Origin of the sequence: Calothrix anomala FACHB-343, assembly GCF_014696435.1 — a bacterium.
Classification (GTDB): Bacteria; Cyanobacteriota; Cyanobacteriia; order Cyanobacteriales; family Nostocaceae; genus Aulosira; species Aulosira anomala_A.
Genome location: NZ_JACJQG010000061.1, coordinates 1 through 57,671 on the forward strand (window position 1 = coordinate 1; position 57,671 = coordinate 57,671).

The following is a 57,671-nucleotide window of genomic DNA, read 5'->3' on the forward strand; positions in this document are numbered from 1 at the left end:
TAATTCAGCAGCTAAAACGTCCAGATGTTCCCATGTTTATCGTTTAGTTTTTGGGGATTCGGCAAGAGTGCCGTAGGCGATCGCCTGTGCCAGTTGCGTAAGTCCTGTCTAGGATGCTTGGAATATCCACTCCAATAACAAAAGCTTCTTCATAGCGTTTTTGAAATTTTTTCTCACAGGAATAAAAAATATTTCTGGGAAGGGATGGGATATGTCTGGAATTACTCTCTCCTTTAAAATATTGCTGCATTACTTCATAGCAATCTTGCAATTGACCTTGTGTAATATTAAAAACTTTAGATAATTCTTTATGTAAAGCTTCAAACTCATTCCTGTGAAATTGAGAAAATAAATACTCTGGCATATACTAAAAGCTATTTATGATGCACTATAAATATAGTTTGCCCATAACCATCCACAGAATCACAAATCCGCTCTAAGTATTATCGACGGTTCTGCTAATGGTTAATATTTATTAGGCTGGACAATTAGATTGGACAGTAGTAACACAAAAAATGGGATACGCAACTTGCTTATCCCAATAAAAAATTAAGTTATATCTGCAACTTTCAATTATCAAAGAAAGATTAAATTTCCTGAAACCCTAAGTAACAGCGTATTCTGTAAACTTACGCATAAATGGTGAATGAAATCCGATGACAATATCTTGTTTTGGTACACCATTTTTAATTAATTCTTCTGCGAAGTCAATTTCTGTACCATTATATTGCAGCCATATTTTATTATTTTTAATATCAAAATGCAGCACACAACCATAAACGCGATGGCGATTGCGCCAACCTACATTTACTAATTGGTAATGGTCATGTTCTGTATCAAAAATCATTTGTCTTTCTACATCATCTTTGGTTGTAGCTTCAGTAACATAATCTACAATCAATTTTTTAATAATCTCCCGATATTCGACTATTTTATCCATCGTTCAATCACTTCCTGTTCTGGTTCGTAAATCAGCAGCTTGAGGTTTTGAGACTGGATAACGATTTGCACTAACTCAAGTTTAAAAAACGTTTCATAAGTGATGCTGGGAATAGCTAAATATAATTCTCTGTCTGGTTCCTCTTGACTCAACGCAGTTCGGTAATTAATAAACTGTCCCAAAGCTGTGTGAAATTGAGAAATTGCCGAACCGCCAATAAAACTTTTGATTTCAACGGCTATTTTTTCTCCTTCTCTCTCAGCTGCAATTAATTTTTCTGCACCTAAATCGATATAAATTTCAACTCCACCAAAATTTAAATATATGGGATCTTCTGTAATTATCCATCCATCTTTTTCAAGTGCATTTTTAACTGCATCGTGAAAGATATCTTTTGCTGGCATAGCAATATTTAGTTTAATTTAACTGCAACGCTGTGCATAATTATTAGCCATATTATTCCAATTATATCTCAAAGCTAGAATCAGCAAGGCTTCAATACCTAACAACCATCTATAGGAATCATATTTGATTTCTGAAAAACACGTAGGGTGTGTTACCGCGAAGCGTAACGCACCGTTTTTCAGAGGTTTGGTGCGTTAGCCTGAAGTCATAACGCACCCTACAAGTACCTAATTTTATTCAAAATTCAAACCGGATTCCTATACAAAGGGATAGAGTATTCGACTAGATTTTTTCAACAACTGATAAATGACACTCGAAACGCCATAAAAATGGGATAGGCAACTTGCCCATCCCAATCAAAAACTAAGTTATATTTGCCACCCTAAATTTTTAGGGTAAGCTTAGGTTCCAGAAGTCCAGGAATTGATGTACTCAATTTGGTCTGCTGTTAGGGTATCAATGTGAATTCCTAGCGCTTGTAATTTCAAGCGAGCAATTTCTTCATCTACTTCTCTAGGAACTGAGTGTAAACCGGGTTCAAGTTTACCTTTGTTCTTGACTAGGTATTCCACAGCTAGAGCTTGGTTAGCAAAGCTCATATCCATCACGGCGCTGGGGTGTCCTTCCGCAGCCGCGAGGTTAATTAAGCGACCTTCGCCTAGTACAATCACTGATTTACCACTAGGTAATCTATACTCTTCAGTGAATGGGCGTACTTGCTTGACTTCTGTAGCTTTAGATGCCAAGTATTTCAGGTCAAGTTCAATATCAAAGTGACCGGAGTTACAAACGATCGCGCCGTCTTTCATGACATCGAAATGTTCGCCGCGAATTACATGTTTGTTACCTGTAACTGTGATGAACAAATCGCCTTGAGGTGCAGCTTCTGCCATTGGGAGGACGCGGAAGCCATCCATTACGGCTTCAATTGCCTTAATTGGGTCAATTTCGGTAACAATGACATTTGCACCTAAACCACGGGCGCGGAGTGCTGTACCTTTACCACACCAGCCATAACCAACTACAACGATGGTTTTACCAGCTAGCAGGATATTTGTAGCGCGGATAATTCCGTCTAGGGTTGATTGGCCTGTACCGTAGCGGTTGTCAAAAAAGTGCTTGGTGTCTGCATCGTTGACGTTGACTGCGGGGAAGGTAAGAACGCCATCTTTGAACATGGCGCGTAAGCGCACGATTCCGGTTGTGGTTTCTTCGGTGGTACCAATCAAATCAGCAATTTGATGTTGACGGTGTTTAACCAAATCCGCAACCACATCGCTACCGTCGTCAATAATAATGTTGGGGCGATGGTCTAAAGCGATTTGCACGTGGCGGTTATAAGTTTCCGCATCTTCGCCTTTAATCGCAAATACAGGAATTTCGTAATCGGTGACTAAGCAAGCTGCTACGTCATCTTGAGTTGATAGGGGGTTACTAGCAATCAATACTGCATCAGCACCACCAGCTTTCAGGGCGATCGCTAAATGTGCAGTTTCGGTGGTAACGTGGGCACAAGCCACTAGTCTCAACCCTGCAAAGGGTTTTTCTTGAGCAAAGCGATCGCGGATTTGCCGTAAAACTGGCATTTCGCGTCCAGCCCATTCAATACGCTGTCTTCCCAAGGGAGCTAGGGCGAGGTCTTTAACCTCGTGCTTTAATCGGGGAGAAGTTGCGGTCATCAAAAATGTCCTCTAAAAAGTCAAAAAAGGTACGTAACCTTTACGTACTCTAATAGATTATTCCACGACTCGCAATTTTTGGTTGTCATCACCAAACACTAGTCGAGGGTTCTCTGAACTAGCTTGACGTTTGATTGGGTTTCTGTCAACTGAAAACAGATGTAGCAAGATGAATTTATCAACTACTAAATATGAATTTTTGAATTAGGAAGCTATTGCCAGTTATGAGTATATGTACTGGATATTTAATTTATACTTTTTTCATTTTTCCTTTATCCTGGATCGGAGTAATATCCAAAATTCCTGTAGTTATTGCCCACAGTAAACAAAGTATGATGTCATCTGCCTAAAGATACATTTTCCTGAAATTCAAAAATATCTCATCCCAAGAGACAAATTCAACTTTAGATAGGTACATTTACTTAAAATTATTGTGGAGGATAACTGGGCGGGTATTCCATAGAAGATGTTTAGCAAGGAGGTTTTGGAGTGCGCTTGAAATTTTTGGCGCTGATGAGTTCAATGGCGATCGCTGTTGTCTCAGTCCCCAAAGCTACAGCTCAAATTCCCTTTTTACCGAACTTGCCAACTCCTAGTAGTGTAAGTAAAGATTCAAACAATCAAATTGTCAGTGGCTGGATCTATTTAGACGGTCGCAGGTTGTTTCAGATAGCAGCAACAAGAACCAATTTCCCAGAGCGATCGCAAAATATTCAACAAAACTTGAATGAAATTAGCCAAAGTTATCTGCGTTCCTCGGCACAGTCAATTAATGTCCAGGTAGAAAATACCAACAATGTGCCTGTAATTACCATTAACGGTCAATATCTCATGACTGTCACTTCCGAAGACGCCAGACTGCGAGAGGAAGATGCAACTCTGAGCGCCAATCAAATTGCAGATACATTGCAAGATGCTTTTCAAAGGGCAAAGCAAGAGCGGAACACGCAATTTTTAATTGACCAAGGTAAAATAGCAGCTGCGATCGCCTTAGCAATGATGGCTGCTAGTTGGGGTGTATATCGTTGGCAGCGTCGGTCGCAAAAAAATGCCATACATTTGAGCCTTCCGGCTTCGCGTCAAACGCAACAAATTACCACACAACTAAATCAACAACAATATCGGCATTTAGACGAAGTTAAAAAACGTCTGTTTCAGCTAACCCAAGCGGGAATTTGGGGCGGTGGTACATTCACAATTTTGGGTTTATTTCCCTACACCAGAATTCTGCAGTTAGGAATTCTCTCAGCAGCCCAAATTCCCCTGAGATTGGGGATTGTGGCGCTAGGAACTTATGTAGTAATTCGTTTTAGTTATGCGCTAATTGACCGCTTTACCTCCACCCTCATTAACAGTGGTGCTTTATTTAATTCGGACACTTCCGAACGCTTGCAATTACGTGTTTCTACCTTTTCCGGTGTAACTAAAAGTATTGCCACTATTACCTGTGTAATCGTTGGTTTTTTCCTCGCCTTAGTCGCCTTGGGAATAGATGTAGTTCCCTTATTAGCAGGTGCAAGTTTAGTGGGTGTAGCAGTTTCTCTAGCTTCGCAAAACCTAATTAAAGATGCGATTAACGGCTTTTTGATTATCCTAGAAGACCAATATGCCTTAGGCGATGTGATTAACGTCGGTACTGTTGGCGGCTTAGTCGAGAATTTGAATTTGCGGATGACTCAAGTCCGCGATTCAGAAGGAAGATTAATCACCATTCCCAATAGTGAAATTAAAATCGTCGCCAATCTTTCTAGCCGTTGGTCTAGAGCCGATTTAACCATTCCTGTAGACTACCAAGCCAATATTGACGAGGTTTTGCAGTTAATTAGTACTGTTGCTATGGATATGGATGAAGATCCGATATGGCAACATCAAATTGTCGAGACACCAAAAGTTTTAGGGGTTGATAATTTTGGCGATCGCGGTTTAATTATTCGTGTATGGATTAAAACCCAGCCTCTCAAACAATGGGATGTAGCCAGAGAATACCGTCGCCGTCTCAAAATCGCCTTTGATGAAGCTGGAATTACGATTCCTGTACCTCAACAAGCAATTTGGATTAACGATGTGCAATTGCAGCAACTTCAGGAGAATGGCAAAGTAAATTAACTATTTCTGGTAAAGGTACAAAATCTTGTACCCTGATTGTCTTTAATTCATCCCCCTTATACCAATTCACGAAATTACTGATACAAATCACTTCCTCTGCCCCTCTGCTTCCTCTGCCCCTCTGCTTGCCTATGTGTATCATTTTTAAAGTGAAGCGGTATTACTCCCTGCTCCCCTAATGTTTCAAGTTAGCCCCTAGCCCCTATTTTTAAGCTAGGTGGCAGTTTTCTTCTTCCTTAAGAAGGATGGCAGAGATACAGAAGAGCCGACAAATTATAAATACAAAAAGTCGTTTGAAATTCAAAATCGCAAATGCCACATGTCTTACTCGTGGATGATGAAGCTGCTCTGCGCGACAGTCTCACATATACATTACAAAAAGAAGGCTACACAGTGAGTACAGCCGTTGATGGGCATAATGCAATCAAACAGTTCCACAAGCAAGTACCAGATATCATTTTGTTAGATCTGATGCTTCCTGAAGTTAGTGGTATGGAAGTTTGTTGGCGAATTCGTGCCTTCTCTAATGTGCCTATTGTTATGCTCACAGCTAAAGATCAGGATGTAGATAAAGTTTGGGGTTTGGAAGCTGGAGCTGATGATTATGTGACTAAGCCCTTCAATACTCGCGAATTGCTAGCACGCATCAAAGCCGTGTTGCGTCGTCGTTCAGACGAGGACAAGCCTTAATGAAGGGCTTCTTTTCCCGAATTAAGTTAAACACCATTCATGCCAAGCTGTTAGGCACATACTTGATGCTGACAGCTTTTGGTACATCGCTGCTAGCCGGTTATATTCTCTGGTCATTCGCTGATTATTTTATGCGAATGCGACAAGTTGATTTGGATAACTGGACGGGTGCTTTAAGTGAAAGTGTTGCAGATGCACTCACAGAAAAAGATATTAATCGAGTGCAGTTGTTAGTCAAGCGGTATGGCGCACCGCAAAATGTTACTCTGCGTGTTTTCACTCAAGAAGGCAAGCTAATTGCTACATCCGATCCAAAGCTCGACTCTCAAGTGAAAGATTGGGATCGGGTTCCAGGAATGCGCGTAGCTCTCCAAAATCGCGTAGATCAAGGAATCGCCAAAGGAGTTTTATCCAATCAAGACAGACTCTATATTGCTCGACCAATTGAACGCAACGGTCAATTTTTAGGTGTATTGCGCATGTCGATGACGCTGGAGCAATTTCAGCGACAGTTTGCGCGGGTATTTTGGAGTGTTTTAGGTACGCTAGGAATCACCATTTTACTATGTGCTTTTATTAGCAGTCGCTTCGCGCGTAGTCTCGCCAAACCGATTGAGATTATGCAGCACTTTGCTATTCGCTTAGGTGGCGGACATTTTGGCGATAAACTCACGATTCATGAGAATAATGAGTTAGATCAATTAGCCGCCGAACTTAATCGCATGAGCGAGCGGTTAGCGTCTTTAGATCAAGAACGGCGAGTGTTTTTAGCCAATGTTTCCCATGAACTGCGTACCCCGATAAGTAATGTTCAGGTAACAGTAGACGCACTCAAAGGGGGAGCGTATGAAGAACCAGAATTACGCGATCGCTTTTTTCTCACTATCGACAGCGAAATCAAACGTTTAGCTCGTTTAATTCACGATCTCCTCGATTTAGGACGTTTAGAAGCAGGAGTTACCAAACTCGAACAGCAAATCATCCCCCTGGGGGGATTAATTAACCGTGCGGTCAATGCAATCGAACCGCGAATGCAAACTGCGAGAATTTCTTTGGAAGTGAAGGTAGAAAATTTACCGATCGAAGCCGATCCAGAGCGATTATTACAAGCGATTCTTAATTTATTGGATAATGCGATTAAACATTCACCCCCTAACTCTCAAGTCTTGATTTCTGGATACAGCAAAGGAAAACAAGCGATTATTCAAATTCAAGACCAAGGAAAAGGGATTAAAGAAAACGATTTACCCCGAATTTTTGAGCAATTTTATACTACAGACCCTTCTCGTAAAAGTAGCGGTAATGGTTTGGGGTTAGCAATTACTAAAAGAATTATCGCAGCTCATCAAGGTAGTATTACAGCTAGTAGCATTCCTAATCAAGGGGCAACTTTTACGATTTATTTGCCTTTAAAAGGCTAAAAATCAGAGATTTACACACACACATATATATATATATATAATTAGTTATATAGCAATCTTAAATGAATTATAAATACTTATACCAATTCAAATAATCTTGCGACATATCAAAATATTCTAAAGGGCATGGCAGTGCCAGTGCCCCTACCATTTGTCGCCTTCTTTTTTCCAATTGGTATTATCTTCCTTGTCCCTTTTGTTTGCATATCAAATAGGATTGCTATATGTAAGGTGAGCAACGCTTACCTAGATATACTATTGCTGAGTTTGCTAATAGTTGAGGCAAAAGAACAGTAGTATAACTATTGACCGTTGGGAAATCTTGACTTATGAAAGTAGCTACATAAATAAGTCAATAATTATGACGGTTTATAACTTGAAAAAATCTGCCTTCTGTTTCCGAGGTATCTTATCTGCATTGTTGGCTATTTTAATTTGGTCAACAATGGGTACAACTGTCAAATTAACGTTATCAAATGTTGATAGTTTCACCACGACATTCTATGTTACCTTATTATCTACTTGCATTCTTGGTATCTATATTGTTATGCAAAAAAAACTGCCCATTCTCTACAAAGAATGGAAAAATCAGCAGTTTTTCTTCATAATTGCGGGAATTATGGGTTCAGGAATTCAACCAATCTCCTGCTTAAAAGGTTATCAACTTTTACCGGCTTCCCAAGTAGTGGGGATATTTTATATATATCCACTGCTGATGACACTCTTTGCTGGTTTTTGGTTTCACGAACGCTTATCCTACAAATCAATTTTGCTGCTAATGACTGGTTTTGTGGGAGTATATTTGTTGATTACCCAAAATCAATTATTAAGTATTCAACTAAATTTTGGGGCTTTCGCCACCTTCATCGCTGCTGCAACTTGGGCTTTTTTCTGCGTGCTAATTCAGCATAAAAAATTTGATGCGCATGTAGGAATATTTCTGTTTAATGGCTTTGGTATGTTGTTTTTACTCGGTTTAGTCCCAGCATTTGGGTTGACATGGACATTAAGCATAACTGAATGGTTGGGTATTATCTATTTAGCAGTATTTACTTCTATTATTGCGACTTTACTTTGGAATCAAGCATTGCATCTCAATTCAACACAAATATGTTCAATGCTCGCATTATTAACTCCGCTATTTGCCCTCATTCTGAATATGACAATTCTCCATGAATCAATTGTACCTACTCAATTAATGGGATTTGTCATCTTAATTGGCTCAGTTGCTTTCAATCTTAGCGGCTGTTTACGATTACAGCATATTTCAGGTAAATGAGGTACGCGCTTCGGGGCATGGCAGTGCCAATGCCCCTACAATCAACGATTATCTGTACCTCACCAACTTGCAATTCGCTGTAAAATCTAGCTGTTAATTAAGTGAAGGTAAGAGAAAATGGTAGGCAAGCGTTGCTCGTCTACTATGACTTTTTTGATGATGAGCGTTTTTTGACGATTGCTGCAGATATAATTGCGCAATAAAAATGATCTTTGTGACCAATTCCATCGTCTCACAGCTTGGGAACGGGAGATGAGGAGATGGGGCTTCTCTGGAAGACTTGAGGCGCTAAACAAAGCTATACCAAAGGCTGTCTAGCATTTTGCATAAGTTCCACCCCCCCGGAAATATCTAAGTTTCAGCAGCATTCCCCAGGATAAAAGAATGTCTAATGAAACAAATATAAATAATAGTCCGATTGAGTTATCACCAGAAGAACTCGACGCAGTCTCAGGTGGAATCGATATTTATCTATCTGGCTCAACTTTTGAACAAAGAGATATATTTTCCGTTAACCGCAGGAGTTCTCGCAGAAACAGCAGGAATTCTCTTTTTAGCTCTTCTTATATATCTTCCTCAGCATTTCAATTTATCGGTTTGGGCTTTAGTTCCGTTAGCGATGCGCTGAGTTTTGTCAGTGGTTTCGCCAAGCTTTTTGGTAGGAAATGAGAGGAGTGTTGACGGTTGACTGTTGACTGTTGACTGTGGTAAGGGCGGGTTTACAAATATCTTCGCTTTTATAACCCGAATCTCGGTAAACCCGCCCCTACATAGTGTCGAAGTGTTGACGGTTGAGTAATGAGAAATTAGGGGTGAAGGTTGCAGAATTTTTCTCCCATTCGTTGATTTATAGGGAGTTTATCAATGGCAGAGGATCTATTAAAAGAACTTAGTAATGAAGATATAGATTGGATGTTGGCGGTAGGAAGTCAAGCAGAAATTGCGCCGGGAAAGGTTTTAATTCAACAAAATCAACCCTTGGATGCACTCCATATTCTCCTTGATGGTGCGTTGACAGTTTCACTAAATCAGTCGGATAATAATCCGTTGGGACGTGCTTTTGCAGTGCTAGAAGGTGGGACTTTACCCGGAAGAGAAATTGCGCGGTTATCTAGTGGGGAGATGGTAGGGGAAATTCCCTTTATTGAAACTTATCTACCTGCAACTACTGTGAGCGCGAAAACCAAATCTTTGGTATTAACAATTCCCAAATTCCAGCTAATCCAAAAACTACAACAAGATTTGAGTTTTGCGGCGCATCTCTACCGCGCTAGTGCAGTGCTGTTAGCCAATCGTCTAGAGCAAATGATGAATCAACTGGGGAACAGTACGGTAGTTTTGAGTCAATCACAACTGCGGGAAGCGTTGATTGTGTTTGCAGAGTTACAGGATGCTGATATTGATTGGTTAATTGCGGCGGGAAGAGTCGAACAATTTGCGGCTGGTTCTATCTTAATTCGCGGCGGTAGACCTATAGAAGCGTTACATATTTTACTTGATGGGGCTGTGGCGTTAAATGCGGCGACAGGAGAAATTAACCCTTTAACGAGAGCTTTTTCTAATTTAGAAGATAGCCAAAATCAAGTCTTAGAAAAGGAATTTGCCCGATTATGGCGGGGCGATATTGTGGGCGAAACCCCATTTATTGAAGTCCAACCGCCAGCAGTGACAGTGAGGACAATACGGAATTCACGAGTATTATCAATTCCTAAGTGGCGATTGTCAGCAAAACTATTGCATGATGTCGGCTTTGCATCTCGATTTTACCGCGTGTTGGGGATTTTGTTAGCGGATAAACAACAAGCGATCGCTCAACGCTTAGGATATGGGCGACTGACTTACAGTAGCGGACAATCCTTAGACCAATCCTACGCTAACGAACTTAATCTTAATTCTCTCTCACAAGTGGCGTTAGCCGGAGCGCGGTTTGACTGGATGCTCAAACGGATTGGGATTGAGTGATGGGCATTGGGCATTGGGCATTGGGCATTGAGCATTTATTTTATTACTCCCTCTGCCCCCTCTGCCTCCTCTGCTTCCTCTGCACCCCTTCCCTAGCCCCTAGCCCCTAAATAAAGGTGAAAAAATGGTAACACAGCAAGATACGCAGAAACGGAATATTTTTCGTCAGGAAGCTTTAGATAGGGTTGCTTCGCCGGAACAACTCGATCAATTAATTAAGGTAACAAATCCGAAACGCTGGTTTTCGCTGCTGGCGCTGGGTTCCTTGGTAGCGGTGGGAACTGCTTGGAGTGTGTTTGGGCGTATCCCGATAGTTGTCTCTGGAAGGGGGGTATTAATTTATCCCAGTAAGGTGGTGACTGTGCAAGCGGCTAACCCTGGAAGGATTTTAGCTTTAAATGTGCAAGTAGGCGATCGCGTCAGAAAAGGTCAAGTGATTGCAACTATCGATCAAGCTGAATTACGCAAGCAATTGCAACTAGCGCGAGAAAAATTAGCACAGTTACGTTTTCAAGATGAAACCGCCAATCAAGTGCAAACACAGCGTTCTAATTTAGAAGAGATAGCGATTCAGCAACAGCGTCAAACATTACAAAGAAGTTTAGAAATCGTCCAATCTCTCACCCCTGCGTTACGCGAACAAACACAAACTGTAATGAAACGCGAACGTCTCAATCTGCAACAACGTATCCACACCTTACAAGAATTATTACCGACTTACTATGAAAGATGGCAAAATCGGAAAAATCTCCTTAAAGAACGCGCTATTCCCCAAGATACAGCTTTACAAGCAGAGCAAGACTATAAAAATGCTCAAGCACAAATCAATGAAGCCAAATCCCAATTAAATCAATTGGAATTAAGGGAAACTGATACCGAACGTCAGTATATGAATAATCTCAATCAAATTAATGAGATTCAAACCCAATTAAAAGCTTTAGAAAGTCGTCAAGCAACCCAAAAAGAACAAGATTTCACCACTGTTACTAACAGAAAAAAAGAGATTCAAGAAACGCAACGTGTAATTGCTCAATTAGAATTACAATTACAAAACAGTAGTCAAATTGTCAGCGATTACACCGGAAGGATTCTAGAGATTACCGCCAAACCAGGACAACAATTAGAACCAGGTGGAGGAATTGGGACAATAGCAGCTAATGAAGAATCTGCGAAATTAGTTAATGTGACTTTTTTACCTGTGAGTGAAGGTAAAAAAATTAAACAGGGGATGTCTTTACAAGTTACACCTTCTACCGTGAAACGCGAAGAATTTGGGGGAATAGAAGCAAAGGTAACCAATATTTCTGCATTCCCCGTAACACAGCAAGGTGTAGCCAGTTTAATTGGTAATCCTGATATTTTACCAGGTATATTGAGTCAAGGAGCGCAAATAGCAGTTTTTAGCGAACTTCAACCGGATACTTCTACTAATAAAAGCTATCGTTGGTCTTCATCAAAAGGGCCTGACTTAGAAATTACAGCAGGAACCACAACTTCTGTAAGGATTACAGTTGAAGAACGCGCACCGATTACCTTTGTATTACCTATTTTCAAATCTTTGACAGGATTGGGGTAATTCGTGATTTTCAAGAGGTTTAATCTTCTTATATTCCAAATAATTAAACCTCTTGCATAATTTCTCTGCGTCTCTGCGTCTCTGCGTGAGATAAAAAAATGAATTGAACCGCCAAGAACGCCAAGTGCGCCAAGGAAGAATAGATAGAAAGAGAGTTTGCATCACTTAGTTAAAACATGAAATTTTTATTTAATAAAATCCCTTCAATTCGCCGCACACCAACATTACTCCAAATGGAAGCAGTAGAATGTGGTGCAGCAGCTTTAGGAATGATTTTAGGTTACTATGGCAGAATTATACCCTTAGCAGAATTACGCCAAGCTTGTGGAATTTCTAGAGATGGAAGTAAGGCTTCAAATATTTTAAATGCGGCGCGGAGTTACGGATTACAAGCTAAAGGTTTTAAGGCAGATTTACCAGCGTTAGAACAAATTCAATGTCCCTATATAGTCTTTTGGAATTTCAACCATTTTTTAGTAGTTGAAGGCTTTAGTAAACAGCGCGTATATTTAAACGATCCAGCGACAGGAAGAAGGACGGTTTCTGTAGGGGAATTTAGCGAAGCTTTTACCGGGGTAGTTCTCGTATTTGAAAAGGGTACGGATTTTAAATCGGGGGGACATAAACCAAGTTTAGTTTTAGCTCTAACTTCACGATTACGCGGTTCAGGTTGGTCTTTAATTTATTGTGTATTGGCGGGATTTTTATTAGTAATACCTGGTTTAGCCATCCCCACATTTTCGCGAGTATTTGTAGATGAAGTATTAATTCAAGGTCGAGATGATTGGTTACGTCCGCTAATATTTGCGATGTTATTTACTGCTTTATTAAGTGGATTATTAACACGCTTACAATTACAGTTATTGCGACGACTAAAAATTAAATTAGCAATGGGAATGTCGAGTAAATTTATTTGGCATCTGCTCCATCTTCCTGTAAGCTTTTACGATCAACGTTTTGCTGGGGAAATTAGCAGCAGAATTCAACTTAACGATCGCCTCGCCAATCTCCTCTCTGGTAAACTAGCAACAACGGTAATTTCTGCCGTGATGGTAATTTTTTATGCCATTGTTATGTGGCAATACGATCGCCTATTAACTCTGATTGGTATTGCCTTTGTGGTTGTCAATCTCCTAGCTTTGCAGTGGGTAGCTGGATTGCGGGTTGATACTAATATACGCCTCATGCAGGAACAAGGCAAAGTGAGCGGTGTTGCGATCGCAGGTTTGCAAAGTATGGAAACCCTAAAAGCTTCCGGTTTAGAATCCGATTTTTTCACCCGTTGGGCTGGATATTACGCCAAAGCCATCAATGTGCGTCAAGATATGGACAATCTTAATCAGAGTTTGGGAATATTACCCAGCTTTTTATCTGGAATTACCTCCATGTTATTGCTGGTTGTCGGGGGATTCCAGGTTATCAATGGGGGGTTGAGTATTGGGATGTTAATTGCATTTCAATCCTTAATGCAGCAATTTATGCAACCAGTGAGTCAACTCATCAGTTTAGGCGGTGATTTACAAGAACTGGAAGGCAATTTAAATCGCCTAGATGATGTCTTACGCAACCCGGTGGAAGACAGCAGGGGAGCAGAGGAGCAGAGGAGCAGGGGGGATTGGTGTGTCGTTTCCCCTAAACTAGAAGGATATCTCGAACTGCGTAACATCACCTTTGGCTATAACCGAACTGCACCACCGTTAATTGAAAATTTTAGTCTTTCCCTCAAACCAGGACAACGTGTCGCCTTAGTTGGTGGTAGCGGTTCCGGTAAATCCACCATCGCCAAGCTAGTAGCCGGATTATATCAACCTTGGGCAGGGGAAATCTACTTCGATGGACAACCTAAACAACAAATTCCGCCTCAGATATTGGTAAACTCCATCGCCACTATTGAACAAGACATTATGCTATTTGCTGGTAGCGTCCGCGATAACCTCACCTTGTGGGATACTACCATTCCTGATAGTAACTTAATCCAAGCTTGCCGCGATGCTGCTGTTCATGAAATTGTGCGATCGCTTCCTGGCGGTTATAATGCAGACTTATTAGAAGGCGCAAGTAACTTAAGTGGGGGACAACGTCAAAGATTAGAAATCGCCCGCGCCTTAGTCAATAATCCCTCAATTTTATTAATGGATGAAGCCACCAGCGCTTTAGATGCAGAAACCGAAAAAATCATCGATCAAAACCTACGTTTACGCGGCTGTACCTGCGTAATTGTCGCCCATCGTTTGAGTACAATTCGTGATTGCGATGAAATCATAGTTCTCAGTCGTGGTAAAGTCGTTCAACGCGGTACTCACGACGAATTAAGTCAAGTCGAAGGACATTATTTAGACTTAATTAAAAGCGAAGGCTAAACCCAAAAACTCTCTACAACTCTCCTTTCTTGGCGTCCTTGGCGTCTTGGCGGTTCATTTTTTATTTTTTTCAACCACAGAGGCGCAGAGAACACAGAGGTAAGAGTTTAAAACATAAATTATTATCTAGATATTTAAACTTATGCTATCTGAAGAAAATCAAACCAACCCACTCAGTGAATCATATATATTCAAAAATAACGACCCCCTACTACTCGACAACCCAGAAACAATTTGGCTAGTCAAATCCGGTTCCCTCGCCATCTTCGCCATTAACTTCCAACATGGTATACCCAAAGGAAGACGACGCTATCTATTTAGCGTCAAAGCTGGCGCAGCCATGTTTTCCGCTCAATTAAACTCCCCAAACGGACATTATCAAATCCTCGCAGTTGCTTTAGAAGAAACCGAACTATTACAAATTACCAAATCCGAATTTTCTCCCACTTCCACACCCGAATTAATTGAAAATTGGGTACAACTTCTTAGTTCATCCGTTGCTGAAATTATCTCCCCAAAAATCCCCACACCTGCGAACATTCCCGGATGTACTATATTAGGCGAAAAAGAAATATTTCAAGCACCACACGACATGGTTGTGTGGGCGCAAATTCTCCAAGGAAAAGGTAATTTATTAGGCTTAGATAGCTTAGAAATCACTTCCGAAATTGGACGCATTCCTTTATATGGATATCTCTGGTTACAAGCCCAAGATGTAATTGAAATTGATGCTGTATCTACTACAGATTTAGCCGATACTCATACATTATTAACCGGATTACATCATTTACAAATATTTGTTTTACAAGCAATTTCCCAACTCGAACAACAAGCCAACACCGCAGAGTTAGCTAGATTTCAAGCCAGGGAACGGTTAAATAATCAAGCGATCGCTTCTACTCTGGGTAACTTTGCTAACATCTTTGATGCTGACACAACGCCTACATCTCCCACAAAACCTGCAATCGACTCCGAAGAAGCACTGTTATTTGCGACTGGGGCAGTAGCAAAAGTATTAGATATATCTATTCGTCCCCCAGCTAACTCAGAAGACTTGCGCCGAGTACGCGATCCCTTAGATGCGATCGCGCGGGCTTCCCGTATCCGCATCCGGCGCATCACTTTGCGGGATAATTGGTGGCAGCAGGATAGCGGCGCTTTACTGGCTTATACTGTAGCAGATAACCGCCCGGTGGCACTGTTACCCATCTCAGAGACGCGCTATGAAATTATCGATCCGATAGAACAAAAGCGGATAAAATGCGATCGCCAAATAGCTGCAACGATATCGCCTACCGCTTACATATTTTATCGTCCTTTACCAGCAAACCTCAAGGTGCTGAACTTAATACAGTTTGCCTTTAAAGGACGTTCTAAAGAATTAGCGACAATTTTATTTACCGGAATTGCGATCGCTTTATTGGGGATGATTACACCCCAAGCCACCGCCATTCTCATCGATCAAGCCATTCCTGATGCCGACAAATCGCTATTGTACCAAATCGCCTTTGGTTTAGTAGCCACAACTCTAGGCGCAACCCTATTTCAACTTACCCAAGGCGTAGCGATTATGCGCTTAGAAACCTTTGCCGATACTTCTACCCAAGCGGCAATTTGGGATAAATTATTAAATCTCAAAGCTTCATTTTTCCGCCAATATTCCATCGGTGATTTAAGCGCCCGTGTTGCCGTTATTAGCCAAATTCGCCAAAAACTCAGCAATACATTACTCAAAACTTTATTTTCGAGCTTCTTTTCCCTGCTAAATTTAGGATTGCTGTTTTACTACAGTCCTTCCTTAGCCTTGATTGCTGTTTTTGTCGCCTTAATTAATATAGCTGTCACCATTATTTCCGGTATTCTCACCATCCGCAAAGTCCGCCCCTTACTAGAAATGCAAGGTAAACTCTTTGGGATGATGGTACAAATCATTAACGGTGTCGCCAAATTTCGGACTAATGGCGCACAACCGAGAGCATTTGCTTACTGGGGTGGGCAATATCGCCAGCAATTACGCTATATGCTCGACGCTCAAAGTATCGAAGATAATTTGGTAGTAGTGAACAATCTTCTTTCCGCCTTAACTCCGGTGATAATTTTTGCCTTCGCCACCAATTTACTGCAACAATCCCAGGCGCATGGTGGAACTTTTTCTACGGGAACATTCTTAGCCTTTAATGCAGCATTTGGTACATTTATTAGTGGAGCGACGAGCTTAAGTAGTACCGCCGTAGATATCTTAGAAGCTTTACCATTATGGGAACGCGCCCAACCTATCCTACAAGCTACCCCAGAAGTTGACGGTAGCAAAACAGATCCAGGTAGATTATCAGGCAGAGTTGAGATTAGCCATGTAATTTTTCGCTACCGCCCAGATGGCGCACTTACCTTAGATGATGTCAGCTTACGGGCAGAACCAGGAGAATTTATCGCCTTGGTGGGGCCTTCGGGGAGTGGTAAGTCTACTTTATTTAGATTGTTGTTAGGATTTGACACGCCAGAATCCGGTAGTATTAATTATGATGGGCAAGAACTGTCCGGATTAGATGTCAATGCTGTTCGCCGTCAATTAGGCGTAGTCTTGCAAAACAGCCGCTTAATGTCTGCATCCATCTTTGAAAACATTTCCAGTAATGCTGTTATCTCAATGGAAGAAGCATGGGAAGCTGCGAGAATGGCGGGTTTAGCCGATGATATCGCCACCATGCCAATGGGGATGCATACCGTAGTCAGCGAAGGCGGTACTAACCTTTCTGGCGGACAGCGACAACGGTTACTTATTGCCAGGGCGTTGGCATTACGTCCCCGAATTTTGGTGTTTGATGAAGCCACCAGCGCCTTAGATAACCGTACCCAAGCGATAGTTAGCGAAAGTTTAGAAAAGCTGAACGTTACCCGGATTGTTGTTGCTCATCGCCTAAGTACCATTCGCAACGCCGATCGCATTTATGTATTGGAAAATGGTAGGTTAGTCCAACAAGGTAACTTTGACCAACTCGCCCAGCAACCAGGATTATTTAGTCAATTGATTCAGAGACAGAGATTATGATGAGTCAATGGTCAATGGTCAATGGTCAATAGTCAATGGTCAATATAGGACTTATATTTGATTTGGATAAAAAACTCAGTACACTTTTATTCCTTCTTACCTGTTCCCTGTTCCCTGTTCCCTCCCTACGCAAATAATTTCAGTAATCAAAGCGGATTCCTATCAATGTAGTATGCACACATTGTCCCCTATTGGAAAGCCTGTATGTCACAAGAAACAAGGCCGATAGCCATCAATGCGGCTGATGTACCCGCAAGGACTAAAGCCTCTAACTATCCTGAACCATTCGCTTCCCGGATGCAAGGAAGAGAGAAACGTCCACTTGGCGACTTATTTGGACTGACAAACTTTGGTGTAAATCTTACACGCTTAGTACCTAATGCTGTTTCCTCTCTCCGTCACGCTCATACCAAGCAAGACGAGTTCATTTACATTTTACAGGGGTATCCCACACTACGCACAGATGAGGGAAATACTTTACTTGCTCCCGGTATGTGTGCAGGTTTCAAAGCTGGTACTGGTAATGCGCACCATCTGATTAACGAAACTACTGAGGATGTTGTCTACCTAGAAGTAGGTGATAGAACTGCGGGAGACGAAGGACAATATCCTGATGATGATATTCAGGCTTTGCTTGTGGATGGTAAATGGAAATTCATCCACAAAGATGGAACGCCTTATTAGTCAATAGTCAATAGTCATTGGTCATTTGTCATTTGTCATTAGTTATTAGTTATTAATCTCCCTTGTCCTCCTTGTCCCCCTTGTCTCCCTTGTCCCTTTTTCCTGATTCTCTCCGCTTAAAATTAGTAAATACTTCGGTTGTTCCTAGATTCAGGTTGATGATAAGTTGCTTACAGCATCTAATTTCAAGGTTATTGTATGGCAAGCACAATCATTGATCCTGGCGATTTTAGTGACTATAGCAGTCGTCAAGTGACAATTGAAGTTACAGGGGGTTGTCATCGAGAGTTAATGCGGAAGGCACATTATACGAAGACAATTCCATATAATTGTCTGTCGCAAACGCTTAAAAGCATCAATCGTCAGGGTGGTAAAATTACCCGTGTCACTTTATCACCTTCCCATCATTCAGACGCAACAATTGATTCCCCTGAGTCACTAGTTAAAATCGCTGACAGTGATTTGCTTTCTTCGGCACATGAAGAGATACCAACTTTAGCTCAAGTACAGTTGGAAGAAGCAGTTATTCCTGCGGTTAATGCAGTGTCTCACGCAGAAGAGTATACGTTTAAAGAAGAGTGGTAAGCGAGCGATTAATCAATTTTGGATTTTAGATTATCCACATAGTTAATTTGGGATTTTGGATTAGCTATACAATTAAATTACTGGCTATTGAAGCAATTGCAATTGTACAGCTTTCATCCAAAATCTTCAATTTTGAATTTTGAATTTAACAATTTTAATTTCAATTTGCTGTATTACATAGGGTGTTAATTTCCCCTAATATCCAAATATTAGGGGAAATTTGCCATCTAAAAGTAATAAGATTTAGTCAGAATAAACATAGATTCTCTAGCTTTATATAACTATGCTTCAGATAGATAGAGGTGCATTAAAAGCCAGAAATACATTATTTATTATGTTTCTGGTGCTTTGTCTTTTAGATATTACCCTAGTAACAATTGCCAGAGATAAATGGGCAATTGGACGTATCTTATTCACAATTGGCGTTATGTATTTTGTTTTCCAGGGACAGAAATGGGCGAAATGGCTGATGATTGGTATTTGTAGTTTCCTGACTGTGATTTTAGTCACAATGGTGATAGCACTGATTTCAAAATTATCCAGTTTGCTCATTGTCGGTAGTTTGATAATGGCAGTTCTCAGCGCAGTTATTGCGATTTATATGGCTAATAGCAAAGATTTAAATCGTTACTTGGCGTGGAAACGTCAATAATTAGAAACAAAATTTAGCTAAAACAAAAAGAAGCCTCTCGCTTACTGCGACAGCAGAAGCGATGAGATGAATTTTTGGGTGGCGACGAACTGACCCCTAAGCAATTCAAGCCGAAGGTTTGACAGGACAAGGGGTCGGTGAGGAGTCACCATGATCCCTTGTTTTTCTGGTAGAATTATTTTGGCTAACTTCGCCCGTATTGGTGTCTGATAAGCCTCTGCCCAGTGGCACTGCGATCATTGGTAAGCGACTCCGTTGCACAGCATAAAAGTAAGTAGGCACATCTTGATTAATACGAATTGCCTGAGGGTTTGTCCGATAGTGCGAACAAGCCAGCATCTCATCCAGGACAGTAAAATTCGTAGGGTACAAGGTAAGTCTTCGGCTTCGCTCAGACTTACACCGAGCGAAGCCGAGGTGTAAGAAATTGCATAGTCTGCGGAGGGGCTTCTCGTGGACTTAAAACAAAGCTCAGTTAATGTCCGCGGGATACCGGGAGTCGCTGAGAAGCCTACACTGTATTGCTTACAATCAGTGTAGGAGTATGTCACACACCTGAGTAATTTTGTTGATTGAGGCGATAACCCATGCTGTGAATTGTCTCAATCAAGTCTTCATTCGCTCCAGCTGCTTTAAGCTTTTGACGCAAACCCCGAATGTGAACTTTAACTACATGTTCTTCTGGTGGTGATTCTAACGCCCAGACATGCTCAATCATCACACGGCGACTGAGAACGCGGCGACCATTGCGTAACAATAGTTCTAAGATTCCGTATTCTTTGGGTGTTAAATGAATCGGGGTTTGTCCGTAGCTAACTTCATAGGTGCTGGGATTAAGACGCAATTCGCCCCATTCTAAAATTGGTGGTGATGTTACACATCCGCGACGTAGCAAGGCGCGAATTCGTGCAAACAGCTTTTGTAAATCGACTGGTTTGACTATATAGTCATCTGCTCCCATATCCAGCCCATTAATTTCATCGTTGATGGTGTCACAGGCGGTGAGCATGAGGATCGGCCAATTATAACCATGCGATCGCAATCGCTGGCAAAGACTCATACCATCTAATTCTGGTAACATCACATCCAGCAACAGCAAATCATAATCTAAGGTTTTCGCTTGATACCACCCGGCTTCTCCATCATGGACAACATCAACCACATATAGCTGATCGGTTAGAGCTTCTGCCAAGGTTTCTGCAAGGCGCACATCATCTTCAACCAGGAGAATCCTCATAAAAAATTGCAATTACGTTTGACTATTCTGCGTCTTTAGACCTGAGATCCCCTCCATAATTTTACTGCGCTTCGTGAGTCAATGGTTAGAGACGCGATGAATCGCGTCTGTACAATTGTCATTGTCTTCCTTGTCCCTTGGCCTTTTTTTCATACATCAAATAGGATTTTTACGTCTAGCATATTTCGTGACTAATTTTCTCAAATAAATATCACAGAATATTAATATTTATAGATTTTGGTGATTCTTTCCGATTTCTTTACCGTTTTCTTACCAGTTTCCTTACTAGCGGTATGTGATTATTTAGCAGAAGCCTGGAGGAAATAGTAATACAAATTCTTTGAAAGAGGAAAAAATCTCAACTCACAATTCCTAATGAAATCTTACTTACTTAATTTTTAGTTTTGCATTGGTATAACTTATGCAATTGTCTTTGTCATACCAATTGCCAAAATGATGATACGAGATTGTTTCAGACAGTCTGAGTACAGACAGTCATAAATTCAACATCTCAAGTCTAAAATTTTCTGTTGAAAATTTCTCATTTCAGAAAACTCGATCTGAGATGATTCGCCAGATTCAAAATTTCCCAAGCAACGAAAATCCAAAATCCAAAATCCAAAATCCAAAATGGTATGAGTCTCGCGATCGCTTCCGTTGGAATACTACCATCCACTGCTGAAAAAAAGTTACAAAGCTGGATTCGTAGCCGCCATGTCATTTGTGCTGGAAATTTTTTTATCTTTGAAACTGTAGACTATACAGCGCTAGAAAGATTTAGTAAATGTATTGCGGCTTTAGGGGGAACAGTAATTTCTGTAGACTCAATTGGTAAATTTTGGATCGGCGATCATCGTCAAGTCATTCTCTATCGAGTCAAAGCCAGTTTGCACACTCCTCATCATGACTTAAAAGAATACTGGATGAAATGCGGAAGTTTTCGGACGAGATTTACTCAACCAATATGAGTTGATAGCAATTTGTAATTCGTCATTCGTCATTCGTCATTCGTAATTAGGTAAATTAGATGCAGGCAAATTGATTAATTGATATCTGTTACCTAATCTGGGCTAATTGGTATTAGCAATTTCAGATTAATAGTCTTGAATTGGTAAGAATAACCAGGGGAATTACTGAGTTTTAGTAACACTATCTTCAGACTTTTCGCTTCATCGAAAATCCTAAATCTCAAATCTAAACAAATCTAAAATTGTTTAACTGGAGCATCATTATGTCAATTCCTCTGTTAGAGTATGCACCATTTTCGCAAAATCAGCGAGTACAGGGATTTGAAATTCCTGGTGATGAACAACCTAGAATTTACACCACGGATAATCTCTTAGGAAATTCCGAAATGGATCAGTTGATTATGGCATCTTACCGCCAGGTATATAACGAGCAACAGATGCTAGATAGCCATCGTCAACGATTTTTAGAGTCTCAGTTACGGGCTGGTCAAATTACTGTTAGAGATTTTATTCGCGGATTGGTAATTTCTGATTCCTTTAGAAGACTCACTTTTGATAGTAACAATAACTATCGGTTTGCAGAGATTTGCATTCAGAGGCTTTTAGGTAGGAATGTCTATAGCGATCGCGAAAAAATTGCTTGGTCAATTGTCATTGCTACCAAGGGATTACAAGGCTTTATCGATGAATTAATTAGTACGGAAGAATACCTAGCTAATTTTGGCTATGATATCGTCCCTTATCAACGTCGCCGCACTTTACCGCAGCACAGTCAAGGGGAATTACCCTTCGCCCGTATGGCGCGTTATGGTGTAGAGTATCGCAATAAACTTCCCGTACCTTTTTATCCCAATCGTCCGCTTCCCACTGGACTTTTTGACCAATTTGAGCGGTTTACTTTCTATAAATTCGTCAACCGCGCTAACTGGAATAATACCTTCGTTAGCCTTGCTTTAGCCCTAGTATTCATTATCCTGCTGCTGATGCTTGCTGAAGTTAACCACCAAGTTTGGGGTTAGGGGCTGGGGAGAGATTGTCTCGCAATTTACCTCATTCTAGAGGGCATGGCAGTGCTATATGTGTCAACTTAAGCTAAAAATAGCCTCTGTTTTAGCTTTATCGCCCGCCTGAGAATGAATTCTCAGTCTCATAGCCCAAGTAGGGGCGGGTTAAGCGAGATAGTCGTAAATTATTGGAGCATATCTGTGAACCCGCCCCTACTGAAGTAGACTCAAGATTGTGAAAATATTTAGTCATCTTGAGATGACTTTTACTATTAGCAAGGAACTTCAGTTCCTTGCGGTAACTGGGTTTCGCGTTAAATTAACACCTATGACGCGAAGCGCAATAAAAATCGCTTCATACCTACTTACCTTCTAGCTTGAAAATGCTTCTTAGATGAGTATCTATATAGGTAGTTCCAGATTGCATTTTCATTCATGGTGATGAAATTTTTTCATTGGGACTGCCCTCTGCCTTCTGCCCTCTGCCTTTATTCCCCCATTTCCCCGATAATAAAAGCATCTACTGGAATTTTGCGCCCTAATGCTCTTTTTAAAGCAATTTGATGTCACTCATATTACCAAAATCCTCAGCTTTTATGGCTTTGGTATAGGGCTGACTATTTTATTGCTTTTAGGTATCTACCTGTTGCACCGACAAATTGTGCAGCGTCAACGGGTAGAGATTTTATTGCGACAACAAAGCGATCGCGAACGGTTAGTAACTCAAATTGCCCAGCAAATTAGGCAATCTCTAGATATTGATGAGGTGTTGGCGACAACTGTATCAGAAGTACAGCGTTTTCTCCAAGCCGATCGCGTTCTCATTTATCGGTTATGGAATGATGGCACAGGTAGCGCGATTCATGAAACTGCTTTAGCGCCTTACCCTAGAGTTTTAGGGCATGTATTTCCGGAAGAAGTGTTTCCCCAAGAATACCATCAAGCCTATTCTCTAGGGAAAACCCTGACTATTGCTAACGTTGAGCAAGCGGAAATTCCCCCTTGTTTGGTGGAATTTGTTCAGCAGTTTGGCGTAAAAGCAAAATTGGTAGTGCCCATTATCCAAGAAAATCGAGAAAATTTGGATTCTGCGCCCTATCTTTGGGGTTTATTAATTGCCCATCAGTGCAGTCAACCCCGTCAATGGGAAGCTTGGGAAGTGGAATTGATGACGCAATTAGCAACGCAAGTGGCGATCGCAATTCAACAATCGGAACTGTACAATCAACTCCAGCAACTCAACGCCCAACTAGAACAGCGAGTACAACAACGCACCGCCGAATTAGCGATCGCAAATACTTCTCTACGGGCAGAAATTGCCGAACGTCAGCGCACAGAAATCGCCTTGCGTCACACCAATGACACCTTGCAAGCCTTAATTAAAGCTTCCCCACGTGCGATTGTCATGTTAGATCGCCAAGGCAAAGTCAAGATTTGGAACCCAGCCGCCGAAAAAATGTTTGGCTGGACTGAAACTGAGGTACTTAATCGCTCCAATCCCATCAGTTTAGAAGATTATCCCACCCTACAACAAAATGTTTTACAAGGTAAAACCTATTCTCAGTTAGAATTTCGCCAGCAGAAAAAAGATGGTACTCCCATTGATATCGTTTTTTCGGCTGCGCCTCTACTGGATACTGACGAACAAATCAACGGTATCGTCGCCGTCATAGCTGATATTACCGAACAAAAACGCCAAGCCGAGCAAGTAAGGTTACTGCAATCTGTGGTGTTAAATACCAACGATGCGATTTTGATTACCGAAGCCGACACAATTAACGAACCGGGGCCTCGCATTCTTTACGTTAATGAAGCTTTTACCCGCATCACTGGTTATCAACCTGAGGAAGTGTTAGGTAAAACGCCGCGCATTTTGCAGGGGCCAAAAACCGATCGCCAAGAATTGCAGAAAATTCGCGCCTCTCTGGCTAGGTGGGAACCTGTCACCGTTGAGGTGATTAATTATCGCAAGGATGGCACGGAATTTTGGAATGAATTTAGCATTGTGCCTGTAGCTAATCATCAAGGCTGGTATACCCATTGGATTGCAGTGCAACGAGATACTACCAGCCGCAAACAGGTAGAACAGGCGCTACGACAGAGTGAAGAACGTTGGCGATCGCTAATTGAAAATGCTCTGGATATCATTATGATTCTCGATCCTGATGGTACGATTAGCTACGTTAGCCCCTCAGTGCAAAAAATCTTAGGTTATGCCGTTGGCGATTTGCTGGGTAACAATGTCATGGCATTGGTGCATCCCGATGATATCGCGATGATTGGCGATCGCCTCACAAATACCATCCCTAATCCTGAACTCACCCGCCCCATTGAGTTCCGCTACCGTCATCAAGATAACTCTTGGCGAATCTTAGAAGCCATCAGTCAACCCTTTGTGGATAGTGTCGCTACGCTGCGAATCATCGTGAACGCCCGCGATATTACCGAAAGAAAGCGACTCGATGAAATTCGCCTAGCGCTAGAAAGAGAAAAAGAACTCAGCGCGTTAAAAACCCGCTTTTTCTCAATGGCTTCCCATGAATTTCGCACTCCTCTCAGCATCGCCCTAGCAGCAGCGCAAGTTCTGGAAAACTGTCGCGATGAATGGGAGACTTCCGCCAAAAGACTGCGAAATTTGCAGCGAATTCAAGACTCTGTCAAACATATGGTGCAGCTACTTGATGATATTTTAACTATCAATCGCGCCGAAACTGGCAAGCTGGCATTTAATCCCCAAGCGTTAGATTTAGAACTCTATTGCCGTGATTTTCTCGACCAAATGCGCGAAAGTGTCGGTAGTCAGCACAATCTCCGCTTTAGCTGTCAAGGACAATCCGCCCTTGTCTGCATGGATGAGAAATTATTGCGCTCCATGCTGTCTAACTTACTTTCCAATGCCATTAAATATTCTCCCACAGGCGGGGTAGTACATCTAAGTTTAGAATTTCAGTCAGATCGGCTGATCCTCGCAGTGCAGGATCGGGGAATTGGCATGTCACCAGAGGATCAAAAGCAATTATTTGAACCCTTTCATCGCGGTAAAAATGTGCGCACTATTCCCGGTACAGGATTGGGACTAGTTGTTGTGAAAAAATGTGTAGATTTACACCAAGGTACAATTAATATCACAAGTGAAGTAGGAATGGGTACTACCTGCTTAGTAACAATACCATTGCTTAGGAGTTAGGGGCATTGGGCATTGGGCATTGGGCATTGGGCATGGGGCATTGGGCATTGGGCATTGGGCATTGGGGATAGATTTTCGTGGCAAGGTTTGTGGGTTTTTCCCATGAGGGAATAGCTTGAAAGAATGATTTGTTCCCGATCCTCCTTGTCCTCCTTATCTCCCTTGTCCCTATCTTTCAAGAAAACTAATCACGCTTTCCCATGCCCTATGCCCCATGCCCATTTTCTATCTCAGTTAATTCCCACACACGCAAAACCGATACATTTGCTAGTTGCAATTTTTACTATCTTGGATAGAATGTTTACGAGTGATTTTAATGACAAAATTTCTTGACTTTGTAGTCAGATACTGAATTTTTCCATACATCACTTGTAATTGCATCAGAGATAGATTTGCTCTGTCTCAGCTAATGCCCGTCTAGATTGCATAACTACTAATCAGGGCTGTTAACGGTCAACAGTCAACAGTCAACAGTCCTCACAATCAATTGTGCAACTTAAAAGCAGATCTGATTGTATTTGTCTTGCTTTTAACCTTTGACTTTGCTGCAACTACCATTCCGCAAAACTTACCCAGGGGAGATAATAGAACTAATGTTTGGTCAAACTCAACTTAGTACTGGTAAATTGTCTGCATCTGCCAGTCGGCTCTTTCGTTACGAAGTTGTTGGCTTACGGCAAACCTCAGAAACTGAAAATTATAAATTTGGTATTCGTAATAGTGGGAGCGTATTTATTACTGTGCCCTACAGTCGGATGAATGCAGAAATGCAACGTATTAGTCGGTTAGGCGGCAAAATTGTCAATATTGAGCCATTGACTTTCGGCATTTACGATCCCTCTGTCATCCCATACCGTGGTGGTAGTAGGCGTTAAGGTTTCTGGGTTTCTGAACTCATCAATTAAGTTATGTAATTTTTATTAAACTAAATCGAATAATGTCCCCCTTGTCCTTTATGATTATGAGAAATTTGTAAGATTTCATAAAGGAAAGGGAGATTTTGTATTCGTGGCAATTCCTCTTTTAGAATATTCCCCTATTTCTCAAAACCAACGGGTAAAAGGTTTTGAAGTTCCTGGTGATGAACAACCCCGGATTTTCTCAACAGAGAACCTCCTCTCTGCAACAGACTTAGACATTCTCATTGAAGCTGCTTATCGTCAGATTTTCTTCCATGCTTTTGCAGCAGATCGCGAGCGGTTTCTAGAGTCTCAGCTACGCAATGGTCAAATTACAGTCCGTGACTTTATTCGCGGTTTGCTGTTATCTAACACCTACAAGCGTAGTTTCTACAACCTCAACAGCAACTACCGTTTTGTTGAACAGACTGTACAACGGGTTCTCGGTCGTGATGTTTACGACAATCGGGAAAAAATTGCTTGGTCAATTGTTGTAGCTACAAAGGGTATTCAAGGTTTTGTTGACGCTCTGCTCAACAGCGATGAATATCTTGCAGCGTTTGGCTATGACACCGTACCTTACCAACGTCGTCGGGTATTACCCGGTAGAAAAGAAGGTGAAACACCTTTCAACATCAAGTCTCCCCGCTACGATGCTTACTATCGTGGTAAATTAGGTTTCCCACAAGTTATTTGGCAAACCAGCGTTCGCCGCTTTACCCCACCCGAAAGGAAGCCTACAGCAGGTAACCCAGAGCTGTTCCTGGCAATGGCTCAGAGCATTAACCCAGTAGGTAACCCACCACAACGTCTCTCAGTACAAAATATTGATATCGAAAAATCAGTTCCCTATCGTCGTAAATAAGACGAATTAGAACGATTTAAGAAATTAAGTACAGCGTATGTCGCACCTGGATTAAGATACGGCATACGCTATCTTGAAAGATTTACAAAAAAGATAAAAGGCGATCGCATTTAATTAAGCACATTCATCACTTTCAGCCTGAAATCCTAGTTCCAGTAAAGCTTTGCGTAATTTTGCCTTAGAAGGACGGACTTTCGGCACAGCTAACCCCAATTCTCGCGCCGTTTCAAATAAATCCCGCATCAAAATATCCAGGGAAATATCATTTGCTTCTTCTGGGAGTTTTTCAATTCTCGCTTCGTAGGCTAAAGTATACAATTCCAAGTGATGTTTCCCCATGACTCTCGCCAGCTTTCTCAAGGTTTCCGGCGTCGGACAGGTTCCCTTAAAGCAAGCACCCCGCAGTCGAGGCTGAGGAACACCAGACAAATCCGCCAGACGATTCATACTGATACCTTGTTCTTCTAAATATTGAAGAATGTATCGTCCGAGCGGTGAGCAATCTTCAGCTTTTATTTGCAACCTTGCTGGCATTGTTCGCAATGAGGAAAATCAGAATATTTACAATATAGCGGACTGCTAGATCCAACCTAGACCAAGTTAGAAATTACTTGACCTTTCCATACATAACTTATCGCATTTAGTACCAAAGGTTAACATAACTTTGTACAAAATCTGTAAGTCATTTGTCATTTGTCATTTGTCATTTGTCATTTGTCATACAAATCCGCATTGTGATACGTAATTAAGATTTTGGTAGGGGCGGGGTTTTCCCGCCCTTGTGTGGGTTTCAATCTAAAATTAATTAAAAAATGCCCAATGCCCAATGCCCCATGCCCAATGCCCAATGCCTAATGCCCCATCGCCTCAATTAAAGCTTGTGCTTTCAACATAGTTTCTTGAAACTCCATTTGCGGATCGGAAAGGGCGACAATTCCGCCACCGATACCAATAGAAGTTTGCTGGGGCGTGAAAACCGCCGTCCTGATGACAATATTTAAATCAGCTGCACCATTTAAGCCCAAAAAACCGATCGCACCAGAGTAAACCCCCCGCGCTTGTTTTTCTAAGCGATCGATAATTTGCATAGTGCGAATTTTCGGTGCGCCAGTCATCGAACCGCCAGGGAAGGAAGCGCGAATACAATCGACAGCATGTAAATGAGATTGCAACTTCCCGCGAATTGTCGTCACTAACTGATGTACAGTGGCGTAGGTTTCTACATCCATTAATTTGGGTACGTGAACCGTACCGACTTCACAAACTCGCCCCAAATCATTGCGTAATAAATCGACAATCATCAAATTTTCCGCCCTGTCTTTTTCGCTGTGACGTAGCTGTTCGCGTAATAAAAAATCGGCTTCGGGGGTTTCTCCACGCGGTAGGGTTCCCTTAATTGGCTTGGTTTCCACCCAACCTTGACAATCGATGCGGAGAAATCTTTCCGGCGATGAACATGCGATCGCTAAATCGCCAAAGCGCAAAAATGCTGAATAAGGCGCAGGGTTGATTTTACGTAACTTACGGTAGAAATTCAACGGGTCGGGAGTCGCCTCAGTCTGTAGTTGATTTGTTAAACAAACTTGATAAGTTTCCCCTTCGTGAATTTCTCCCAAGCAATGATTAATATCTTGAATGTAAGCAGCGCGATCGCGATGTAAGCGAAATTCCAGAGGCTGTTGATTGTTCTGGGGTACAATCTCAGGCAGAGGCGCAAGATTTTCTAATTGTTGTTGAATATCATCAAACCAAGTTTCTGGCTGTTGGGTTTGTCCTTTTTTGACTAATTGCAGCAAATAAACGCACTTTTGTTGGTGATCGATCGCAATTACGCGATCGGCAAGTAAGAAAATAGCATCAGCTAATGGTGAAGAATGTACTAATTGCGATCCACATTCTGCCTTCAATTCATAACCAAAATAACCAACAAATCCACAGTTAAAATCAAACGGTAATTCATTAGATTTACATCGCCGTTCATCAATTTCTCGCTGGAGATAATCAAATATACTTTCCTGGCGACGGGTAATAGTATTTGATTGAGTAATAATTAACTCTTGGGTTTGGGTATGATAGCGTACCAATAAACTATTTATACCGCTACCATCACCCATAAACGAAAATCGAGACAGACCAGATTCTACCAAGCTACTATCTAACCAAAAAGCATTAACTGAATCTTGAAAAAGCTGTACAAATATTTGTTCTGTATCGGGAAATATATCTAACTTGCGCGTATACAATTCAAAATTTTGTGATTGTTTTGGCTGTGATTCATCAATTAAATTACTTACAGATCCATATCCTGACCAATAATATTTTTTTGGAATTATCGATGATTTAGGCGTAAATTTTCGCGTAATTTCCCGAAAATTTCTCAGCAATATTTGTCCATATTCTGTACAGATAGATTCTGGATGAAATTGCACGCCCCAAAAAGGTAAATCTCGATGACGCAATCCCATCACTAATCCATCTGCTGTCCAAGCAATTTTTTCTAAACAATCTGGTAGCTCATCAGCTACTAATAAAGAGTGATATCTAACCACAGAAAAATCATCGGGAATTCCTTGAAATAATACATCATGATTGTGATATGTCTTGCTAATTCTGCCATGTCTAACTTCTGGCGCATGAATCACCTTACCGCCATAAAGATAACCCAATCCTTGATGACCAAGACATACTCCTAATAAAGGTACATCAACATTTTCAATTATTTGCCGACAAACCCCAAAATCTGCTGCTTTTTCTGGACGACCAGGCCCCGGAGAAATCACCACATTATCAAATGCAATTTCTTTTAATTCATCCCAGGAAACTTTATCGTTATAAATTACTAAAGGTAATTCGCCATTCACCTCAGCAATCATCTGGTAAAGATTGAAAGTATAAGAATCATAATTATCAATAATTAATGTACGCATAAAATTGGCATGACTTATATATAAAAATAACTTTACCAATCTGAGAGGATTAGCAGATAGCAAACCCCGATTTTATAAGGTATCAAGTAAAAATAAGTAGTGCGAGCATCTTGCTCGCGCGGGCAAGATGCCCGCACTACAAATATTAAATTGTTCAACTTATTTTTACACGACTCCTAAGCTTGTTTTTGCCACTGAGCAAAAACTTAGGGAACATCCCAATATTGCTATACGAATAAAGCCTGCAAAGGCAGGCTTCGTATTTATAGCCCCACCCTTCTAGGGTGAGGGCGTTTTTTAACTTAGCAAAACCAGATGAGGTTTCGCTTAACAATCTAGCACGGGCTTACCTATATATATTTCCACCCAAGCTAGTCCCTCATGGGAAAAGCCCACAACCAAACATGAAAATTTCTCTTAAGAGTCAACAGTCAACAGTCAACAGTCAACGCTATTTTCAAGCTTGACTATCTATTTTTCGGTAAAGATATTTTTATCGCCATTTTTTGAGGAATAACCCACCTAAGCGCTGACTAAGGACACCAATACACCATTAATATCCCGAACCCGTGCAATTGTTTGTCCCCCAGGCTGACGTTTTGGCGCATCTAGTGGTTTTGCGCCTGCGCCTAATGCTTTCATATAAATGATATGTGGATTAATGCAGGCGCTTGTATAATATCGTTAGCATGAAAGCCCTGATGAAATAAACTTTGAGCTTCATTAATTGAGGAAAAAGCAATAGTAGTTTCGCCCGTTTCCATTTCCGCCCAAGTAAATTGGTTTTGTTCCTTAATAGCGCGTCGCACAATTCCAAAAGCTTTTTCGTAAAATTCAACGGTTTTAATTACATCATCTACCCAAATAACTGTATAACCAAATTTCATCGCGATCGCTCCTGAATTATAGTTGATGTAAATGCAAATATATGTGGAAAAAACAGCGAAATCTATTATTACTTATTCCCTTAATTTTTCTGACTGGATGTTTAAGTTTAAAATTTGGCGATAATTACAATTCCGAAAAGCAACAAGTAGCTGATGTTAAGGTAATAGAAAAATGGCTAGGCGCGCCTTTACCTAATAATTATTCAGGTTTAAAGTATGAAATTATAGCTGATACTCCCGATCCCCAAGTCAAAATAGCTGTAAATGTTCCCCAGGAATATTTTCAAACATTGGTGAAACAGAATAATTTAGTTAAATATGACGAAGTTAAAAACAAACTACCTAACGATCTAAAGCCTAGAGAATGGCAAGAAAGTAATCAACCTAGCGATTTCATCGACAAGCCACTTCCCACTACAACAATCTGGATAATGAAAACCGAGTTTTATCCTAAATATCTTTGGTATCAGCAACAAAGATTATATCTAGTTTATGCGTCACGCTAATTATGTAAGTGGGTCGGCGTAAATAAACCATGAAAATATTTTTCCCTAGCCCCTAACCCCTAACCCCTAGCCCCTATTAACTCTCCACTATACAATGGGCTGTTGCCATATTTTTCGCGGCTTGCTGCATTTGTTCAATATCTGATGACGACCAATAGCGAGGTGCTTGACAGTTATGAGCAATTAATAATCCCCACAATCCCCTAGCTACCAAAACTGGTACTACCAAGCTGGCGCGAACTTGCAAACTACGCAAAAATTCACGATGACAATCATGTATCGCTTCTAATTCAATATCAGGGATGACTCGGACTCTTCCTGCTAAATATAAACTGGCATATTCTTGATTAAAACAATTATCTGGCCCTGTAGAACCGAAAATTGAATATTCGCTATTAATTACAGATTCACAAGTGACTTGTCCCTGCCAAGAACCATAAAAGTAATATAAAACTACGCGATCGGTTTCAAGAGATTCTCTCAGTTGATTGATCGTTTGCCGAATCAATGCATCACGTTGCATGGTGATTACCAAACGGTCAAGCACCTTGCGTAACCCCTGCTCGTAATTCCTTGGGGGGCTGGGGTCAAATTCTGAATAAGAGTGAATTTGCACAGGCCTAAAATGACAACTGGGTAAATACTTTCGGCTTTCTATCCTAACTTATCAGACTGCAATAATTAAAAACTACTATAAATTGCAGAATTTAACCATAAGAATAATAACATTTAATTCCTGATATCCGGCTGAAAATCAAGATTTATTTTTGCTTTATTTCCGGTATTTGCATCTCAATTTTTTTATTTTTCCGGAAAAATATCTTGATTTAATTAAAAAATATTGACTATTTTTTAATAATTAAAAATAAGTTTTAACTTTTATTAAAATTTATTAATAAATCGACCAAAAATGTAGGATCTGATTAGACAGATATTGCGGAACAGACTTGAGCTTGAAGAGCTAAATATTAATTTTTGTAAAGATAAAGACGCGATCGCTATTTAACAAACCGCTTCACATCCAGCCTTCCCGACTAGCGCGATCGCTATAAATTCCGTACAGCATGTCACCCTAGCAGGTAAAATACATAAGCCTGGTCTATTTCCTCAACATCATGGGCAACACTTTTGGTCATTTATTCAGCATTACTACTTTTGGTGAGTCCCACGGCGGTGGTGTGGGGGTTGTGATTGATGGTTGTCCCCCGCGCCTAGAAATTTCTGCAGAGGAAATTCAGGTAGAACTAGATAGAAGACGGCCGGGACAAAGTAAAATTACAACGCCGCGTAAAGAAGCAGATACCTGCGAGATATTATCTGGGGTGTTTGAAGGCAAAACCTTAGGTACACCGATCGCAATTTTAGTCCGCAACAAAGATACTCGTCCCCAAGATTATGACGAGATGGCGCAAAAGTACCGCCCATCTCATGCTGACGCCACCTATGATGCTAAATATGGAATTCGTAATTGGCAAGGTGGGGGTAGGTCATCAGCGCGTGAGACAATTGGTAGAGTAGCCGCAGGTGCGATCGCTAAAAAGATTCTCCGTCAATTCGCCAATGTCGAAATTATTGGTTACGTCAAGCGCATCAAAGATTTAGAAGGCGTTATCGATCCCAACACTGTCACCTTAGAACAAGTAGAAAGCAACATCGTTCGCTGTCCCGATAGTGAATTAGCAGAACGCATGATTGAATTAATTGAGCAAACTGGTAGACAAGGTGATTCTATCGGTGGTGTAGTCGAATGCGTAGCCCGCAACGTCCCCAAAGGTTTAGGCGAACCAGTCTTTGATAAATTAGAAGCCGATATCGCTAAGGCTGTCATGTCTCTTCCCGCTAGCAAAGGTTTTGAAATCGGTTCCGGTTTTGCGGGAACCTTGTTAACTGGATTTGAACATAACGACGAATTTTATATTGATGAACAAGGTGAAATTCGCACCGTCACCAACCGTTCCGGTGGGATTCAAGGGGGAATTTCTAACGGCGAAAATATTATTTTGCGCGTTGCTTTCAAGCCAACCGCCACAATTAGAAAAGAACAAAAAACCGTCACTCGCGAAGGCGAAGAAACCCTATTAGCAGCCAAGGGAAGACACGATCCTTGCGTATTACCTCGTGCTGTGCCAATGGTAGAAGCGATGGTAGCTTTAGTTTTGTGCGACCATCTTTTACGAAATCACGGACAGTGTAAATTACTGTAGGGAAGGGAAGGGAAAGAGGACAAGGGGGACAAGGGAGAAATAACTCTTTCAAGTCACCCCTTATAGAAAAAACCCACAACCAAACATGAAAATCTCTCTTAAGAGTCAATAGTCAACAGTCAACTAGTAAAAACTAATTATAACCTTCTGCCCTCTGCCCTCTGCCTCCTGCCTTCTTCACTCACTTAATCAATTCTTCTGCATAGCAAAACAAAAACGTCCAACTACAACTGGACTCTTGCTCATAAAGTTTTCTGTATTATCTTTTAAACCTTCCATGAATGGTTGTAAATTATAAGTTTTCCAGTCATTACTACTATTACTATAGGTATTCCACTCAACCCACCAAGGTTGAGTTTGTACTCTTTTAGCTAACGCTTCAACCGTAAATAAGTAAATTTCTCTTTGGGGAAATAAGCTAGGTTTAATAGTAGTTTGAAAACTTAAATTATTGCCATTTATTTGCCATTGATTCAGAGCTAATGCTGTTTGCAATTGAGAATCTGAAGCTACTTCTTGTAGAGTTTTTGATGCTGTAGCAGCACCCGGAGATAAAGCCGAAGTGTCTACCTTCATTTTTGTTTCTATAGAAGTTGGATCTACTTGCAAGGTATGATTATCAGTCTTCAGGGGAACTTGATAATTTACTGTTATATCTTGATTGGCTTTTTGATCTATAGCAAATAGCTCATTTTTAGGATTCTTATTGACTTTTATTTCTTCTTTTAAAGACTGCCTAAATTTTAAGTCTTTATGCGGTTTATCTGAACCTTTATTTTGAGAATCTTTTGACAGTCTTTGCAGATAAGCTACTTCAGTGACTAAATTACTAGGAGAAAAAATCGTTACCTGGCTATTTTCGGGAATTTTTTGACTTTCACTTAATTTATTCAAATAATCTGCAATATCACTATAACGACCCAAAAAAATTACATAAAATGGTCGTAACTCTTTACCATTAATTACATTACCCTGACTATTGTTAGTTGTGTAAGTAAATTTTTTATCTGTACCATCTTCTAGATAAACATCGCCATTAAACTCGCTTTTAATAGCCAGAATCCCCACTGCATAACCAGGTTGGCTAGGATTAAAGTAATTCTCACTCAATAGCTTTTGCTTAAGTTTGGTGACATCTGCACCTTTTTGATATAAATCTGTCACAATAACTGTGAGTTTATTATCTTGTGCTGGGGTAATAGCATTATCAATGTTGCTAACTTTTAATAGGGGGAATTTCTGCGGAACTTTACCATCATAAAATTTCGCCTGTCTTGCTAGCAGGTAATCATCTCGATTAATTTTTTGATAATTTTCTCCTAACCGAAAATATTGAACTTGCGATTGATTTCGTGATTGCGGTGTCCAGCCAGTTAATAATGTTTGATCCAGTAAATCAATTGTTTCAATATAGCGAGTTCTTGTATTCTGCGGATGGGTGACATACCCCTGCATAGATGGCGTACCATCTACATACATTTGAATATTTAAATTTTGAGATAGGTTGGGAGTACTACTAACTGAGGAATTATCACAGTTAAACTCTACTTGTTTGAGTGTATCGCAACCCATCACTAATAAAGGCATCGTAGTTGCGATCGCCAATCTTAACCATTTTACTCTGATCATGCTTTCCTTAAGCACAAAAGCGGATATTTCATAGATTATCGCAATAAACTACACCTAACTTTGATTTTTTGTCTATATTGCAATTTTGAACAAAATGTAAAAATTATTACTACAATTTATACTTTAGTGTATCAAATGTTTGATAAACTTATACTAAGTAGTACAGGATTAGGCAAAATTAAGCATTTTAGTGGTAAATATCACTGAAATAAGCTGGATTTAGATACCTGATTTCTGGTAGGATACATCTGGTGAATAAGGAGTTTCGACTATTATTTGCGTAAATTATGTAACAGCTAAAAATACTTAAGGTAAATAACAATTGATTGTATTAATAATTTTAAAGAATTCCAGGACATAGTGTACAAATTGCTGAAGTTACTAAAGAATCATTTTTAAAATTTAGTAGTACATGCTCAGAGGATGTTTATCCAGTCAAAATGTATACTCGTAACCTTTCTCCTCGGAGGAGAGAAATTTTCAAATGACCATACTGAATAAAAGAATGAGCTTAGTAGGGTTAGGTTTTCGGAGTTTTGGTGTTAGCAATAATACTTTTAAAACTGTACCAATAATGTTTACAGCGAAATAGTCTATCAGGAGATTGACTGTGAAGGGATTACCATCCGATCTGAATCAACGATGTTTTAATTTATTTCTAGATTGTGAATATTTTGATAGTTTTGAAACCTTGCGTAGTTTTTGTGAAAGTTTTCAAGAATTAACAGCTTTATCACGTCAACTGAAAAAAGCAGATAGTAAATGGGATTTAGTAGACAGAAATTTATCTACTATAAGTAATAATTATCATGATATATACAATTGGATCTTACCAATTTTTATTGAAAAGTTGCAAGAACGTTACAAAATAAGGCAAGATCCTTTATGGCGTAAATTCCAAAATTTACATAGTGAAATTATTAATCTCAGTATTGTAGAAACTTCACCTCAATCTGATTTAAAACCCGAAGCAAACCCCAAGGGTGAGCCATTTTATTATCTTGCAGCAGATGAGAAAGTTCTGAATAGTGCCCGTGCAGTTGCTCGTGTAAGTACGCTCAGGAATAGCAACAAAAGCCCAGACAAAGTTTTAACAGAGACAGGAACAGCATGGTTAGTAACTCCTAATCTTGTATTAACTTGTCGGCACGTAATTGAATCTGTATATCCGCAATGGGAGTGTAACAGATTTCATGATTGTGATGTCGATATTAAAGAGGAAATTCAAAATAAAATTAAAAAAAATGTAGTGTTAACTTTTAACTACAAACAACCCAGTCAAGGTATTGAATATGGAGTTGAGCAGTTAGAAGATGACAACATTGATTTAGATTATGCTGTTTTACGTTTATGCGATCGCAAAGATCATCCTTTGAAAAATATGGGTTTCTTGCAACTAGATATAAATGCACCTTTAACATCACAATTAAAACTACATGTAATTCAGCATCCAAAAGGACAACCTCAGCAACGCTCAGTAGGAGATTTTGTTAAGTATGCATCAAACAACAAACAAATACTTCATAATGCACCTACTGAGGGAGGAACCTCTGGCGCACCCGTATTAAACCTCACCAACTGTCAAGTAGTAGCACTACACATCGGAGAAAATGAAAATAAAGCATTGCGGACAGCCACATTAATCAGTGCCATTTTATCTGATATGGAACAAAATAACTCCACACTGTATCAGGAAATTTTAGCAGTCCAATCAACACATCAACATTAAGGAATAAATATATGTCAACAGGTGTTACTCCTTTTTATTACCCAGAACAACCAGATCCTTCATTTCAATTGCAGTTAGAAGACAGCTACTTTTTGGTAAAGCTACACGATACCCAAGCATTTTTTGAAGTTGATTGGCTGAGAAACCCGCTGAATAAACTTAGTTATCTTACCTTAAGTTCCTCTATTAAAAGCTCTTTTAAAGAAAATTTTTCTACTGAAAGCTTGCATAAAATATCTACAATCCAAAATAATATTCCCTGTCGTTTGGGCATTGGTTCTAACTTAACTGAGTGGTTACCAGTCCGCGCTAGTGGCTCATTGGAGATACAAATCACCTACACAGCATTGCAAGATACACCTATTAAGAATTTGATCGCTCAAATTGAGCCAGCTGATTTGATTGCCAAGTTGTCATTAAAACCAGATTTGGCAGTAGCTCTTAAGGTTAGTAAATTTGTAGGCAAATTATTGAGCTACTTAGTACAAGAAGGTAAGCAACATCAGATTTTTTCCTTAACTAGTACTTTAAATATACATGAGTTAAAAACAGGTTACTACGTTGCCATTGGCTCTCACAAAGATGAAGATTTACCCTCACCACAATTTTTGCAAATTGATAAAGATGGACGTTTAAGAGATAAAAGTGCAGAGAGTCTGCTTTCACGTTTGTCATACGTTGTAATTGAAGTACAAGGAATTTCAAAACTTGGAGCAGAAAGTTTCCGTGAGCAACCTTGGTGGGAACTGTTGACAACAGCGAAAAACATTATATCTAATACTCCTTTTGACTCTGAATCAGATCGGCGAAAATTAAACAATGAATGGTTGGTGACACTGAAGTATGTGCAAACGTTAGCGAGCCAACAAAAAAGTGAAGTTTTAAAGTCAGAAATTCAAGGAGTAATTGCATCTGCTCAAGTTGAAGTAGATAACAAACTAAAACCACAAACAATAGCTGAGTCTACTAGAGGTGATGAATTACAAGATGAGTTGCAAGATATTTTAGGTATTGAAACCAAGCAAGAACTTCAAGATTTAGCAAGAAATTATCAAGAAGCATTGAAAATATCTCAGCAATTGCTGAAACAGTATAATTTATCGGGAGATTGATTGACGGTGCAGGGGTTACCATCTGAGCTTAATAAATTATGTTTTGATGTATTTTTAGAGTGTGAAGAGTATTTTGATGACTATAGAAAATTGCGTGAATTGTGTAAAAGTTTAACGGAGGTATATGGTTTACACTATCAAATACAAACCGGAAGTAGTATTCATGAAGTAGTAGAAAATAATTTGTCTGTTATTATTAAATTCAGTCATCCTAAACATGGTTGGGCGTTAATAATTATTGTTAGGGTATTGCAAGAGCGTTACAAAAGCTTAAAAAATCCCTTATCGGTTAAATTAGATGATTTACACAATAAGTTACAAGAGTATGAAACAAAACAAAGTCATTCATACACGCAGAATGAAAATAATATATTTGTATTAGAGAGTAAACTGTTTAAATTGATTAGTCAAATTGACTTTAATAAACAAGAAGAGGCATTTCATGAAGCAATAACTGTGCAAGCTCCTAAAGATAAAGATAGAGCGGCAGCTTTTTTGATTCATGGCCCTGAAAAACATGGACAAAAAGTTTTATTTGAAAGACTGGTTAAATTATTATTTAAATTAGTAAATTATAGAGAGTATAGAGAAATACCATTAGGTGGAATTAGCAGTACTTTTGATGTTTGGAGTACAGTTGCTAGATACTTGGTTGATTCTCAACAACTAGATGATTTGTCACGACAAGACATTATGAATAAAGTTTTAGAATGTTTGCAAACTAAGCATATAATTTTTAGAGTTGATGACGTTCACAGTACTAATCCTAAATTTTTAAATGATTTGATTGATAATTTTTGGACACCTATTATTAATCACAGAAGAAATATAATAAATGGAAAGACAAATCAAAAATATTCTTATAAAGAACCATGCTTTTTAGTTATGTTTTGGATTGATAATAATACACAAGTTTGTAATTGGGAAATTCCAAAGATAGACAACCATGAAGATTCAAAATATCCTCAGCATCCTTTAATATTAGCTGAAGCAAGTCCATTTTTAGATCAGGACTTAAACAAATGGTTAAGAATAGCAGACGACGAGATAATTAGTAATTATAATATATCAGTTGATACTTTAAAGACTTTTTTAGCATCTTCACAATCAGGTGTTCCTGAGCTAGTGTATAAAACAATTTATGAACACTGTGGTCATTTTTGGGAAGGGAGATAATTACAATGGTTGAATCAGCCAAATCTCTTGTTTATACAGGTAAAAAGCATCCTGATTTAGAGGAACAAACTGATTGGGGCAAACCTTACAAACCCTCAGAAGAATTAATTAAAGCTGTAAATATTACTATTTCTTTAAAGAAACGTCCTTTATTACTCAAAGGAGAACCTGGTTGTGGTAAAACTTGCCTAGCGAAAGCTGTAGCTTATGAACTAGGTTTACCTTACAAACCTTGGTACATCAAATCCACCACTAAGGCAAAAGATGGTTTTTATTCTTACGATGCGGTGCGTCGCCTCCGCGATGCACAATTACGTGAACAGCAAAAATATAATGTTGATGACCTAGCAAATTACATTACAAAAGGCCCTTTATATGAAGCTTTTGAAAATACAAAGCAGCGTACTGTGGTGTTAATCGACGAAATTGATAAAGCTGATCTTGATTTTCCGAATGATTTGCTACAAGAACTAGATGAAAAGAGATTTTTTATTCAAGAAACAGGACAGATAATTACAGCCGTACAGCCACCTATTATATTTATTACTAGTAATAATGAAAAAGATTTACCTGATGCTTTTTTACGTCGTTGCTTGTTTCATTATATTGAGTTTCCCAAGGATAAACAATTAGAAGATATTGTTCAGTTTCACTTTCCAGAGTCACCAAAGGAGTATAGAAAAAAAGCCGTTGAAAGATTTACTAGGTTACGAGAACAAATGGAAAAAGGTAGTGGCAAAACTGGTAAAAAAGTTAGCACCAGTGAGTTAATTGATTGGTTTAAATTGTTACTTCTATATCCAGAGGAATTTGCAAACCTTGAAAGAAAGCTGCCTTTTCCAGAAGCGTTGCTAAAATATGAGAAGGATTATCAGCAATATATTCCCAAAGAGGAGAAAAAGTGAATTCCACTGAAATTCCTTTAGTAAATCTTTTGCTGAAGCTTTTTAAGAGTTTGCGTGAAGAATACCATTTTCCGCTTGGAGTTGATGACTATCTTTTGGCACTAGAGGCATTGCAAGCAGGATTTGGTATTGGCGATCCCCAAGCTTTAGAATTTCTATGTTGTACACTGTGGGCAAAATCTCCAAAAGATGCAAAGACTTTACATGAACAGCTAAATAAACTGCTAAAAAAAGCACAGATTGAAACAGAAAAATCCTTTACTATTGATAATTCTACTATTAATAATAATGAATCGATAATTGATGCATTTTTGCCAGAAGCTCCATTAGTTGAGCCTGAATTACCTGTTGATTCTTCGACTGTACCACCTATTCCAGAAACATCCAGCACTTCCAAGTTTGGAGAGTTTGGAAATCAAGGTACTTTGTCTTCATCTACCGAACCACCTTTAGAACTAAAAGAACCTCAGAAGGTAATTCAAGCTATCCGCCAGCATGAACCTAATCTTAGAATTAAGATTTACCCTCGGCAAGATCCAACCAAAGAATACTTACCTGTAACTAGTCGCCACATTATCCAGAGTTGGCGTTTGCTCCGTCATCTTGTACGTAAAGGTACACTAGATAAATTGGATACAGTAGGTACAATAGATGAGGTTTCTCGACAAGGCGTTTTACTTGATGCAATGATGATGCCACGTTATGTAAATCAGGCTCTACTTATCTTATTAGTTGACCAAGATGGCTCAATGGTGCCTTTTCATCATCTGTATCGTCAATTAATTGATAAAGCTCAACATGGTGGAAACATCAATAAAACCCTTATTTACTACTTTCATAATTATCCAGAAAAATATCTTTATGGTGATTCAACACGGATAAAGGGTAATCTAATAAAAGAAGTCTTGGAATCTTTTGATGACAAAGCAGCAGTGTTAATTATTAGTGATGCAGGTGCAGCACGCGGTTACTATAATGAAGAGCGAGTTGAGGGTACTAAAAAGTTTATCGAACAGCTTCAAAAGTCAGTTCGTTATTTTGCTTGGCTCAATCCCGTACCTGATGATAGCTGGCAGAATACTAGTGCTGAAGAGATTGCTTCTTTTGTACCAATGTTTGAAATGAGTCGTGACGGACTAATTGCAGCTATTGATATCTTGCGTGGTCGCTATGTTTTTTGCCCCGATCAATCAACATCATCATAAATCATGCAAAGTAACAGTGATACAGCTAAATCGAATGCTATTGACCGAGTTGTCAGATTTGCCCAAAAATTTGACAGTTCACACATCGACTTAGCTTGTCACGCTGCTTTTCCATTAGTACTTACACCAGATCTCCTTTACCAAATTTGGCTTCGCTTCCAACCCTCCGCCCCTTGGATAGCAGTTTCTCGCGTACTTTTATCTCCTTTATGTCGTGAAGTAGGTTATGAACTTTACGAAATGGATCTCGATGTTCGCAACTTCTTGTTAAAAGAACTTAAGGAAGATAAAAATTTTGGTTCACAGCGATTGCAAGAGTTAGCAGATTTTCTCATCGACTATGTGGGACAACAGCTTAAAGGTGAAGATTCTGATGCCAAAGACTTAGCCGAAGCCCAGCACTGGACAGCCCTTGCTTACACTAAGCCCGATAAAGCTATTGATAAGTTAGTCGAGGCTATTGACCGGAGGTTAAAGGAAGAAAATTGGGAAGAGCTTTTTCGTTTAACATCATTAGTAGAAACTTTTGCCGAGCCATTAGCAGAATTTGCTCCACCTTTAATTACATATGCTCGGGGAATGCGGAGTTTCATACGTTGGGATAAAGAAGAAGCAGAAAGACAATTTAGCAAGTTACAAAGGCAAGGAAATCTGGTTGATATTGCTGGAGTAAATTTGTCAATTCCCTTAAAAGTTCGTCTCGAAAATCTCAACAGTGAAAACAAGAAGCGATTTACTTTTTTACTGCCCCGATTAAAGCCTGATGCTGATCTTAGAGCGATCGCTCAAGCAGGAAAATGGCAACCTTATCAAAGCCGAGCTTTTAAAGATGTGGCTTTTAGCCTAGAATACAAAGCCCCAAGAGAAGTAAAAAACGCTCATTTGCTGCCAACAATGTGGGCACGTCCTTTGTTAGTAGAGATGGCACTGCATAGCAATGATTATCCTATCCACAACCAAATAGTTGAGCAGTGGCAGGGGATGTTAGCAGCATTAGCTTTAGCCGAAGTGCGTGGTTTTCCGTTAACGGCGCAACTGTTGGAATTGCGAAATTTTAGACATGAAGAATTTGCACGTTCCTTGTGGGAACTTTTACCTAGCGATAGTAATAGTCTTTACACCCTAGAAAATAAGCATCCTTGGGAAGATATCTACATATTTTTATGGAATGGTCAAGCCGTAGGGATGAGTTCACCAAGTACTCTGCTTTGTCCCTCTCAGGATGGAAAATGGGTAGGATTGCCTTGGTGGCAAAATAGCAGATTGCACTCTCCAATTCGGCATCTCAACAACTTTGAAAAATCATTACTTTGGCGTTGGTTAGGAAATCTCCGCAAAGAGTTAATGAACCATAACGGTAAAAAACCAGCTATCAACGCGATTGGTGGATTGATAGACCAATTCCGCAGCGACTTGAATGCAGATACACAACCAGCCCTAAAATTAACAGAAGATCCACAGTTTTTTGGAGTTAATCTTAATCGTGGTGTACTCGTTGCTTTTAACAAGCCCGTAAAATCTCTGGAAAGACCTTCTAATGTTCGCTTAATTCCCAGTCCAGAAAAAGGAAAAGTACTCGACTTACTAATTATCGACTTAGACATTGCCAAGGCATGGAATGAAGCACCACAACATATTTGGGTGCATGACGGCAAAACATTAGCATCTTTAAAAATAGAAGATCTGCGGAATAAAAACCTTATTTGGCGGAATGTAAAATGGATAGAATCAAAGGATTTATTTTTACCAGAATTCAGTTTTATTGATGTGGAAGACGCTTTTTCTGGTGCTTTTCTGCCGAAAGAAACTGTACCTTTAACTTTTGAGGGTGAACGAATTACACCACTGATTCCACTCAATTCTATACTGTTAGACTATTTAACACCTGAAGATATCATTCGTCGTCTACAACTACAACCATTAAATAGTGCTGGTACTCCTCAAGTTCGGGTAATTTTAGATTTACCTCTGGCAGGTGGTAATTATCGCATATTTAAAGATTATCTTCTCAAAAAAGATAATGCCTTGGCGGATGTGCCAGTTCTAGAAATCTGGCCGAATTTCCGAGCAGAAGGTTGGAAATCATATTATGTTTTCTACTATGATGGTAAGAATGAAAATGATACCTTTCAAGTTCATATACCGGAAGCAAAGCTAACTCATATTTTTCAAGATGGTAGGGGTTCCTACCAAATGGACTATCTCGAACAATTTCCATCTTTTATTAATTATCAGACCAAAGCTCGAAAACTATTAGGCTTAATTTTACTGCACGCCCCAGATGAAATTATTTCTCGCGGTGCATGGACTATTGGGGTAGATTTCGGCACTTCTTTCACTAACATCTATGTAAATAAAAAAAATGTTGTGGAACCCTTGAAGCTGGAAAATCTGCTTGTTCAAGTAACAGAATATAATCCTGAAACCAGATTACCAGTTTTATTTGAATACTTTATTCCTGAAAATTTTACTCCCAGAGAAAAGCCATTACCCCTAAGAAGCATACTGACGATTAGGGGACACTCAGCATTCAGTCAGGAAAAATGGCAGCCAATTTTTGATGGTCGGATTTATTGCCCTAACTTCAGCAAATTTCAGCCTCAAGAAGACTGGCTTAAAACTAATTTGAAATGGGAAAAATCACAAAACATTACTTACAATAGGCTGTTTATTGAACATTTAGCTTTACACATTTCAGCTATAGCAGCTAAGAACCATGTCAAAGAAATTCAATGGTCATTATCTTTTCCATCAGCTTTTTCTCGTGGTGACAAAAATAGATATGCTAAGAGATGGCAAAATGTAACAAAGGAATTACAAGCGAAGACAGGAATTATTCACAACTCTCCACAAATAGATAATTTAGAATATTTTCGTTCCGAAAGTTTAGCAGTAGCTCAATATTTTGCCGATTGGGAAGGACATGATCTAGTTAACACGACCTGTATTGATGTGGGTGGTACTACTTCTGACATATCAATTTGGGAAAAAGAAAATTTAGTTCATCAATGTTCAGTAATACTAGCAGGGCAGGATTTATTTTCGCAATTTTTAGAACTCAATCCTAAGTTTATAGAAAGTCGGTTTGAGATTGCAACCGCTAACTTAAAAGGACTCAAAGGTACAGAATTTAATTACAGATTGGATAATTGGCTACGATTGGAAGGCGATAATTGGTTAAATAATAAACGCGAAGTTATCTCCGAGCAGCCAGATTTTCAAGGATTGATCCAACTGACAGCAATTGGAACAGCCGGATTGTACTATTATGTAGGCATTTTATTAAAAGTTCTGCACGCAGAAGGCAAATATAGCCGCGATGAAATCACCCCTGTATATATAGGTGGGAATGGTGGTAGATTTTTACACTGGCTAGCTGAAGGTGGAAGATTTGATCGCAACTCGGAAATTAACGAATTACTCAGCCGAATTTTGAGTAAAGCTTCTGGCTTTGAAGATACAGAAGTATCCACACAATTAAGTCAAAATCTTAAAGATGAAGTGGCTTGCGGTTTAGTGCTGAATCAAACTAAGTTGCAAGGATTGAAGAAGAAAGTTAAAGATCCATTAATTGCTGGAGAATATTCGGAAATTAATGGTAGACAAATGAACTGGAATCAGCGCTTGGAACTGTTAGACGAAGAAGATGGGATTGAGCAATTTAAAATCCCTACATTGGAAATTTTACCGAAATTCCTTTATGACTTCCATATGACTTTAAAGGAACTGGAGATTGAAGGAATCAAACCTTTAGAAGGATATAAAAGAAGTCCAGATCCGCAAAGCAACGACAAATTATGGCGTGAAACCAACCGCGAATTGACTAATATTTTACTCAACATTAAGGGACAATCAGATGAAATTCGCTTAGAACCTCCTTATATATTAGGGCTAAAGGCTCTGTTAAAAGTTCTAGGTAAGCAGTGGGCTGATAAATGGTCTAAGTAAAAATCCTCAAGTCTCTTTAGCTATTTAAGTTGGCGCATAATTTAAGTAGTCATGCAAAATTAAATATACGTTGTCATCAAAAGCATAGCTAAGTGAAAGATAGAGGTGTAGCGGCTTGCTGGAGGGTAGGAATCACAAAGGTTTAAGATTACTTGACTTTGTAACGTCCAGGAAGACTTCGCCTACGCAATCACATAAATATTTTGCCTATCCATTTATATTCAAACACAATATTACACACCAGTGAAAACTATTAAGTCATCAGTAGTATCTAATCACTCCATCGGGTGCAATACTTTAGAGTATTTATACTAAGTTACAGAAGTAAGTTTAGTTACATTTTTTAACATAACTTTTCAAATACATACATAGATTATTTTACTTGCAAAGCTCACTGTGTCAAATAATTGATAGATTTATAATAAACCATAACGAAGAATACCTAAATGGCTGCGTTCGTAATTATTCAGGAGGACGCATGAGAGCGAGCGAGGTAATTCGCATCATAGTTTTCAGTCTCGTCGGTGGGGTTGTCATGTTTTTGCTTCAACCCTGGATATACCAAAGGGAATTTCCTTTTGTCCGCATGGAAAACTTACCCGACATTGAAGTTTGGATTAGTCAATCTTACGTTGTTGGGGCAAGTATTGTATTTATTGTTGCTGTTATTTCTACGATTGTATGGTATTGGATGGCGGCGAAAGCATCATTTAGAGGTGGACAAGATATCCAAAGATGGTCTGTGATTTGGTGGGTAATATTATTATTTCCTGTCCTGAGTGTATGTATTGCTATTGCTTTTTTTCGCGGAACCGATGAAGCACTTTTATCTTTAACTTGCTTTTTTGTCATTGATATTTTGTTTCTTTATTGGTTTACTACCGCTAGTAGTTCTCCTGGTGGGTTACAGTTTGTTCCTCCTGGTGCTTTTTTCATCCGGCGTCTATTTAGGAAATAAATCATGTCACTGTATATTATTGGCATTGGTGGTACAGGTGCTAAATGCATGGAATCTGTGATTCATCTGGCTGCTGTTGGTTTATTTGCCGACGAACCTATTAAACTTTTGTTTATCGATGCAGATGAAAGTAATGGTAATTTAGAACGTGCTAACACGAGTCTTAATATTTATCAAAGATGCTACAAATTAGTAGAAGGAGAAAAACAGCAGTCTCCTTGGATGAAAACACCAATTGAAGCATTTGAAGTCTGGTCGCCGTTTAGCGAAAAATCTATCAATAAAAATCTCGGTTCATTTTTTGGTTACAACAACCTCAAGCAGAATTATCAGACATTGGGTAATCTTTTTGATGTTTTATATACACAAGAAGAACGCGAAGTTGAATTAGATGTAGGTTTTCGGGGACGACCGGCTATTGGTTCGGCAATTATGAGTCAAGTAGATTTAGATACTCTAGATCAAGAACCTTGGCGAGGCATAATTAATCAAATTAACAGCGATGTAGCTGGTGGTAAGCCAGTCAAGATTTTTCTGTGTGGTTCAATTTTTGGCGGTACAGGCGCTTCCGGTTTACCAACGATTGGTAAGTTAATTGCGAATAAATTGAAAAAAATTAGTGTCCGCGATCGCGTCAAAATTGCTTGTTTATTTGTTCTCCCCTATTTTAACTTCTCAGCACCTACTGGAGAAGATCCAAATGCTGTTTATGCCCAATCTGATTTATTCTTGCTGAACACAGAAGCCGCACTCCGTTACTACGAAAGTCAAGCCCAAGAAATGTTCGACACAGTGTATCTGTTGGGTAATTCCAACTCCACACCAGTTAAATTCAGTATTGGCAAAAAAACTCAACGCAATCACTCACACTTTCTCGAATTATATGCAGCCACCGCCGCCAGACAATTTTTATTCAATTCTCCGCCAACTGGGACAGTAGTGTTAATTGGAAGGGAAGGAGAAAAACAACTAAATTGGAGCGATATTCCCGAAGAAAATGTAATTAAATCAGCCTTGGTAAATGCTACACGCTTCGCCTATGCTTGGCTATCCAACACTGCTGTAGAGTTAACTAGTGCTAAAGATAAAGGAGTTGATTGGGCGCAGAGATACATTAATTGGTTTAGTCGATTTTATCGTCCTAACCCAGGAATGCTAGGCAAAATTTTTGATAAAAAAGGCGAAGAATTACCCGATTTTGCCGATCCAAAAGAACAGGAAGCTATCAGAATTATCAATTATTGGTGTCAGGATTATCTGCGCTGGTTATATGAATTACATCAATGTCAAGGTGACGCAGTAAATCTGTTTACAGCTAATTCCTTTAGCAATCCCGCAGGACAACTCAAGCAAGAAGAATTTTCTCAGCTTGTCAAAAGCGATAGTCGAGATGAAGGTAAAAAAAACCAAGACACAGTGCAGAGATTACACGTATCCCTGACATCTGAACCCAGAGTTCTCAATCCACCCAACCAAGGTACAGCCGGATTAGCCAAGGCTTTATACATACTTTGTCGGCTGTAACTGAAGGATGAAGACTGAAGGATGAAGGATGAAATTATTCCATCGATAAAGCTAAAAGTTGAGTCACTTCTCACTTCATTCTTTCTGGTGTCAATTTGGTTTAGTTAAGGTTACAACTTGGCGAACAAAGTCAATTTTTTAATGAACCGCCAAGACGCAGAGAATGCAGAGAGAGGAAAGAAATACTTCAACTAACTCAGCGATTTCTAGGACAAAAAACTCCGCGTCTACAAACAAAACTATATTTACCAATGACAAATGACAAATGACCAATGACCAATAACAAATGACAGCCTTCTCCTGTCGGAGACACTACGCGAACACCAGTTATTTTTAATTGCGCCTACCTACTTATGACTAATGCACAACCAAGTAAAAAGCAGTTGCATTTTTTTCTCCCCACATTAAAGCCAGATTCTGATGTCAAACCAATTGATGAGTCAGGAAAATGGCAAGCGCAAAGAAACAAAGTCTTTCAAGATGTCGCCTCTAGTTTAGAGTATAAAGCCCCAAGAGCAGTCAAAAGCGTTAGTTCTGTACCGACAATGTGGGCGCGTCCCCTATCAATGGAAATGGCGCTGCATAATGGTAAGTACCCTATCCGCGATCAAATGATCGAACAATGGCGGGGGATGTTAGCCGCGATCGCCCTCGCAGAAGTCCGTGGTTTTCCCATCACCGCACAACTACTGCAACTGCGAGATTTTAAACACGAAGAATTCGCCCGTTCTTTAACCGAACTTTTACCTAGCGATCGTAATAGTCTTTATACATTAGATAATAAACATCCTTGGGAAGATATTTATATATTTTTATGGGATGGTAAACCGGTTGGTATTACAACACCAAGTACCTTAGTTTGTCCCTCAGAGGAAGGCAGATGGATCGGATTACCTTGGTGGGAAGATGGGATATTAAAATCCCCAATTCGCCATCTCAATAGCACAGAAAAATCACTCCTGTGGCGCTGGTTAGAAAATCTCCGCAAAGAGTTAGGTAACTATCAAGGTAAGAAACAAGCTATTAACATGATTGGGGGATTGATCGATCAATTCCGCACCGATTTAAATGCAGATACTCAACCAGCCATAAGTTTAACAGAAGATCCCCAATTTTTTGGCGTACCCCTCAATCGCGGTGTACTCAACGCATTAAATAAACCTCTCAAAGCACTGGAGAAACCTTCTAATGTCCGGTTAATTCCCAGTCCCGAAAAAGGTGTATTACCTGACTTATTAATTATCGATCCAGAAATTGCCAAAGCTTGGAATGAATCACCACAACATATCTGGGTACATGGAGGGAAAACCCTAGCATCTTTAAAAATAGAAGATTTGCGGACTAAAAAACTGGTTTGGCAAACTGTGCAATGGATTGAATCGAAAGATTTATTCTTACCGGAATTCTCTTTTATCAATCAAGAAGAAGCCTTACCTGGCGCTTATCTTCCCAAAGAAACAGTACCTTTAACCTTTGAAGGCGAACGAATTACCCCCCTAATTCCTCTCAATCCCAAACTGCTAGAGTATTTAACACCAGAAGAGATAAATCGGCGGATTCAATTCCAGCCATTTAATGGTGATGAGGGGCCGCAAGTTAGAGTAATTTTGGATTTACCTCTAGCAGGGTTAAACGATGGCAATCCACCTGCTAATTATCGCATATCTAAAGATTATCCCCTCAAACAAGATAACGCTTTAGCAGAAGTGCCGGTTTTAGAAGTTTGGCCTAATTTTCGTGCCAAAGGCTGGAAAACATATTATGCCTTCTATTACGATGGTGAACACGAAAATGATACTTTTCAAGTCTTTCTACCAGAAGCCAAACAACCACATATTTTCAAAGATGGTAGGGGTTCCTACCAAATGGCTTATTTAGAACAATTTCCATCCGTTATTATTTGCCAAGGTAAAGACAGAAAACTCTTAGGTTTAATGTTGCTCCAAGCTCCAGATGAAATTGAACTGAGAAGTTCCTGGACAGTTGGTGTAGATTTCGGCACTTCTTTTACCAATATTTATGTGAATAGAACTGATGTAGCCGAACCATTAAAACTAGAAAATTTACATCTCAAAGTTACAGAATTTAACCCAGAAACTCGGTTACCACTGTTGTATGAATACTTCATACCTGAGAATTTTATTCCTGTAGAAAAGCCATTACCTTTATCTAGTGTACTCACCATTAGAGGTAACTCAGGAGCCAGTCAAGAAAAATGGCAACCGATTTTTGACGGTCGAATTTATGTACCCGATCGCAACCGATTTAAGCCTCAAGAAGACTGGATTAAAACCAATCTTAAGTGGGAAGAATCGCAGAACTTGAGTTACAATCAATTGTTTCTCAAACACCTAGCTTTACACATTTCCGCCTTAGCCGCTAAGAACCGTGTTAAAGAAATTCAGTGGTCGTTATCTTTCCCATCAGCATTTTCTAAGGGTGATAAAAATAGATATGCTAAGACATGGCAAGATTTAACCAAAGAATTACAAGCCAAGACAGGAATTATTCATAAATCACCACAAATAGATAATGCAGATTATTTCCGTTCCGAAAGTTTAGCAGTAGCTCAATATTTTGCCGATCAAGAAGGACACGATCTAGTTAATACTACCTGTATTGATGTGGGAGGTGGAACTTCTGACATCTCAATTTGGGAAGAAGAAAATCTCGTTCATCAATGTTCAGTGCTATTCGCCGGACGCGATTTATTTTCTCAATTTTTAGAACTTAATCCTAAGTTTATGGAAACTAGATTTGGGATTGCTGCTGCTGAAGTCAAAGGATTAAAAGGTACTGCATTTAATCCCAAGCTAGATGTGTGGTTGAGATTGGAAGGCGATAATTGGCTCAATAATAAACGCGAATATATTGCAGATCAACCCGATTTTCAAGGATTGATCCAACTCACAGCAATTGGCACGGCGGGATTGTACTATTATGTGGGTATTTTATTAAAAGTTCTGCACAAAGAAGGCAAATATAGCCGTGATGAAATCACCCCTGTATATATAGGTGGAAATGGCGGGAGATTTTTACACTGGCTAGCTGAAGGTGGAAGATTTGATCGCTACTCGGAAATTAACGAATTACTCAGCCGAATTTTGAGTAAAGCTTCTGGCTTTGAAGATACAGAAGTATCCACACAATTAAGTCAAAATCTCAAAGATGAAGTAGCTTGCGGTTTAGTGCTGAATCAAACTAAGTTGCAAGGATTGAAGAAGAAAGCTAAAGATCCATTAATTGCTGGAGAATATTCGGAAATTAATGGTAGACAAATGAACTGGAATCAGCGCTTGGAACTGTTAGACGAAGAAGATGGAATTGAGCAATTTAAAATCCCTACATTGGAAATTTTACCGAAATTCCTTTATGACTTCCATATGACTTTAAAGGAACTGGAGATTGAAGGAATCAAATCTTTAGAAGGATATAAAAGAAGTCCAGATCCGCAAAGCAACGACAAATTATGGCGTGAAACCAACCGCGAATTGACTAATGTTTTACTCAAAATCAAAGGTAAATCAGATGAAATTCGCTTAGAACCTCCCTATATACTCGGTTTGAAAGCGCTGTTGAAGGTTTTAGGTAAGCAGTGGGCCGATAAATGGTCTAAGTAAAAAATCCTCAAATCCATAGTGCGTTTGGATTTGAGGTCAAATTATGTTATGTGCTGACAGTTATTTGAGGTAGTAAGCCATATCATATTTTTCTCCATTACTTGCAGCCTATCTCAAATAAATTTATACTAACCAGCCATTAAGCGATCGCAGAATTTCTAGGAGAGCAATAATACTTATGTCACAATCCCCATTTGACCATATTCATCCTAAATCAACTCCACACCCTTCAACAACTGAGACTTATAACACATTTATGGATGATTCTGAAGCGCAAGATACAGAAGAAATCCGCCAACAACAAAACTTAAAAAATGCTTTGGAAGAAATGCTGTCTACATTTGAGAAACTAAGCAAAAAACTTCCAGATACTATTCGTATTAGTAATATAGAAAGATTAGATAAGACAGAACTCAAGAAGTTAGAAGATGGGAATCATAAAATAGAGCAATTCCGTCAAGATTTTTGGAATTTTTATAAACCTAGTCTCAAATATGAGCTAGGAATAACTACTGCAACTCAGTCAGAAAAACCTCCTTCTACTTCAACATCTACTTCTAAACAAAATAGTCAGCATCAAGAAATTTCAGAGCATTCAGCCCAATCCTATCAGGAGCAATTACAACTCCAGCCTATTCTTCTAGAAAAATTAATACAAATAGCTTCAGATATCCAATCTATATGCTCACAAATTGAGAAACAATCAGCTTATATAAACGATAACTTAAAAACCGCAATAGTAACAGAGGTAATCACAGAAATTAAAAAATATTTTGTCGCTAATCCTCAAGAAAATTTATTAGAAAAAGATACTGTGCCAGATGAAAAGCCAGACAAGCATCGTTCTGAAATAACCCAGACACGGGAAACTCAATCTCAACAAGTATTTAGCCAATCTTCTAATGAATACCAGTTACCTTGGGTGTCAAAGTATAATCAAAATCCAGATTATTTTGCAACATTCGCGCTGGAAGTTTCAGCAACAGAAGAAAGTATTAATCAACGTCGCCTTGGTACTAATCAAGCAGTAATTATTGAAAAAGTGAAAAAAGGTAGAGGAAATTATTGGCTACTAGCTGATACCAATGAACATTACTTAGTGCCTAAAGGAGAATTAAAAATTAATCAGTATAATTTACCAACAATTGCAGCCCTATTTCAATGTACTGGAGAATCTCCAGAAAATTCTCAGAAGTTTACACTCGTGAGACCTGCGATGGTTTTTCCTATAGAATCCGAAAAATGGCAACTTGAAACAGTTGGTATGTTAAAATTTGAAGCCTAGATATTTACATAACCAACGAATATTCTTCATCGAGCAATATTGCACCCTGAGATTATTTAAAATGGTGCAAAGTGTAAATAAGAAATCCTAAAAACCTTTTCAGTTTAGATTTGATGTCAAATTATGTTAGATGCTGACAGTTATTTGGGTTAGTAGGCGTTATCATAAGTTTTCTAAATTACCTGCAGCACAAATTCAAAAAAATTTATACTAATGAGCTATCAGGCGATCGCATAATTTCTCAACGAGAGATCATACTTATGTCAACCTACCCATGTCCAATTTGTGGCAACCCAAACTACAGCAATCAGCAATATTGTTCGCAGTGCGAATTTCCCGTAGCACATCTTGCTTCTGCTTTTCCTATAGTAAAGGAAGAACAAGTAGTGAAATGGTCACAGGACAAATATTGGGAAATACAAAAACTCTCACAAAAACATTCTTCAGTAAATGATAGTTTAGACCGAACAACTGATAAGCCAGAGTCGCCAGACTATGCAAAATTGCAGGACAGAATTAAACAATTAGAGAAAGAGAAAGCCGAAATAGAATCCAGATTTCATCTCATGGATGAGAAATTGACTGAACTCGAAAAGAAACTTCCACAAGCTATTATTGTTGACGCAACTACTGAACAAAAGCTAAATGATTGGGGAAGTAATCTGGCTGCTAAAATCGATAAATGGAATAACGAACAGCAATCAGAATGTAAAAACGTATTTCATAATTTACGCTCTGAGTTAAAACGGTCAAAGTGTGAATTAAAAATTCAAACACCACAAGATACACAAAAAAGTAACGTCTCTGTAACAACTCCAACAAAGTTGCAAAATCACGATGAAATACAACAGCAGCCTCGTTTAGAACAATTGCAACCGCTATTCTCAGAACTATTTTCACCAATCGAAAAACATTTTATTGACAATATACAATCTCTCAAAACTGAGGTCATAGCGGAAATCAAAAATTATTTAGATTCTAGAGATCAGGAAAATTTACTAAAAACTAATATCCCCCCAGAAGAGACAATAAGAAATCCTGAACCAGAAGTAATCCAACTAGTAGAAATTCAACCGCAAGAAGTAACTCATCACCCACTACCTTCTGCTGAGTCCCAGATCCCTTGGGTATCAGCTTATAATCACAACCCAGAAAAGTTTTCCAAATTCGCCCTAGAAGTTTCAGTCACAGAAGAAAGTATTAATCGACGAGGTTTTGGTAACAACCAACCAATAATTATTGAAAAAGTCCGCAAGGGTAGAGGAAATTATTGGCTACTAACTGATGCCAATGAACATTATTTAGTACCTAAAGGAGATTTAAAAATTAATCAGTATAATTTTCCAACAATTGAGGCCTTATTTCAAAGTATTGGAGATTCACCCGAAAACTCTCAGAAATTTACACTTGTAAAACCTGCTATGGTTTTTCCTTTAGAATCCGAAAAATGGCAGCTTCAAGAACGGGGTCTACTGCAATTCTAACTTAGATTTAGCAGCATTGGTTACAACTATTAGCTTTAGGTAAAACCACGATTGCTTGCTTATGAAAAAGGTGAAAATTAAGAAATCATTACCAGCTTTATTAATAGTCTCATATCTATTAATAACCTGTCAAGCTGTAATCGCATTTGCTCATGAAAAACATAGTAATTCCTATTTCCTCAGCCAGCAAAATCCAACCGTTAATAGTGCAGAAATTACAGAAATAACACAGGCTTATAATGAATTTGATAATTCTCTAAAAATTCTGCTAAACCAACTCCAAGATGTAATTGACAACAAGCTTAACTCCAAATCTCTCGATTTTAAAACACCAAATGCACAACTAAAAAAACTGCGCCAAGTCAACAATAATTTGCTGGAAATAGAAAAATCTAATTTAAGCGATACCTTCAGTAATATCAACAATACTATCACTGAAATTTCAAAAGTAATTGAGCCTTTATCCCAGGGGTTGACATCTAAAAATGTCACGCAAATTCAAAATTATCTTGATCTTCCTGATAAAGATCCGCAAGTTAAGAGAAATTTAGGTAGTTTTGGGGAAATCACCCAAAAAAATATACAAGAATTTTTAATTAATCGGCATCAAAAGTTAGCTGAATATATGCAATTATTAACAAATAATAGCCCAAGTGAATCAGCTAATTTATTAGATGAAAATAAACAGCTAAAAGCAGAAATTAATAATTTTACTTGGAAATATAACTTATCTGTTATCGCTGCATTTGTCGCAGGTATATGTGTGGGATTTTTCAGGAAACTTCCCAGACAAAAAATCCGCAATCAACGCACACATCTTAAGCCAAATACTCCTCCTTATATCGAGGAAGCCGATCCAGATTATTCTCCAAATCCCGACGATCAAAATTATCCTTCACAAACTGCGATCGCATCACCGTCACCCCAACCCCCAACAGAAACAAATCCACCACCAAGAGAAAATCCTGCTAATAGCCAAGCAGAAAATACCAACAGGTCTATTAGTAGAATAATTCATAATGCATCTGTAAATGAATTAATAACAATTTATAATCAAAATCGCAATTCATTATCTAAATATTCTACAGAAGTTTCCGAAACCGAGGAAAGCATTAATCAACGTCGTTTAGGTAGTCATCAAGCAGCAATCCTAGAAAAAGTCAGTAAAGGTAAAGGTAGTTATTGGATAATCAATAAAGAAGGACTAGATTATCTTGTTCCCAAAGGAAGTATCAAAATCAATGAATTTAATTATAAAACAGTTGAATCTTTATTTGATTGTCAAGGCTATCAACCAAATATCTCCAGTGATTTTGTACTGCTTAAACCAGCACAAGTTACCTCAATTTCTCAACAAATGTGGCAAATTGTTGATTACGGTGTGCTAAGATTTTAATAAATCAACATCATTTTATAAATAAATAAATAAATTAATCTATAGTAATTCTAAATAATTCCTGAACAACAAGATCCCCTACATCTTAAAAGTAGGGGATCTGAAACCTTATTAATTGTCACCAATGAAAATTGAATTTTTTAACATAAACCTTTCGGAATTAATTCAAATTTATAATCATGTACCTAATCTCCTTTCAAGAAAAGCAATCAAAGTTTCCTTGACAGAAGATAGCCTCATCACCCAAAACAATCAACTAATTTTTCTAGAAAATGCGAGAAATGGTAACTATTGGGTAATCGCTACTGAAGATAGCAACTATTGGCTTTTACCAAAAACCAATCTCAAAATAGATTCATTTAAATATGAAACACTGAAATCTTTATTTCATTGTGATGGATATCAACCAGAAAATACTAGTAAATTTTCCCTACTACATCCAGCTAGAGTTTCTCTTACACCGAGTAGTTTGAAGTGGAAACTTGAAGAAAGGGGAAGATTAGATTTTTTAGATGTTGCTAAAACTGCGGAATTATCTCAATTACAAGCTGAACTGGAATCGATGTATGAAGAAAATAACAAACTCCAATTTCAATTAGAGTCATTAACTCAATATCCTCATCTACTTCAATCTCAGTTAAAACACTTAAGTGAACAGATTCAAGCCCAAAAGCAGCAGTTTAACCAAAAAATACAGCAAACTGCACAGGAAAGCCAATCTCTGTTAAATATTTTGAACAATAATCTTAATAAGATAGATACAGAGCTAAAAGAAATCAAAAATTATTTAGTCTCAAATCATAAACAAAATTTATCAAAAAGTAACATTGACTCAAATCAAAACACAATAAATTACGAATATCAAGTAATCCAACAACCAGTAGATCAATATCAAATACCATCTTCCAGTCAACCTTCTGGTGAGTCCCAGTTCCCTTGGGTATCAGCTTATAATCACAACCCAGATAATTTTTCAAAATTTGCTCTGGAAGTTGCCGATACAGAAGACAGTATTAATCAACGCCGCCTTGGGAATAACCAAGCAGTAATTTTTGAAAAAGTTCGTAGGGGTAGAGGAAATTATTGGCTACTAACTGTAAAAAATGAAAATTATTTAGTCCCTAGAGGAGATTTAAAAATTAATCAATATAATTTACAAACAATTACAGCTTTATTTCATTTTATTGGAGATTTTACAGAAAATTCTCCAAAATTTACACTTGTAAAACCTGCTATGGTTTTTCCTTTAGAAGCCGAAAAATGGCAACTTCAAGAACGTGGTGTACTTAAATTTGAATTTTTTCTATGAATCTTTTAAGAAATTTAATATTAATTATTTAATATGCTCAATCCAGAAGATTTTGAAGAAATTTTCACAAAACTTAATTATATATTTGATAAGGTTAGTGAATTAGATCGGAGATTGGTTTTTTTAGAGAATTCTTTGGGAAATCTAAATAAACCCACTCTTATAGACTCAGGAATAAAGGTAGCTGAGGCTATGGAAATTCCGACAATTAACAAAGTCAATTTTTCCAAAAATGAGTTACTAGAAATTTATAATAGTGACTTCCGGCAGCTAACTACTTATGTCATAAAAGTATCAGTAACAGAAGATAGCTTGTCTC

The 57,671-nt window shown here is 38.9% G+C and carries 43 protein-coding genes (1 of these 43 running past the window's edge); 33 read left to right on the top strand and 10 right to left on the bottom strand.

Going from position 1 to position 57,671, the window contains the following annotated elements; all coding sequences use genetic code 11:
* Positions 1 to 43: 43 nt before the first annotated feature.
* The 4 genes from H6G08_RS27495 to ahcY form a co-directional block, all read right to left on the bottom strand.
* On the bottom strand, positions 44 to 364 hold the full coding sequence (locus H6G08_RS27495) for a hypothetical protein (RefSeq protein ID WP_190548848.1): 321 nt from the start codon (positions 362 to 364) through the stop codon (positions 44 to 46).
* Positions 365 to 604: 240 nt separating this feature from the next.
* Positions 605 to 940, bottom strand: coding sequence for a XisI protein (locus H6G08_RS27500; protein WP_190548851.1), 336 nt, complete (start codon positions 938 to 940; stop codon positions 605 to 607).
* Positions 928 to 1,344, bottom strand: coding sequence for a XisH family protein (locus H6G08_RS27505; protein ID WP_190548853.1), 417 nt, complete (start codon positions 1,342 to 1,344; stop codon positions 928 to 930). Before H6G08_RS27505 ends, H6G08_RS27500 begins: the two co-directional genes overlap by 13 nt.
* Before the next feature lie 402 nt (positions 1,345 to 1,746).
* Positions 1,747 to 3,024, bottom strand: a complete 1,278-nt coding sequence (gene ahcY, locus H6G08_RS27510; RefSeq protein ID WP_190548855.1) for an adenosylhomocysteinase — start codon at positions 3,022 to 3,024, stop codon at positions 1,747 to 1,749.
* Between the two features lie 489 nt (positions 3,025 to 3,513).
* Here ahcY and H6G08_RS27515 point away from each other — a divergent pair, with 489 nt between their 5' ends.
* The 12 genes from H6G08_RS27515 (at position 3,514) to H6G08_RS27570 (ending at position 19,388) form a co-directional block, all read left to right on the top strand.
* Positions 3,514 to 5,130 carry a mechanosensitive ion channel family protein gene (locus H6G08_RS27515; RefSeq protein ID WP_390626334.1) on the top strand — a complete coding sequence of 539 codons (1,617 nt, stop codon included), beginning with the start codon at positions 3,514 to 3,516 and terminating at the stop codon, positions 5,128 to 5,130.
* Positions 5,131 to 5,442: 312 nt separating this feature from the next.
* Complete coding sequence (locus H6G08_RS27520) at positions 5,443 to 5,820, top strand: response regulator transcription factor (RefSeq protein WP_190548857.1); 378 nt, start codon at positions 5,443 to 5,445, stop codon at positions 5,818 to 5,820.
* A complete protein-coding gene (locus tag H6G08_RS27525) occupies positions 5,820 to 7,241 on the top strand; it encodes a sensor histidine kinase (RefSeq protein WP_190548859.1) in 1,422 nt (473 codons plus the stop codon). Before H6G08_RS27520 ends, H6G08_RS27525 begins: the two co-directional genes overlap by 1 nt.
* A 361-nt stretch (positions 7,242 to 7,602) precedes the next feature.
* Entirely contained in the window at positions 7,603 to 8,520 is a 918-nt protein-coding gene (locus H6G08_RS27530; RefSeq protein WP_190548861.1) for a DMT family transporter, read from the top strand.
* A 384-nt stretch (positions 8,521 to 8,904) separates the two neighbouring features.
* Positions 8,905 to 9,189 carry a CTB family bacteriocin gene (locus tag H6G08_RS27535; RefSeq protein WP_190548863.1) on the top strand — a complete coding sequence of 95 codons (285 nt, stop codon included), beginning with the start codon at positions 8,905 to 8,907 and terminating at the stop codon, positions 9,187 to 9,189.
* 195 nt (positions 9,190 to 9,384) lie between these two features.
* Positions 9,385 to 10,482 (top strand): cyclic nucleotide-binding domain-containing protein, encoded by a 1,098-nt coding sequence (locus tag H6G08_RS27540; RefSeq protein WP_190548865.1) that lies wholly within the window; start codon positions 9,385 to 9,387, stop codon positions 10,480 to 10,482.
* Positions 10,483 to 10,606: 124 nt separating this feature from the next.
* A complete protein-coding gene (locus H6G08_RS27545; RefSeq protein ID WP_190548867.1) occupies positions 10,607 to 12,058 on the top strand; it encodes an NHLP bacteriocin system secretion protein in 1,452 nt (483 codons plus the stop codon).
* Between the two features lie 176 nt (positions 12,059 to 12,234).
* Positions 12,235 to 14,418 (top strand): NHLP family bacteriocin export ABC transporter peptidase/permease/ATPase subunit, encoded by a 2,184-nt coding sequence (locus H6G08_RS27550; RefSeq protein WP_190548869.1) that lies wholly within the window; start codon positions 12,235 to 12,237, stop codon positions 14,416 to 14,418.
* 142 nt (positions 14,419 to 14,560) lie between these two features.
* Positions 14,561 to 17,467 carry an NHLP bacteriocin export ABC transporter permease/ATPase subunit gene (locus H6G08_RS27555; RefSeq protein WP_190548871.1) on the top strand — a complete coding sequence of 969 codons (2,907 nt, stop codon included), beginning with the start codon at positions 14,561 to 14,563 and terminating at the stop codon, positions 17,465 to 17,467.
* A 204-nt stretch (positions 17,468 to 17,671) separates the two neighbouring features.
* Positions 17,672 to 18,151, top strand: coding sequence for a cupin domain-containing protein (locus H6G08_RS27560; RefSeq protein WP_190548873.1), 480 nt, complete (start codon positions 17,672 to 17,674; stop codon positions 18,149 to 18,151).
* A gap of 198 nt (positions 18,152 to 18,349) precedes the next feature.
* Positions 18,350 to 18,736, top strand: a complete 387-nt coding sequence (locus tag H6G08_RS27565; RefSeq protein ID WP_190548875.1) for a rod-capping linker protein CpcD domain-containing protein — start codon at positions 18,350 to 18,352, stop codon at positions 18,734 to 18,736.
* Between the two features lie 283 nt (positions 18,737 to 19,019).
* Positions 19,020 to 19,388, top strand: coding sequence for a hypothetical protein (locus H6G08_RS27570; RefSeq protein ID WP_190548877.1), 369 nt, complete (start codon positions 19,020 to 19,022; stop codon positions 19,386 to 19,388).
* A 547-nt stretch (positions 19,389 to 19,935) separates the two neighbouring features.
* Here the strand turns inward: H6G08_RS27570 and H6G08_RS27575 are convergent.
* Positions 19,936 to 20,625, bottom strand: coding sequence for a response regulator transcription factor (locus H6G08_RS27575; RefSeq protein WP_096645554.1), 690 nt, complete (start codon positions 20,623 to 20,625; stop codon positions 19,936 to 19,938).
* A gap of 635 nt (positions 20,626 to 21,260) precedes the next feature.
* Between H6G08_RS27575 and H6G08_RS27580 the strand changes: the two genes are divergently transcribed.
* The 5 genes from H6G08_RS27580 (at position 21,261) to H6G08_RS27600 (ending at position 27,548) form a co-directional block, all read left to right on the top strand.
* Positions 21,261 to 21,593, top strand: a complete 333-nt coding sequence (locus tag H6G08_RS27580; RefSeq protein ID WP_190548878.1) for a CpeR family transcriptional regulator — start codon at positions 21,261 to 21,263, stop codon at positions 21,591 to 21,593.
* Between the two features lie 263 nt (positions 21,594 to 21,856).
* Positions 21,857 to 22,612, top strand: coding sequence for a phycobilisome rod-core linker polypeptide (locus H6G08_RS27585; RefSeq protein WP_190548880.1), 756 nt, complete (start codon positions 21,857 to 21,859; stop codon positions 22,610 to 22,612).
* 526 nt (positions 22,613 to 23,138) lie between these two features.
* A complete protein-coding gene (locus H6G08_RS27590; RefSeq protein WP_190548882.1) occupies positions 23,139 to 25,784 on the top strand; it encodes a sensor histidine kinase in 2,646 nt (881 codons plus the stop codon).
* Between the two features lie 593 nt (positions 25,785 to 26,377).
* Complete coding sequence (cpcD, locus tag H6G08_RS27595) at positions 26,378 to 26,659, top strand: rod-capping linker protein CpcD (RefSeq protein ID WP_190548936.1); 282 nt, start codon at positions 26,378 to 26,380, stop codon at positions 26,657 to 26,659.
* Between the two features lie 133 nt (positions 26,660 to 26,792).
* Positions 26,793 to 27,548, top strand: a complete 756-nt coding sequence (locus tag H6G08_RS27600; RefSeq protein WP_190548884.1) for a phycobilisome rod-core linker polypeptide — start codon at positions 26,793 to 26,795, stop codon at positions 27,546 to 27,548.
* A 114-nt stretch (positions 27,549 to 27,662) separates the two neighbouring features.
* Here H6G08_RS27600 and H6G08_RS27605 read toward each other — a convergent pair whose 3' ends face one another.
* The 3 genes from H6G08_RS27605 to H6G08_RS27615 form a co-directional block, all read right to left on the bottom strand.
* A complete protein-coding gene (locus tag H6G08_RS27605; protein WP_190548885.1) occupies positions 27,663 to 28,082 on the bottom strand; it encodes a helix-turn-helix domain-containing protein in 420 nt (139 codons plus the stop codon).
* Positions 28,083 to 28,399: 317 nt separating this feature from the next.
* Positions 28,400 to 30,475 carry an aminodeoxychorismate synthase component I gene (gene pabB / locus H6G08_RS27610; protein WP_190548887.1) on the bottom strand — a complete coding sequence of 692 codons (2,076 nt, stop codon included), beginning with the start codon at positions 30,473 to 30,475 and terminating at the stop codon, positions 28,400 to 28,402.
* Between the two features lie 638 nt (positions 30,476 to 31,113).
* A complete protein-coding gene (locus tag H6G08_RS27615) occupies positions 31,114 to 31,362 on the bottom strand; it encodes a VOC family protein (protein ID WP_242046298.1) in 249 nt (82 codons plus the stop codon).
* A 41-nt stretch (positions 31,363 to 31,403) separates the two neighbouring features.
* Here H6G08_RS27615 and H6G08_RS27620 point away from each other — a divergent pair, with 41 nt between their 5' ends.
* Complete coding sequence (locus tag H6G08_RS27620; RefSeq protein WP_190548889.1) at positions 31,404 to 31,868, top strand: hypothetical protein; 465 nt, start codon at positions 31,404 to 31,406, stop codon at positions 31,866 to 31,868.
* Positions 31,869 to 31,944: 76 nt separating this feature from the next.
* Here the strand turns inward: H6G08_RS27620 and H6G08_RS27625 are convergent, their stop codons facing one another.
* Complete coding sequence (locus H6G08_RS27625) at positions 31,945 to 32,484, bottom strand: GAF domain-containing protein (protein ID WP_190548892.1); 540 nt, start codon at positions 32,482 to 32,484, stop codon at positions 31,945 to 31,947.
* Between the two features lie 499 nt (positions 32,485 to 32,983).
* Between H6G08_RS27625 and aroC the strand changes: the two genes are divergently transcribed.
* The gene (gene aroC, locus H6G08_RS27630; protein ID WP_190548902.1) at positions 32,984 to 34,072 is read left to right on the top strand and encodes a chorismate synthase; all 1,089 of its coding nucleotides are present in this window, start codon (positions 32,984 to 32,986) and stop codon (positions 34,070 to 34,072) included.
* Between the two features lie 189 nt (positions 34,073 to 34,261).
* Here aroC and H6G08_RS27635 read toward each other — a convergent pair whose 3' ends face one another.
* On the bottom strand, positions 34,262 to 35,701 hold the full coding sequence (locus H6G08_RS27635) for a hypothetical protein (protein ID WP_190548904.1): 1,440 nt from the start codon (positions 35,699 to 35,701) through the stop codon (positions 34,262 to 34,264).
* Between the two features lie 610 nt (positions 35,702 to 36,311).
* On the opposite strand from H6G08_RS27635, the gene H6G08_RS27640 reads away from it, so the two are divergent.
* From H6G08_RS27640 to H6G08_RS27705, 14 genes are all read left to right on the top strand, one after another.
* The gene (locus tag H6G08_RS27640; RefSeq protein WP_190548906.1) at positions 36,312 to 37,430 is read left to right on the top strand and encodes a trypsin-like serine peptidase; all 1,119 of its coding nucleotides are present in this window, start codon (positions 36,312 to 36,314) and stop codon (positions 37,428 to 37,430) included.
* Positions 37,431 to 37,441: 11 nt separating this feature from the next.
* Positions 37,442 to 38,542, top strand: coding sequence for a hypothetical protein (locus H6G08_RS27645; protein WP_190548908.1), 1,101 nt, complete (start codon positions 37,442 to 37,444; stop codon positions 38,540 to 38,542).
* A 6-nt stretch (positions 38,543 to 38,548) separates the two neighbouring features.
* Complete coding sequence (locus H6G08_RS27650; protein ID WP_190548910.1) at positions 38,549 to 39,718, top strand: hypothetical protein; 1,170 nt, start codon at positions 38,549 to 38,551, stop codon at positions 39,716 to 39,718.
* A gap of 5 nt (positions 39,719 to 39,723) precedes the next feature.
* On the top strand, positions 39,724 to 40,623 hold the full coding sequence (locus H6G08_RS27655; protein ID WP_190548913.1) for an AAA family ATPase: 900 nt from the start codon (positions 39,724 to 39,726) through the stop codon (positions 40,621 to 40,623).
* A complete protein-coding gene (locus tag H6G08_RS27660; RefSeq protein ID WP_190548915.1) occupies positions 40,620 to 41,828 on the top strand; it encodes a hypothetical protein in 1,209 nt (402 codons plus the stop codon). The genes H6G08_RS27655 and H6G08_RS27660 overlap by 4 nt, the downstream gene beginning before the upstream one ends.
* 3 nt (positions 41,829 to 41,831) lie before the next feature.
* Positions 41,832 to 45,776, top strand: coding sequence for a hypothetical protein (locus tag H6G08_RS27665; protein WP_242046300.1), 3,945 nt, complete (start codon positions 41,832 to 41,834; stop codon positions 45,774 to 45,776).
* A gap of 478 nt (positions 45,777 to 46,254) precedes the next feature.
* Complete coding sequence (locus H6G08_RS27670) at positions 46,255 to 46,734, top strand: hypothetical protein (RefSeq protein WP_190548917.1); 480 nt, start codon at positions 46,255 to 46,257, stop codon at positions 46,732 to 46,734.
* 3 nt (positions 46,735 to 46,737) lie between these two features.
* Positions 46,738 to 48,258, top strand: a complete 1,521-nt coding sequence (locus H6G08_RS27675) for a tubulin-like doman-containing protein (protein ID WP_190548919.1) — start codon at positions 46,738 to 46,740, stop codon at positions 48,256 to 48,258.
* A gap of 353 nt (positions 48,259 to 48,611) precedes the next feature.
* Entirely contained in the window at positions 48,612 to 51,878 is a 3,267-nt protein-coding gene (locus H6G08_RS27680; RefSeq protein ID WP_190548921.1) for a cell division protein FtsA, read from the top strand.
* A gap of 178 nt (positions 51,879 to 52,056) precedes the next feature.
* On the top strand, positions 52,057 to 53,163 hold the full coding sequence (locus H6G08_RS27685; RefSeq protein ID WP_190548923.1) for a hypothetical protein: 1,107 nt from the start codon (positions 52,057 to 52,059) through the stop codon (positions 53,161 to 53,163).
* A 260-nt stretch (positions 53,164 to 53,423) separates the two neighbouring features.
* Positions 53,424 to 54,647 carry a hypothetical protein gene (locus tag H6G08_RS27690; RefSeq protein ID WP_190548925.1) on the top strand — a complete coding sequence of 408 codons (1,224 nt, stop codon included), beginning with the start codon at positions 53,424 to 53,426 and terminating at the stop codon, positions 54,645 to 54,647.
* A gap of 61 nt (positions 54,648 to 54,708) precedes the next feature.
* Positions 54,709 to 56,043, top strand: a complete 1,335-nt coding sequence (locus H6G08_RS27695) for a hypothetical protein (RefSeq protein WP_190548927.1) — start codon at positions 54,709 to 54,711, stop codon at positions 56,041 to 56,043.
* Between the two features lie 124 nt (positions 56,044 to 56,167).
* A complete protein-coding gene (locus H6G08_RS27700; RefSeq protein WP_190548929.1) occupies positions 56,168 to 57,352 on the top strand; it encodes a DUF874 domain-containing protein in 1,185 nt (394 codons plus the stop codon).
* A 33-nt stretch (positions 57,353 to 57,385) separates the two neighbouring features.
* Positions 57,386 to 57,671, top strand: the beginning of a protein-coding gene (locus H6G08_RS27705) for a hypothetical protein (protein ID WP_190548932.1). It continues 827 nt past the right edge of the window; 286 of the gene's 1,113 nt are visible here — the first part of the coding sequence; its start codon is at positions 57,386 to 57,388; the stop codon falls past the right edge of the window.

Bases quoted from the DNA above. Each gene is read 5' to 3' on its own strand.
- H6G08_RS27495 (WP_190548848.1), bottom strand. From the start codon at position 364: ATGCCAGAGTATTTATTTTCTCAATTTCACAGGAATGAGTTTGAAGCT.
- H6G08_RS27500 (WP_190548851.1), bottom strand. From the start codon at position 940: ATGGATAAAATAGTCGAATATCGGGAGATTATTAAAAAATTGATTGTA.
- H6G08_RS27505 (WP_190548853.1), bottom strand. From the start codon at position 1,344: ATGCCAGCAAAAGATATCTTTCACGATGCAGTTAAAAATGCACTTGAA.
- ahcY (WP_190548855.1), bottom strand. From the start codon at position 3,024: ATGACCGCAACTTCTCCCCGATTAAAGCACGAGGTTAAAGACCTCGCC.
- H6G08_RS27520 (WP_190548857.1), top strand. From the start codon at position 5,443: ATGCCACATGTCTTACTCGTGGATGATGAAGCTGCTCTGCGCGACAGT.
- H6G08_RS27525 (WP_190548859.1), top strand. From the start codon at position 5,820: ATGAAGGGCTTCTTTTCCCGAATTAAGTTAAACACCATTCATGCCAAG.
- H6G08_RS27530 (WP_190548861.1), top strand. From the start codon at position 7,603: ATGACGGTTTATAACTTGAAAAAATCTGCCTTCTGTTTCCGAGGTATC.
- H6G08_RS27535 (WP_190548863.1), top strand. From the start codon at position 8,905: ATGTCTAATGAAACAAATATAAATAATAGTCCGATTGAGTTATCACCA.
- H6G08_RS27540 (WP_190548865.1), top strand. From the start codon at position 9,385: ATGGCAGAGGATCTATTAAAAGAACTTAGTAATGAAGATATAGATTGG.
- H6G08_RS27545 (WP_190548867.1), top strand. From the start codon at position 10,607: ATGGTAACACAGCAAGATACGCAGAAACGGAATATTTTTCGTCAGGAA.
- H6G08_RS27550 (WP_190548869.1), top strand. From the start codon at position 12,235: ATGAAATTTTTATTTAATAAAATCCCTTCAATTCGCCGCACACCAACA.
- H6G08_RS27555 (WP_190548871.1), top strand. From the start codon at position 14,561: ATGCTATCTGAAGAAAATCAAACCAACCCACTCAGTGAATCATATATA.
- H6G08_RS27560 (WP_190548873.1), top strand. From the start codon at position 17,672: ATGTCACAAGAAACAAGGCCGATAGCCATCAATGCGGCTGATGTACCC.
- H6G08_RS27565 (WP_190548875.1), top strand. From the start codon at position 18,350: ATGGCAAGCACAATCATTGATCCTGGCGATTTTAGTGACTATAGCAGT.
- H6G08_RS27570 (WP_190548877.1), top strand. From the start codon at position 19,020: ATGCTTCAGATAGATAGAGGTGCATTAAAAGCCAGAAATACATTATTT.
- H6G08_RS27575 (WP_096645554.1), bottom strand. From the start codon at position 20,625: ATGAGGATTCTCCTGGTTGAAGATGATGTGCGCCTTGCAGAAACCTTG.
- H6G08_RS27580 (WP_190548878.1), top strand. From the start codon at position 21,261: ATGAGTCTCGCGATCGCTTCCGTTGGAATACTACCATCCACTGCTGAA.
- H6G08_RS27585 (WP_190548880.1), top strand. From the start codon at position 21,857: ATGTCAATTCCTCTGTTAGAGTATGCACCATTTTCGCAAAATCAGCGA.
- H6G08_RS27590 (WP_190548882.1), top strand. From the start codon at position 23,139: ATGCTCTTTTTAAAGCAATTTGATGTCACTCATATTACCAAAATCCTC.
- cpcD (WP_190548936.1), top strand. From the start codon at position 26,378: ATGTTTGGTCAAACTCAACTTAGTACTGGTAAATTGTCTGCATCTGCC.
- H6G08_RS27605 (WP_190548885.1), bottom strand. From the start codon at position 28,082: ATGCCAGCAAGGTTGCAAATAAAAGCTGAAGATTGCTCACCGCTCGGA.
- pabB (WP_190548887.1), bottom strand. From the start codon at position 30,475: ATGCGTACATTAATTATTGATAATTATGATTCTTATACTTTCAATCTT.
- H6G08_RS27615 (WP_242046298.1), bottom strand. From the start codon at position 31,362: ATGAAATTTGGTTATACAGTTATTTGGGTAGATGATGTAATTAAAACC.
- H6G08_RS27620 (WP_190548889.1), top strand. From the start codon at position 31,404: ATGTGGAAAAAACAGCGAAATCTATTATTACTTATTCCCTTAATTTTT.
- aroC (WP_190548902.1), top strand. From the start codon at position 32,984: ATGGGCAACACTTTTGGTCATTTATTCAGCATTACTACTTTTGGTGAG.
- H6G08_RS27635 (WP_190548904.1), bottom strand. From the start codon at position 35,701: ATGATCAGAGTAAAATGGTTAAGATTGGCGATCGCAACTACGATGCCT.
- H6G08_RS27645 (WP_190548908.1), top strand. From the start codon at position 37,442: ATGTCAACAGGTGTTACTCCTTTTTATTACCCAGAACAACCAGATCCT.
- H6G08_RS27655 (WP_190548913.1), top strand. From the start codon at position 39,724: ATGGTTGAATCAGCCAAATCTCTTGTTTATACAGGTAAAAAGCATCCT.
- H6G08_RS27665 (WP_242046300.1), top strand. From the start codon at position 41,832: ATGCAAAGTAACAGTGATACAGCTAAATCGAATGCTATTGACCGAGTT.
- H6G08_RS27670 (WP_190548917.1), top strand. From the start codon at position 46,255: ATGAGAGCGAGCGAGGTAATTCGCATCATAGTTTTCAGTCTCGTCGGT.
- H6G08_RS27675 (WP_190548919.1), top strand. From the start codon at position 46,738: ATGTCACTGTATATTATTGGCATTGGTGGTACAGGTGCTAAATGCATG.
- H6G08_RS27680 (WP_190548921.1), top strand. From the start codon at position 48,612: ATGACTAATGCACAACCAAGTAAAAAGCAGTTGCATTTTTTTCTCCCC.
- H6G08_RS27685 (WP_190548923.1), top strand. From the start codon at position 52,057: ATGTCACAATCCCCATTTGACCATATTCATCCTAAATCAACTCCACAC.
- H6G08_RS27690 (WP_190548925.1), top strand. From the start codon at position 53,424: ATGTCAACCTACCCATGTCCAATTTGTGGCAACCCAAACTACAGCAAT.
- H6G08_RS27695 (WP_190548927.1), top strand. From the start codon at position 54,709: ATGAAAAAGGTGAAAATTAAGAAATCATTACCAGCTTTATTAATAGTC.
- H6G08_RS27700 (WP_190548929.1), top strand. From the start codon at position 56,168: ATGAAAATTGAATTTTTTAACATAAACCTTTCGGAATTAATTCAAATT.